This window comes from Flavimaribacter sediminis, from assembly GCF_019492055.1.
GTDB lineage: Bacteria > Pseudomonadota > Alphaproteobacteria > Rhizobiales > Rhizobiaceae > Flavimaribacter > Flavimaribacter sediminis.
This window is the reverse complement of sequence record NZ_JAICBX010000002.1, coordinates 455,994-510,306: the sequence shown is the minus strand read 5'-3', so window position 1 is coordinate 510,306 and position 54,313 is coordinate 455,994. Positions and strand designations below refer to the sequence as shown.

The 54,313-nt window shown below is 59.9% G+C and carries 62 protein-coding genes, 1 tRNA gene and 1 pseudogene (2 of these 64 only partly in view); 35 read left to right on the top strand and 29 right to left on the bottom strand.

The window, feature by feature from the left end:
- The 7 genes from K1W69_RS10635 to K1W69_RS10610 all read left to right on the top strand — a co-directional run.
- Positions 1–447, top strand: the end of a protein-coding gene (locus tag K1W69_RS10635) for a hybrid sensor histidine kinase/response regulator (protein WP_220228329.1). It extends 1,788 nt beyond the left edge of the window; the window shows 447 of its 2,235 coding nt (coding positions 1,789–2,235); its start codon lies off the left edge, out of view; it ends in the stop codon at positions 445–447.
- The gene (locus K1W69_RS10630; RefSeq protein ID WP_220228328.1) at positions 447–1,163 is read left to right on the top strand and encodes a response regulator; all 717 of its coding nucleotides are present in this window, start codon (positions 447–449) and stop codon (positions 1,161–1,163) included. The genes K1W69_RS10635 and K1W69_RS10630 overlap by 1 nt, the downstream gene beginning before the upstream one ends.
- Before the next feature lie 120 nt (positions 1,164–1,283).
- Positions 1,284–1,865 carry a GNAT family N-acetyltransferase gene (locus tag K1W69_RS10625; protein ID WP_220228327.1) on the top strand — a complete coding sequence of 194 codons (582 nt, stop codon included), beginning with the start codon at positions 1,284–1,286 and terminating at the stop codon, positions 1,863–1,865.
- Between the two features lie 141 nt (positions 1,866–2,006).
- Positions 2,007–2,285: a YjiS-like domain-containing protein gene (locus K1W69_RS10620; protein WP_220228326.1), complete on the top strand. Its 279-nt coding sequence runs from the start codon at positions 2,007–2,009 to the stop codon at positions 2,283–2,285.
- Positions 2,286–2,298: 13 nt separating this feature from the next.
- Positions 2,299–2,433: a hypothetical protein gene (locus K1W69_RS27030; protein ID WP_258570987.1), complete on the top strand. Its 135-nt coding sequence runs from the start codon at positions 2,299–2,301 to the stop codon at positions 2,431–2,433.
- Between the two features lie 531 nt (positions 2,434–2,964).
- Complete coding sequence (locus K1W69_RS10615) at positions 2,965–3,189, top strand: DUF1127 domain-containing protein (protein ID WP_220228325.1); 225 nt, start codon at positions 2,965–2,967, stop codon at positions 3,187–3,189.
- Positions 3,189–3,356: a hypothetical protein gene (locus K1W69_RS10610; RefSeq protein WP_220228324.1), complete on the top strand. Its 168-nt coding sequence runs from the start codon at positions 3,189–3,191 to the stop codon at positions 3,354–3,356. Before K1W69_RS10615 ends, K1W69_RS10610 begins: the two co-directional genes overlap by 1 nt.
- 51 nt (positions 3,357–3,407) lie before the next feature.
- On the opposite strand, the gene K1W69_RS10605 is transcribed toward K1W69_RS10610, so the two are convergent.
- From K1W69_RS10605 to K1W69_RS10565, 9 genes are all read right to left on the bottom strand, one after another.
- Positions 3,408–3,851 carry a hypothetical protein gene (locus K1W69_RS10605; RefSeq protein ID WP_220228323.1) on the bottom strand — a complete coding sequence of 148 codons (444 nt, stop codon included), beginning with the start codon at positions 3,849–3,851 and terminating at the stop codon, positions 3,408–3,410.
- Between the two features lie 147 nt (positions 3,852–3,998).
- Positions 3,999–5,066, bottom strand: coding sequence for an ABC transporter ATP-binding protein (locus tag K1W69_RS10600; protein ID WP_220228322.1), 1,068 nt, complete (start codon positions 5,064–5,066; stop codon positions 3,999–4,001).
- Positions 5,067–5,068: 2 nt separating this feature from the next.
- A complete protein-coding gene (locus tag K1W69_RS10595) occupies positions 5,069–5,896 on the bottom strand; it encodes an ABC transporter permease (protein ID WP_220228320.1) in 828 nt (275 codons plus the stop codon).
- 6 nt (positions 5,897–5,902) lie between these two features.
- Positions 5,903–6,751, bottom strand: coding sequence for an ABC transporter permease (locus tag K1W69_RS10590; protein WP_220228319.1), 849 nt, complete (start codon positions 6,749–6,751; stop codon positions 5,903–5,905).
- A 26-nt stretch (positions 6,752–6,777) separates the two neighbouring features.
- Positions 6,778–7,839, bottom strand: a complete 1,062-nt coding sequence (locus tag K1W69_RS10585; protein ID WP_220228318.1) for an ABC transporter substrate-binding protein — start codon at positions 7,837–7,839, stop codon at positions 6,778–6,780.
- A gap of 1 nt (position 7,840) precedes the next feature.
- Positions 7,841–8,827, bottom strand: a complete 987-nt coding sequence (locus K1W69_RS10580) for a dipeptidase (protein ID WP_220229296.1) — start codon at positions 8,825–8,827, stop codon at positions 7,841–7,843.
- Between the two features lie 17 nt (positions 8,828–8,844).
- A complete protein-coding gene (locus K1W69_RS10575; RefSeq protein ID WP_258570985.1) occupies positions 8,845–9,549 on the bottom strand; it encodes a hypothetical protein in 705 nt (234 codons plus the stop codon).
- Entirely contained in the window at positions 9,546–11,267 is a 1,722-nt protein-coding gene (locus tag K1W69_RS10570; protein ID WP_258570984.1) for a hypothetical protein, read from the bottom strand. The genes K1W69_RS10575 and K1W69_RS10570 overlap by 4 nt, the downstream gene beginning before the upstream one ends.
- Positions 11,268–11,269: 2 nt before the next feature.
- Entirely contained in the window at positions 11,270–11,956 is a 687-nt protein-coding gene (locus K1W69_RS10565; protein WP_258570983.1) for an IclR family transcriptional regulator, read from the bottom strand.
- A 173-nt stretch (positions 11,957–12,129) separates the two neighbouring features.
- Here K1W69_RS10565 and K1W69_RS10560 point away from each other — a divergent pair, with 173 nt between their 5' ends.
- A complete protein-coding gene (locus K1W69_RS10560) occupies positions 12,130–13,677 on the top strand; it encodes an acetolactate synthase large subunit (protein WP_220228316.1) in 1,548 nt (515 codons plus the stop codon).
- A gap of 25 nt (positions 13,678–13,702) precedes the next feature.
- Here the strand turns inward: K1W69_RS10560 and K1W69_RS27460 are convergent, their stop codons facing one another.
- Positions 13,703–13,876 (bottom strand): hypothetical protein, encoded by a 174-nt coding sequence (locus tag K1W69_RS27460; protein ID WP_220228315.1) that lies wholly within the window; start codon positions 13,874–13,876, stop codon positions 13,703–13,705.
- Positions 13,824–14,054: a prolyl oligopeptidase family serine peptidase gene (locus K1W69_RS27455; protein ID WP_220228314.1), complete on the bottom strand. Its 231-nt coding sequence runs from the start codon at positions 14,052–14,054 to the stop codon at positions 13,824–13,826. The genes K1W69_RS27460 and K1W69_RS27455 overlap by 53 nt, the downstream gene beginning before the upstream one ends.
- Positions 14,055–14,330: 276 nt before the next feature.
- On the opposite strand from K1W69_RS27455, the gene K1W69_RS10545 reads away from it, so the two are divergent.
- Positions 14,331–15,137 carry a mechanosensitive ion channel family protein gene (locus K1W69_RS10545; protein WP_220228313.1) on the top strand — a complete coding sequence of 269 codons (807 nt, stop codon included), beginning with the start codon at positions 14,331–14,333 and terminating at the stop codon, positions 15,135–15,137.
- Positions 15,138–15,141: 4 nt separating this feature from the next.
- Here the strand turns inward: K1W69_RS10545 and K1W69_RS10540 are convergent, their stop codons facing one another.
- The 3 genes from K1W69_RS10540 to K1W69_RS10530 form a co-directional block, all read right to left on the bottom strand.
- Entirely contained in the window at positions 15,142–15,909 is a 768-nt protein-coding gene (locus K1W69_RS10540) for an isocitrate lyase/PEP mutase family protein (protein WP_220228312.1), read from the bottom strand.
- Positions 15,906–16,994, bottom strand: coding sequence for a bifunctional transcriptional activator/DNA repair enzyme AdaA (locus tag K1W69_RS10535; RefSeq protein WP_220228311.1), 1,089 nt, complete (start codon positions 16,992–16,994; stop codon positions 15,906–15,908). Before K1W69_RS10535 ends, K1W69_RS10540 begins: the two co-directional genes overlap by 4 nt.
- Positions 16,995–17,075: 81 nt before the next feature.
- On the bottom strand, positions 17,076–18,155 hold the full coding sequence (locus tag K1W69_RS10530; protein ID WP_220228310.1) for a sulfite exporter TauE/SafE family protein: 1,080 nt from the start codon (positions 18,153–18,155) through the stop codon (positions 17,076–17,078).
- A gap of 218 nt (positions 18,156–18,373) precedes the next feature.
- On the opposite strand from K1W69_RS10530, the gene K1W69_RS10525 reads away from it, so the two are divergent.
- The 4 genes from K1W69_RS10525 (at position 18,374) to K1W69_RS10510 (ending at position 22,560) form a co-directional block, all read left to right on the top strand.
- Complete coding sequence (locus tag K1W69_RS10525; protein ID WP_220228309.1) at positions 18,374–19,591, top strand: prolyl oligopeptidase family serine peptidase; 1,218 nt, start codon at positions 18,374–18,376, stop codon at positions 19,589–19,591.
- Positions 19,592–19,597: 6 nt separating this feature from the next.
- Positions 19,598–20,491 carry a fatty acid desaturase family protein gene (locus K1W69_RS10520; protein ID WP_220228308.1) on the top strand — a complete coding sequence of 298 codons (894 nt, stop codon included), beginning with the start codon at positions 19,598–19,600 and terminating at the stop codon, positions 20,489–20,491.
- A 60-nt stretch (positions 20,492–20,551) separates the two neighbouring features.
- On the top strand, positions 20,552–21,658 hold the full coding sequence (locus K1W69_RS10515) for an AI-2E family transporter (protein ID WP_220228307.1): 1,107 nt from the start codon (positions 20,552–20,554) through the stop codon (positions 21,656–21,658).
- A gap of 95 nt (positions 21,659–21,753) precedes the next feature.
- The gene (locus K1W69_RS10510; protein ID WP_220228306.1) at positions 21,754–22,560 is read left to right on the top strand and encodes an NAD-dependent epimerase/dehydratase family protein; all 807 of its coding nucleotides are present in this window, start codon (positions 21,754–21,756) and stop codon (positions 22,558–22,560) included.
- Between the two features lie 70 nt (positions 22,561–22,630).
- On the opposite strand, the gene K1W69_RS10505 is transcribed toward K1W69_RS10510, so the two are convergent.
- Positions 22,631–23,152 (bottom strand): superoxide dismutase family protein, encoded by a 522-nt coding sequence (locus tag K1W69_RS10505; RefSeq protein ID WP_220228305.1) that lies wholly within the window; start codon positions 23,150–23,152, stop codon positions 22,631–22,633.
- A 195-nt stretch (positions 23,153–23,347) separates the two neighbouring features.
- On the opposite strand from K1W69_RS10505, the gene K1W69_RS10500 reads away from it, so the two are divergent.
- The 3 genes from K1W69_RS10500 (at position 23,348) to K1W69_RS10490 (ending at position 24,908) form a co-directional block, all read left to right on the top strand.
- On the top strand, positions 23,348–23,620 hold the full coding sequence (locus K1W69_RS10500) for a hypothetical protein (RefSeq protein ID WP_220228304.1): 273 nt from the start codon (positions 23,348–23,350) through the stop codon (positions 23,618–23,620).
- Between the two features lie 72 nt (positions 23,621–23,692).
- Positions 23,693–24,439, top strand: a complete 747-nt coding sequence (locus K1W69_RS10495; RefSeq protein ID WP_220228303.1) for a nitroreductase family protein — start codon at positions 23,693–23,695, stop codon at positions 24,437–24,439.
- Entirely contained in the window at positions 24,429–24,908 is a 480-nt protein-coding gene (locus tag K1W69_RS10490; RefSeq protein ID WP_220228302.1) for a MarR family winged helix-turn-helix transcriptional regulator, read from the top strand. The genes K1W69_RS10495 and K1W69_RS10490 overlap by 11 nt, the downstream gene beginning before the upstream one ends.
- A 9-nt stretch (positions 24,909–24,917) precedes the next feature.
- On the opposite strand, the gene fabI is transcribed toward K1W69_RS10490, so the two are convergent.
- From fabI to K1W69_RS10475, 3 genes are read right to left on the bottom strand one after another with little or no spacing between them, the layout of a single operon-like run.
- Positions 24,918–25,682, bottom strand: coding sequence for an enoyl-ACP reductase FabI (fabI, locus tag K1W69_RS10485; RefSeq protein WP_220228301.1), 765 nt, complete (start codon positions 25,680–25,682; stop codon positions 24,918–24,920).
- Complete coding sequence (locus tag K1W69_RS10480; protein ID WP_220228300.1) at positions 25,679–27,085, bottom strand: bifunctional enoyl-CoA hydratase/phosphate acetyltransferase; 1,407 nt, start codon at positions 27,083–27,085, stop codon at positions 25,679–25,681. The genes fabI and K1W69_RS10480 overlap by 4 nt, the downstream gene beginning before the upstream one ends.
- Positions 27,086–27,092: 7 nt before the next feature.
- Positions 27,093–28,880: a PHA/PHB synthase family protein gene (locus tag K1W69_RS10475; protein WP_220228299.1), complete on the bottom strand. Its 1,788-nt coding sequence runs from the start codon at positions 28,878–28,880 to the stop codon at positions 27,093–27,095.
- 216 nt (positions 28,881–29,096) lie between these two features.
- On the opposite strand from K1W69_RS10475, the gene K1W69_RS10470 reads away from it, so the two are divergent.
- The 10 genes from K1W69_RS10470 (at position 29,097) to K1W69_RS10425 (ending at position 37,180) form a co-directional block, all read left to right on the top strand.
- Positions 29,097–30,140 carry a trans-3-hydroxy-L-proline dehydratase gene (locus K1W69_RS10470; protein ID WP_220228298.1) on the top strand — a complete coding sequence of 348 codons (1,044 nt, stop codon included), beginning with the start codon at positions 29,097–29,099 and terminating at the stop codon, positions 30,138–30,140.
- 76 nt (positions 30,141–30,216) lie between these two features.
- Positions 30,217–30,678, top strand: coding sequence for an Lrp/AsnC ligand binding domain-containing protein (locus K1W69_RS10465; protein WP_220228297.1), 462 nt, complete (start codon positions 30,217–30,219; stop codon positions 30,676–30,678).
- 279 nt (positions 30,679–30,957) lie between these two features.
- On the top strand, positions 30,958–31,518 hold the full coding sequence (locus K1W69_RS10460; RefSeq protein ID WP_220228296.1) for an NADPH-dependent FMN reductase: 561 nt from the start codon (positions 30,958–30,960) through the stop codon (positions 31,516–31,518).
- Positions 31,515–32,054 (top strand): flavin reductase family protein, encoded by a 540-nt coding sequence (locus K1W69_RS10455; RefSeq protein ID WP_220228295.1) that lies wholly within the window; start codon positions 31,515–31,517, stop codon positions 32,052–32,054. Before K1W69_RS10460 ends, K1W69_RS10455 begins: the two co-directional genes overlap by 4 nt.
- 82 nt (positions 32,055–32,136) lie before the next feature.
- Entirely contained in the window at positions 32,137–32,595 is a 459-nt protein-coding gene (locus K1W69_RS10450) for a RidA family protein (protein WP_220228294.1), read from the top strand.
- 59 nt (positions 32,596–32,654) lie between these two features.
- Positions 32,655–33,740: an LLM class flavin-dependent oxidoreductase gene (locus K1W69_RS10445; protein ID WP_370688255.1), complete on the top strand. Its 1,086-nt coding sequence runs from the start codon at positions 32,655–32,657 to the stop codon at positions 33,738–33,740.
- Positions 33,737–34,291, top strand: coding sequence for an NADPH-dependent FMN reductase (locus K1W69_RS10440; protein ID WP_220228292.1), 555 nt, complete (start codon positions 33,737–33,739; stop codon positions 34,289–34,291). The genes K1W69_RS10445 and K1W69_RS10440 overlap by 4 nt, the downstream gene beginning before the upstream one ends.
- Before the next feature lie 156 nt (positions 34,292–34,447).
- Positions 34,448–35,212: an ABC transporter ATP-binding protein gene (locus K1W69_RS10435; protein WP_370688230.1), complete on the top strand. Its 765-nt coding sequence runs from the start codon at positions 34,448–34,450 to the stop codon at positions 35,210–35,212.
- On the top strand, positions 35,209–36,033 hold the full coding sequence (locus tag K1W69_RS10430; RefSeq protein WP_220228291.1) for an ABC transporter permease: 825 nt from the start codon (positions 35,209–35,211) through the stop codon (positions 36,031–36,033). Before K1W69_RS10435 ends, K1W69_RS10430 begins: the two co-directional genes overlap by 4 nt.
- Before the next feature lie 37 nt (positions 36,034–36,070).
- Positions 36,071–37,180, top strand: coding sequence for an ABC transporter substrate-binding protein (locus tag K1W69_RS10425; protein WP_220228290.1), 1,110 nt, complete (start codon positions 36,071–36,073; stop codon positions 37,178–37,180).
- 111 nt (positions 37,181–37,291) lie between these two features.
- On the opposite strand, the gene K1W69_RS10420 is transcribed toward K1W69_RS10425, so the two are convergent.
- Positions 37,292–38,704, bottom strand: coding sequence for a sensor domain-containing diguanylate cyclase (locus K1W69_RS10420; protein WP_370688254.1), 1,413 nt, complete (start codon positions 38,702–38,704; stop codon positions 37,292–37,294).
- Positions 38,705–39,300: 596 nt separating this feature from the next.
- On the opposite strand from K1W69_RS10420, the gene K1W69_RS10415 reads away from it, so the two are divergent.
- The 6 genes and pseudogenes from K1W69_RS10415 to K1W69_RS10390 form a co-directional block, all read left to right on the top strand.
- Complete coding sequence (locus tag K1W69_RS10415; RefSeq protein ID WP_220228289.1) at positions 39,301–40,284, top strand: NAD-dependent epimerase/dehydratase family protein; 984 nt, start codon at positions 39,301–39,303, stop codon at positions 40,282–40,284.
- Positions 40,281–40,862, top strand: coding sequence for a cupin domain-containing protein (locus K1W69_RS10410; RefSeq protein WP_258570981.1), 582 nt, complete (start codon positions 40,281–40,283; stop codon positions 40,860–40,862). Before K1W69_RS10415 ends, K1W69_RS10410 begins: the two co-directional genes overlap by 4 nt.
- Before the next feature lie 14 nt (positions 40,863–40,876).
- The gene (locus K1W69_RS10405; RefSeq protein WP_220228288.1) at positions 40,877–41,653 is read left to right on the top strand and encodes an SDR family NAD(P)-dependent oxidoreductase; all 777 of its coding nucleotides are present in this window, start codon (positions 40,877–40,879) and stop codon (positions 41,651–41,653) included.
- A gap of 34 nt (positions 41,654–41,687) precedes the next feature.
- The gene (gene hisD, locus K1W69_RS10400; RefSeq protein ID WP_220228287.1) at positions 41,688–42,977 is read left to right on the top strand and encodes a histidinol dehydrogenase; all 1,290 of its coding nucleotides are present in this window, start codon (positions 41,688–41,690) and stop codon (positions 42,975–42,977) included.
- Between the two features lie 10 nt (positions 42,978–42,987).
- On the top strand, positions 42,988–43,980 hold the full coding sequence (locus K1W69_RS10395; RefSeq protein WP_220228286.1) for a fumarylacetoacetate hydrolase family protein: 993 nt from the start codon (positions 42,988–42,990) through the stop codon (positions 43,978–43,980).
- Between the two features lie 164 nt (positions 43,981–44,144).
- A pseudogene (locus tag K1W69_RS10390) lies at positions 44,145–44,411 on the top strand (antibiotic biosynthesis monooxygenase family protein); the annotation flags it as partial.
- Here K1W69_RS10390 and K1W69_RS10385 read toward each other — a convergent pair.
- Positions 44,412–45,182 (bottom strand): SDR family NAD(P)-dependent oxidoreductase, encoded by a 771-nt coding sequence (locus tag K1W69_RS10385; RefSeq protein WP_220228285.1) that lies wholly within the window; start codon positions 45,180–45,182, stop codon positions 44,412–44,414. It lies immediately after the preceding pseudogene.
- An 82-nt stretch (positions 45,183–45,264) separates the two neighbouring features.
- Entirely contained in the window at positions 45,265–45,948 is a 684-nt protein-coding gene (locus K1W69_RS10380; protein WP_220228284.1) for a TetR/AcrR family transcriptional regulator, read from the bottom strand.
- A gap of 438 nt (positions 45,949–46,386) precedes the next feature.
- Between K1W69_RS10380 and K1W69_RS10375 the strand changes: the two genes are divergently transcribed.
- Genes K1W69_RS10375 through mmsB form a run of 3 tightly spaced genes read left to right on the top strand, consistent with a single transcriptional unit; the run spans position 46,387 to position 49,447 of the window.
- The gene (locus K1W69_RS10375; RefSeq protein WP_220228283.1) at positions 46,387–47,535 is read left to right on the top strand and encodes an acyl-CoA dehydrogenase family protein; all 1,149 of its coding nucleotides are present in this window, start codon (positions 46,387–46,389) and stop codon (positions 47,533–47,535) included.
- Positions 47,532–48,578 carry an enoyl-CoA hydratase/isomerase family protein gene (locus tag K1W69_RS10370; RefSeq protein WP_220228282.1) on the top strand — a complete coding sequence of 349 codons (1,047 nt, stop codon included), beginning with the start codon at positions 47,532–47,534 and terminating at the stop codon, positions 48,576–48,578. Before K1W69_RS10375 ends, K1W69_RS10370 begins: the two co-directional genes overlap by 4 nt.
- Positions 48,575–49,447, top strand: coding sequence for a 3-hydroxyisobutyrate dehydrogenase (mmsB, locus tag K1W69_RS10365; RefSeq protein WP_220228281.1), 873 nt, complete (start codon positions 48,575–48,577; stop codon positions 49,445–49,447). The genes K1W69_RS10370 and mmsB overlap by 4 nt, the downstream gene beginning before the upstream one ends.
- Before the next feature lie 287 nt (positions 49,448–49,734).
- On the opposite strand, the gene K1W69_RS27450 is transcribed toward mmsB, so the two are convergent.
- From K1W69_RS27450 to hisD (K1W69_RS10330), 8 genes are all read right to left on the bottom strand, one after another.
- The gene (locus K1W69_RS27450) at positions 49,735–50,241 is read right to left on the bottom strand and encodes a DUF6538 domain-containing protein (protein WP_370688229.1); all 507 of its coding nucleotides are present in this window, start codon (positions 50,239–50,241) and stop codon (positions 49,735–49,737) included.
- Positions 50,242–50,320: 79 nt separating this feature from the next.
- Positions 50,321–50,396, bottom strand: a tRNA-Phe gene (locus tag K1W69_RS10360).
- 1,081 nt (positions 50,397–51,477) lie between these two features.
- A complete protein-coding gene (gene yacG / locus K1W69_RS10355; protein WP_220228280.1) occupies positions 51,478–51,678 on the bottom strand; it encodes a DNA gyrase inhibitor YacG in 201 nt (66 codons plus the stop codon).
- Between the two features lie 6 nt (positions 51,679–51,684).
- Positions 51,685–52,311 (bottom strand): Maf-like protein, encoded by a 627-nt coding sequence (locus K1W69_RS10350; RefSeq protein ID WP_220228279.1) that lies wholly within the window; start codon positions 52,309–52,311, stop codon positions 51,685–51,687.
- 28 nt (positions 52,312–52,339) lie between these two features.
- Positions 52,340–52,558, bottom strand: a complete 219-nt coding sequence (gene infA, locus K1W69_RS10345) for a translation initiation factor IF-1 (RefSeq protein WP_004435948.1) — start codon at positions 52,556–52,558, stop codon at positions 52,340–52,342.
- 181 nt (positions 52,559–52,739) lie between these two features.
- Positions 52,740–53,144, bottom strand: a complete 405-nt coding sequence (locus tag K1W69_RS10340) for an arsenate-mycothiol transferase ArsC (protein ID WP_220229290.1) — start codon at positions 53,142–53,144, stop codon at positions 52,740–52,742.
- Positions 53,145–53,202: 58 nt separating this feature from the next.
- On the bottom strand, positions 53,203–53,679 hold the full coding sequence (locus tag K1W69_RS10335) for a UPF0262 family protein (RefSeq protein WP_220228278.1): 477 nt from the start codon (positions 53,677–53,679) through the stop codon (positions 53,203–53,205).
- Positions 53,680–53,730: 51 nt separating this feature from the next.
- A protein-coding gene (hisD, locus tag K1W69_RS10330; protein ID WP_220228277.1) for a histidinol dehydrogenase crosses the window boundary here: on the bottom strand, positions 53,731–54,313 show its 3' end. It continues 716 nt past the right edge of the window; only the last 583 of its 1,299 coding nucleotides appear in the window; its start codon lies off the right edge, out of view — the gene reads right to left on this strand; it ends in the stop codon at positions 53,731–53,733.

Sequence of the window (54,313 nt, the reverse complement as noted above, 5' to 3'; positions counted from 1 at the left end):
CTGCCCGTTCAGGACCAGCCGGAGCCCGCGGCCGAAAAGCCACACACCGTCGAGGCGAAGAACGCCGTCCGGATCCTGGTCGTGGACGACGAAGAGGATGTGGCGGAACTGATCTCGCTGATCCTCGAACGGGAGGGCTTCCTGCCCGACACGGCCGGAACCGGCGCGGATGCGGTCGAGCGCCTGCGTCGCGCCAGATACGATGTCATTTTGAGCGATCTCAACATGCCCGGCATGGACGGCCGGGGATTCTATGATGCTGTCAGAAAGGAATTCCCGGAGATGCTGGAGCGGTTGGGTTTCATCACCGGGGATACTATGGGCCAGGCTTCACAGAGGCTTCTTGAGGAGACCGGAAGGCCTTATCTCGAGAAGCCGGTTGCGCCGGCGGATCTGCGCGAACTGGTAGGAAAGCTGCTGGGAAGCGACATTGAGGAGAAGCTGTAATGGAAAACGGAGATATTCGCATTCTCGCCTGCGACGACGAACGCGACGTGCGCGAATTGCTGCAGGAATATCTGCAGAAACGCGGCTTCATGGTGTCGACGGCCGGAAACGGCGTGGAACTGCGCGAAGTCCTTTCAGGGTTCGACGTCGATCTGATTATTCTCGACATCAACATGCCGGGAGAAGACGGGTTGTCGATCCTGAGATCGCTTCGACCGGACAATGCAACGCCGGTTATCATGCTGACGGCGGCGGGCGAGGTGGTGGACAGGATCATCGGTCTCGAGATGGGCGCCGACGACTATCTCGGCAAGCCGGTCGATCTTCGCGAACTCGAGGCCCGCATCAAGGCGGTGTTGCGCCGCAGGTCAGGTGGCGGCCCCGAGAAACAGGCGAAGGACAAGACGCGCTCGGCCCGCTTCGGCGAATTCCAGCTCGATATCGAAGCCGCCAAGCTGCTGTCGAGCGACGGCGCGGAAGTGCCGCTCACCGCAATGGAGTTCAGCCTCCTCAAGGTGTTCGCCGAAAACCGCGGCAGGGCTCTGACGCGCGACCAGATCCTGGAACAGGCGCATGACCGCTCCTGGGATCCGTTCGATCGCAGCATCGATATCCGGATCTCGCGCATTCGGCGCAAGGTGGAGGTCAATCCGGAAAAGCCGATGATCATCAAGACCGTCCGCGGCATCGGCTACATTTACGACCCGGAGGGGTAATAGGCGCCGCGGGGCTGTTCGCGTTACAATTGAAACGCTTTTCCTCGATACACGATATCCGGTTGAAACGTCCGGGGTCCAGTTTCCTGCTCCTGATCAATCAGAAATGGAAGCAGGGTCATGTTCGACAGATCACGACCGGGATTGCAGACACATCCTCTCTCGCACGGTTATTCGGCCGCTGAGCATTTTCTTGCGGGCGGCGCAGTCAACCTGCGTCCGATGACGGCGTTCGACGCCGAGAAGCTGCGGACGTTTCTGAACGAATTGACCGACAAATCGCGCCGGGAGCGCTTTCTGCGCCCCGTCAGCGAAATGCCTGATTATCTCCTGAGATCCCTGACACGCCTCAACGGCAGGCGCCACGTCGCCTTCATGGCGGAGGCGACGGAAGAGGGTTCGAAAAGAATGGTTGGCGAAGCGCGCTACGCCGTCGATCCGGAACATCCTGGCGAAGCGGAATTCGCGATCGCTGTCGATGATCGCTGGCAGGGACGCGGCATTGCCGTTCGATTGTTGGATGCCCTGGAGAATCGGGCGCGCACGGGAGGTCTTCGGCGGCTTTTCGCCGATACGCTGGACGACAATCACGCGATGCTGAGCCTGGCTCGCCGGTGCGGTTACACGGTTGCGGCAAACCGGCGGGAGGTCGGAGTGAAGCGTCTCGTCAAGGACCTCGCGGCGTCAAGCGCGCTGCATTGACGGGGCGTGGATCCTTTTCGGCCCGGTACTCCGAAACAAAGGAAACAATTCTCGCCGCAGTGCGAAATCAAACAGAAACGACCAGGCCATACTGTCCAGCCATCGAAAATCAAATGCAGCCGAAAGCGAAAGGCAAAGCAAATGAACATTGTCAGCAGACATGCACATGGTTTCTTCCCGGGATTGGAAGAGGTGTTTCGTCATCTCTACGCGCGGGTGGAAAAAGCACTACGACATCGCGCCCGTCGCTACCGCGACATCCAGGCGCTTCGCGACTTGCAGGAACTGAATGACGCGCAATTGCGTGACATTGGTCTGATGCGGGGCGACCTCTTTCAGGTTTCGCGCCTGCCCATGGAAGAGAACGCTACCGCCGAGCTCGGACGCATTTCGCGGCGGACGAAGCACTTCAAGTTATGACAAGGAGATAGACATGCCGATATTCCCCAAAGACGTCCAGGTGGACAGGAACCGACACGCAATCGATACGGGCAGGGGCGTGAAGCGCTCTCTCAACGGTCTCGATAGCGAAATCTACAGAAACTGGCTTCGTAAACAGGGCCGATAGGCTCCCCGAATTTCCTCCCGACTGCGCCGCCTTGCAAGCGGCGCTTTTTTTGTGTGGCGAAGCGAGCGCCTAGTGTGGTGGATTTGAAGTTCCTTACATTGTAGCAGCTGTCTCATACAGGAACTTCAAATCCGTAAACCACACTAGAAACAATATCTTGCTAGTGCCCTTGTCGAATCTGAAGTTCGAATAGAGCGTGCTGCAGGATGTAATCAACTTCAGATTCGGGGCACTAGTGATGTCGATGTCAGGCGCTGTGCACATGTGATCTTCACGGCGCTTGTCTCAATCCGATCCGGCAAAGGGAACGACGCCCATCCTGGCCGTGAAATGTTTCAGATGTTTCAGCCACTCACGAAATATAGAGCTATCATATTGAATTTCAGAAAGAAAATAATTCCATCATTTCCGACAATTGAAACATAAAACGGCGTTCAAGGAAATCAGCCTGAAACAGCAGCTCCCTAAATTTGCAGCATCGAAAATGAACTCCCGCACATTGGCGGGAGCCAGTATGAAGGAATCTGAAAAATGAACACGACCACCACTCATGGCGCAGAAGACGCGTTTGCCGGCTCGATATGGCGGCGCGTCATGGGAGTGCCCGGCCGCGTCCGGGCGGCAAACCGCAATCGCCGGGAACACGCCGCGCTGCTGGCCATGTCATCCCACGAATTGCGCGACATCGGACTGTGCCGCGGCGACGTCGCCTTCGGCGTCTCGAGCGGACGCGGCGTGTTCCGGGACATCGACTGATGATGGATCCAGAGCTTGTCCCCATGGCGCTGATCCGTGAGGGCGTTCACATCACCAAGGCGGAGGCCAGCATTGCCGGTGTCCGAATGTTGATGCTGAGCGTCCTCATTCGCGGCGCCCTCGGGGAGTTCCGTCGAAAACGGGATTGCCTGAAACCAAGAAATTGAAAACCCGGCTACCAAGCCGGGTTTCTTGTTTTTTGGGGTGCATGCCCGAGTCTACTGCTTGACCAGACCGCCGCCGCCAAGTCCGATCTTGCAGCTCGCCTTCAGCGGAACCCAGTTGCTCAGCTTCTTGAAATTCGGCGCGGATGCGCGGTAGCGCGCATCGATCGGCTGATGGATTTTCAGCGTGCGCGAATAGACGCCCATATATTTTCCATTGCCGGTCGCCTTCGTCGTGACCTGATACGGACCGGAGACGCTCGCGCCGCCGTCGCGTGCTATGTAGATCGGCACCGTTCCGGGCTTGTTGGTGAAAACCCAGACGTTCATCTTCGCTTTGGTCGGGCAGGCGTTGGTCTTGGGCGACTGGATGCCCATCTGCACACGGGACACCTTCAGTTTCGGTTGGCCGCCGGACTGAAGATCCAGGGCGTTGGCAAAGCCGGATGTGGCGATCAGCGTTGTCGCGGCCATTGCAGTGAGGAGGATCTTTCTCATGGGTTCGTTCCTTTGTTCGCTTCCCGATGATTCCGACTATGCGACGAACGTATTGAATGCCTTCTGAACTGTCCATTCATCCGCCGTTCAGTCGGAAAGGACCGCCTGACGGGAGTAGCATTGCCAGTTGGAATGCTGGTCCGAAGGTCAGGCCTCGGAGATAATGTGTACGGCGTCAGGCTGCCAGCTTATGTGACAGTCCTCACCTTCCTGGATAATTACAACGTCCGCGCCAAGCACGCGCACCCTGACCGGATGATCGCCGCTGTGACCGATCACAAGGGCGTTGTCGCCGTAGTTGACGATCGTGTCGACGGTCATGGTCGCCCATTCTCCACTCTCAGGAGCCTTGCGTGATATCTTCAGATGTTCCGGACGAATCAGGATGTTCACCGCTTGGCCGTTCGAGAACCGGGCGTCGGCCGGATAGCGACAGGTTCCGAAAACCGCGCATTCGGCGACACCCGCCGCTGCGTCGACCACATGACCTGCCATGATGTTGCTTTCACCGACGAAGCCGGCGACGAAACGCGTGTTCGGCCGGTGATAAAGGTCCAGCGGGTCGGCGACCTGTTCGATACGGCCCTTGTCGAAGACGACGATGCGGTCGGACATCGACATGGCTTCCGTCTGGTCGTGGGTGACGAAGATCGTCGTCACGCCGAGGCGCTTCTGGATGCGCTTGATCTCGATCTGCATCTGCTCGCGCAGATTCTTGTCCAGCGCGCCGAGCGGTTCATCGAGAAGAAGCAGGGAAGGCTCGAACACCAGCGCCCGCGCCAGGGCCACGCGTTGTTGCTGTCCGCCTGACAACTCCTTTGGATGCCGCTCGCTGAAGCCTTTCAGACCGACGAGTTCAAGCATCTGGTTGGCTTTCTCCAGACCTTCCTTTCGGCTGGCGCCCCGCATCTGCAACGGGAAATAGACGTTCTCGACCGCGGTCTTGTGCGGAAAAAGCGCGTAATTCTGGAAAACAATGCCGATATTGCGCTGATAGGGCTTCAGGCCGTCCAAAGGTTTCCCGTCGATGGTGATGCGGCCTTTCGTAGCGTGCTCGAAGCCGGCGATGATCATCAGCGTCGTCGTCTTTCCGGACCCGCTGGGCCCCAGAAAAGTGACAAATTCGCCGCGTTCGATATCCAGATTGACGTCGTCCAGCGCCTGAAAATCGCCGAACATCTTGTTGACGCCGCTGAGATTGAGATAACTGCTCATCGTTACTCCTGGGTGGCGAGAGCCGCAGGCCGCGGTTCCTGCCCGGCGTTTCTGGCGCGCAGCCGTCCGCGTAGCCCCCTGACGAGATAGGGCGTGAGAAGACCGATCAGAACCACGACGAATAGAAGGGTTGAGATCACCGCGATGACCGGGTCCGCCTCCTGACGGATGCTGTCGAACATCTTGCGCGGCAACGTCTCTGCGTCGCGGCCGGAAATGAAGATCGCGACGACCGTTTCGTCAAAGGACTGAATGAACGCGAAGAGCCCGCTGATCAGCAGTCCGGGACGCAGGATCGGAAGCGTGACATGGATAAAGGTCCTGACGGGGCTGGCGCCGAGGCTTTGGGCCGCCCGTTCCAGCGTGCGGTCGAATCCCTTTAGGTTGGCCGAGAGCACGAGGAATGCGATCGGCACCGACAGGCAGGAGTGGGCGAGAATTACGCCAAGATGGGTGTGGACCAGCCGCAACTGGCCGAAATAAGAGTAATAGCCCACAGCCATGACGATATGAGGCACAGCCATGGGCATGAGCATCATGATATTGGCGATGCTCTTGCCGTAGAATCTGTGGCGAACCAGTGCGAATGTCGCCGGCACTACAAGCGCCATGGTGAGGACCGTCGTCGCGGAGGCGATCAGGATGCTGTTCCAGGTCGGCCTGAGCCAGGACATGTCGGTAAAATAGTCGCGGTAGTAACCAAGCCAGTATCCGGGCGGCGGAAACTGCAAGGACTGCGCATCCGAGAACGACATCGGAACAACGATGACCAGCGGCGCCGCGATGAAGCAGATGACGATAAAGCCGATTGTTTTCATCAATCCGTTCATCTCGCCCTATCCCCACAACCTGTCGAGGCCAAAGCGGCGGTGGTAGATTGCGAGAATCACCATGGTGATGGCCAGCAGCACCATGGCCATGGCCGAGCCGAGGCCGAATGCCAGGAATTCCTCGATCTGGTGGCCGATAAGCCCTGCGATCATCTGTTCTCGCGGGCTGCCGAGCAGAACGGGTGTGACGTAGAACCCGAGACAGATGACGAAAACCAGCACGAGACCGTTGGCGATTCCCGGGGCCGTAAGCGGCAGATAGACATGGCGGAAGACGGAGAATCCTCTTGCTCCCAGGCTTTCGGCCGACTTGACGAGCGCCGGATCGATCTTCTTCATCACCGTGTAGATGTTCATGATCATGTAGGGGGCCAGGATGTGGACCATGGCGAGGGTCGAGGAAAACCGTGTGAACAGCAGATGTGGCGGGTCTTCGATGCCGATCAGTTCCATGAACCAGATGACCGGTCCCTGGTTGCCGAGTAGCACCATCCAGGCATAGGTGCGGACAAGGAAGCTGGTCCAGAAACTCATCGTCACGAGCAGCAGGATCAGCAATGCAGTCCGCTCGCTGCTGTGGGTCATCAGATAGGCCAGAGGGTAGCCTACTAACAGACAGCAGACCGCGACCAGCCCGGCCGTTGCAAAAGTGTTGATGAACACCTTCCTGTATAGCGAACCCGTCAAGACCTTGGTGTAGTTGTCGAGCGACAGCTTCGGCTCTGTCACGCTCATGATCGCAACGTCGACAAGCGGCACGATGAAGAAGACGAGGAGATAGGCGGCGAGGGGCAGGAGCAGCAGCCACGGCCACAACTGGCCACGGCTCTGAACACCGCCGGTATGGACGGACATCCGTATTACTCCTGCCCGATGCTATACTAGCTGGCGATCCACTCTTCGAAGCGCTGCGAGACTTCGTTCGGATCGGCGCCGAAATTCGCTACATCCTGCTCGAAGACCATCGGATAGTTCTGCGGCGATGTCGGCATCCGCTCGGCGGCGGCCGCATCGACGAACTCGTTGGCGGCCGGATTGAGCGCACCGTACTTGCCCTGGGTCACGAAACCGGCGAGAGGCTTCGCACTGGTTGCGAAGGCGACGAACTTCTTGGCCGCTTCCATATTGGGCGTGTTCTTGGCGACAACCCAGTAAGCCCGGTCGATTTCCGCCTGGTTCCAGGTCATGGCGACCGGAGCACCCGCATCGAGCGCTTCGTAGAAGCGGCCGTGCCAGATGCCGATCATGTCGATCTCGCCATCGCGCAGGATCTGGGTTGACTGTGCGCCGGCCGTCCACCACACGCGGATATGCGGTTTGATCTTGTCGAGCGAAGCAAAGGCGCGGTCGATGTCGAGTGGGTAGAGATCCTCGACCTTGACGCCATCGGCCAGAAGCGCGATCGGCAGGACGCGGGCCGGATAACGCTGCAGCGACCGCGGTCCGGGGAACTTGTCGACATTCCAGAAGTCGGCCCAGTCCTTTGGGCTTTCATCTGCATACTTGTCGGTCCGCCAGGCAAGCACCGTGGCAAAGGCGTGGCTGGCGACGCCATTCTGGAACAGACCGCCTTCGTAAGGCGGTTCCAGCTCCTCGATGATGCCGGCCTGGTTGGCGCGCAGAATGTCGCCGCCGCCAAGTGTTGTCACATCGAATTCATAGACGCCGGTCTTTACCTGGGCGGCGAGCTTGGCGAACGAGACCGGGGAGACCGTCCGGATCTCGATCCCTGTTTCCTCGGTGAACGGTTCGAAAAGGTTTTTCGTCGCGGCTTCCTGCCAGGGGCCGCCCCACGTATTGATGTAGAGCACATCGGCGGCTTGGGCGCGGCGTATGAATGGCGCGGCGAGTGTCGTCGCTGCGAGAGCTGCCGCGCCCTTGAGTGCGGTCCGGCGACCAATATTGACGGTCGGCTTCGTCAGAACGGGTCTTTTGTCGTGCATGTCAGTTCACCTCTATCTTTGGTTTACGGAAGGTAGCCTCGTAGAGCCGCATCCAGTTCTTGTGAGTTATCTTGTCGACTTCCTCCTCGGAAAAGCCGACCGCCCGGAGGCCATCGGGAATTACGCGCATGTCCTCGACGTCCTGGAACCACTCGGGCGGCGGCGCTTTACCTGGTCGCGCGGCCGACGCCGCACCGTAGTCGACGCCGCGGGTCCAGCGGCCCTGACGCATCCAGGCGTAGTCGGGGGCAGTGAAATTGTGGCTGCGGTCGGTGCCGATCGCGACCGTGTCGACGCCGCCTATCTCGACGGTCCTGGCCAGCATTCCGCACCAGGCCTCAACGGTTTTGCAGTAGTCGTCGCCGGTAATGTTGCGGTAGGTCGCACAACCGATAACGCCTCCGGTTTCGCCCAGCGCCCGGATGACGTCGTCGGACTTGTTTCTCTTATGATCGAACAGCGACTGCGCGTTGGCGTGGGTGACGGCGATCGGCTTATCCGATGCTTCGATGGCGTCGAGCGTGGTGCGGTTGCCGACATGGCTGCAGTCGACGAGCATTCCTGCCCGATTCATTTCGAGGATGACCTCGCGGCCGAAACGGGCAAGCCCACCGTCCTCGGCCTCGTAGCAACTGCTGCCGAGTTCATTCTGGTTGTTGTAGGTGAGCTGGACCACGCGAACGCCGAGTTCGGCAAACAGTTCGACAAAGCGGATCCGCCCCTCGAACAGGTTGGAATTCTGGTAGCCGAGAATGACTGCGAGCTTGCCTTCGTTGGCCAACCCGGTGATTTCAGAGGGCGTCGTGGCAATGCCCGCGATATCGGCGTTCTCACGGATGAGATCACGCCATCTGCCAAGCGAATCGAGTGATTCCACGGCGCCTTCCCAGAAGCCGCAAGTGACAACGACACCAGCCACGCCGGCCCTGCCCAGCGACTCGAACGCCGCCCTGTCGAAGTGGCCACATTGGAGACCGTCAATCATCAAGTCCGGCATCCATCCCCTCATTCTTCGTTTATTTTTGGTCGGACCAAGAACTCGAGATCCGTATCGTCATCGTTGTCGGCGCGGCCGATTACCTTGCCGTCATCCGTCACCATGACCGGCCCGGCGTGGCGGCGGGACACCACCGTGTCCGGGGCCAGGGCTCCCTTTGCCAGCGTATAGATCCGCCACCAGAGATCGGCAGGTACGTCTGCGCCATTCTCCAACGCTTTCCAGAGGACTGTATCCTGGTGAGCCGCATCCTCGGTTTCGAGATTATGCGCCGAAAGAACCGGCGTCGCGGCATCGGTAAAGCCGATATCGAGACCGAACCGGCGGCCGAAGCCTTCCGCGACCTCGAGTTCCCTGGGGTCGTCTACATTCAGGATCTCGACCTGTCCGGCGCCGAAGCGTTCGGTTAGCTCACACATCAGGTCGATCAGGCTCGGTATCGCGATCCAGGCATGTTCGCCGCCGCAGTCCACGACGATCTTGCCGGATGATTCCGACACGATCCGGATGTTGCGCGGTTCGGCGGTTTTCAAGCGTGAAAAACGTTGATCCAGCAAATGTAGACCGCCGAGAGCCATCATCTGAGAATACATTGGCAGGTCGTAGATAGTTAGCACGAAGCCCATTGGAAGGGCCGTCTGCTGCAGGACGCGTTCGGTCATCATGCGCATTTCGCGCGGCATGATCCGCAAGGTTTCAATGCTCTCGCTCAAAGGACCGGCTCCTCGGGATAATACCAGAATTCGCCCTTGCCGGCCCGGATTTCATCGGTCGTCGGCGCACCGTGAAAGAGCACGCCGCGCAGGTTCCGGTTCAGGAAGTCCCGGGTCTTGTCGATACCGTGGACTGTCACGTTCATAAGCCTGACGAGATCGATCGGGATAAAGTCGCCGGCATTGATGTTGGCGATTGGCGAGTGATAGGGCTCGCCCGACAGGCTTTGGAGTCGCCCGACCAGATAGCGGTGCTCCGGATGCGCCATCAGGAAGCGGGAGAGGAAGGCATCACCTTCGAAAGCCTCGAGATCGGCTTTGAGCTTCTGGACGCCGCCGGGAAGATCGAGCCCGAGATCCAGCGCATGAGGGACTTCGGAACGAGGGCCTCTTCTTGGTTCTTCGGCTGTTTCGGATTTATACCAGACATAGGTCGAGGCGTCGGGAGCGGACATGTCGATATTGAGCGCCCACTGATATTCGCTCGCGATGATGGCGCGAAGGTCTGCAACGGTCCGGCTCGCCTGAAGCGGCAGTTCGTCGACTCCGCCTTGCTTAGCCGCGAGGCGATCGGCCGTTTCCGGAACCAGTTCGATCATCAGCGAAAGCAGCGTCTCGACGCTCTCCGGGTGCAGTTCGTTTTCGAAATGGCGGATCAACTGGTCGAGCGGCAAAGGAGAAGCGTCGCCTGCGATTGCGCCAGATTGCTGCAAATCCCTGACGGCCGCGACTATCTTGTCGAGGTCTGCCGCTATCTCGGTGCTCGACGCCAGCGTCTCGTACGTCATACGGTCCTGCCTTCGGAAGACGATGGCTTTTTCAAGCAGCATGACCAGACGGTCGAACCGTGGATCGCCTTTCTTCAGTTCCAGCCCGCGCGCTTCGGCGATTGCCGTTTCACGCGCCTTGATCCACGAATTGATGAGACGCGGATGCCGGTGGATGAAGAATATCAGACCCAGCGCAGACCCGTTGCCGACGCCGATGAAGCGGCGTAGCTCGGGTTTCAGGGACACGGCCTTGTCCGATTTGAGCCTTGCCAGATGCTCGACGAGATCGCAGGAGAACTCACGCATCAGATAGGCGTTGAGAAGCTGCGCCTCCAGAGGCCCGCCAAGCGCATGGTCCGGTCCGAGTGAGGGAAAGGATCGTGTCCCGAAAGTCCCGTTGCCATCGAGGCCGGTATTGCGCATCAGATAGCAGGCGCCGGCGATCTCTGAGACATCGGGCTGGTCGCCGCGCATCAAGGCTTCGACGGTATGGTCAAACACCCGCATTGACCGGTTGGAGCGGCACCATACGAGGGTGTTCTTCGTCGAACGGCCTCGATAGAGTTTCGGCAGTTCTGCTCGGGCGGCCTCGATGTCGGCATCGTTCGCCGGGCCCTCGTTGAGCGTTCCCATCATGTCCCAGGCGCGGCCGATAATGCGCCCTGTCCGCATCTTGCTGCTCGGCGGACGGGAAAAGGCGATGAAGCTGAATTCCTGGCCGGGCGCCCGGATGTGGTAAAGGGCTGTCCCGGCGCCTGTTTCGTCGATGTCGAACCGGTCGATGCCGATATCCCAGCGCTCGCGGATCATCTTGTTCATGAAGGCTCGCGCGCCACTCAACCTGCTCGGCTGCATGGCCGCCAGGGTGGACGGCAGCATGACCTTTGCTGCGGGTCTTGGGCCGGGTTTCGCATCCAGTACAGAGGCTTCGTTTGCGACCATCGCCATCGTCAGTCCTGCTTTCCCTTCAGCAACTGTGTAATTTCCCCGGCAGTCCTGAGGAGCGGGTCGAGAAGCTTGTCGAGGTGAAAGCGACTGTCCGGCGCGACCAGCGAAACCGTGGCCGGGCATTTGCCGAGATAATCGAAAACGGGAGCGGCGACGGCGCGCACGCCAACCATCGTGTAACCGGTCGAGATTGCATATCCCTTCTCCCTGACCTCCGCGAGGACATCTTGGGGCGGAAGTTCGCGGGTTCCGTTCGAAAGCCGCTCAAGGGTCAGGTCGTCCGCATAGGCGACGAGGATACGTCCGGAGGCAGAGCCTTCCAGCGACATTGTGGTGCCGATCTTCTGCTCGGCGCGCAGAACGTTTTCACTCTCCACGCGCTGGATGATGCAGGGAACGCCGCCGTCGAGAACCGAAATGGATGCGGTTTCGTGCGTCTCCTCAACCAGCCTTTCCATGATTGGAACGACACGTTGCCCGAGGCTTGCCTGTTCCAGCGCCGCGGCGCTGATGCGGCAGGCGTGCAGCGACAGGCGATAACGCCCCGCATCGTCCAGTTCGACCCAGCCGGCCTCGATCAGGGTCAAAAGTCTCTGATAGGCGGTGGGACGAGAGAGCTTCATCGCATTGGCGATTTCAGCGAGGCGCATTCCGCGACGATCCGAAGCCAGCACGTCGAGTACTGCCATCGTCTTCAGTGCCGTGGAGAGCGGGCGGACGCCGGCTTTCTCTTGCTGTATTCTATTAGAATACTCGATATCCATATCAGATATCTTGTCGCGGCCCTGTTTTTGTGTCAAGCGGAATCCATTGCGCGCGGCAGCGCGCTTCGAAGACATGTTTCAAAGGAGATGATATTCCGATGGCCAGAACCGGCGCTGACCTGCTTGTCGAAACCCTGGTGGACAATGGAATTGACACCTGTTTCGCCAATCCCGGAACGACGGAAATGCATCTTCTGACCGCCATGACGCGCAACAAGGCGCTGGCGATGCATCTCTGCCTGTTCGAGGGGGTCGCGACAGGCGCCGCCGACGGCTATGCGCGCATGAGCGGAAAGCCGGCGGCGACATTGTTGCATCTGGGACCGGGGCTGGCGAACGGCGTCGCGAACCTCCACAATGCCAAGAAGGCGGACACGCCTGTGTTCAACGTTATCGGCGAGCATGCGATCGACCATATCCGTCACAATGCTCCTTTGACCTCGGACATCGAGGGCATCGCCCGTCCTGTCAGCCGCTATGTCGAGACTGCCCGAAGCGCCGACGGCATAGGCGATCTCGCCGCAACCATGCTGGCGGATATGGCGGGGCCGGAAGGCGGCATTGGAACGCTTGTCGCGCCCAACGATGTCGTCTGGTCGGAAACCGCTGCAAGCGCGATCCGGAAAAACTCTTTGCCCCGACCCGAGTTCGACCGGTCCGTCGTCGGCAAGGCGATCGAGACGCTTCGCCAGGGCGAGACGTCGGCGCTCGTCATCGGCGCGCCGTTCATCAGCGCCCGAAGCCCATACCTGGCCGATGCGATATCGAGGGCGACCGGCTGCACGGTTCTGGCGGAGGCCGCCGTCGCCCGCATGCAGCGCGGCGGCGGCGCGCCTGCGCTCGAGCGCATCCCGTTTCATGTCGACCTGGCGGTCAAGCGGCTGCAGGATATTCGCAGCGTGGTGCTTGCCGGCGCCCGCGATCCGGTGGCCTTCTTCGCCTATCCCGGACGGCCGAGCCGCCTACTTCCCGAAGGCGCGGAGGTGTTGACGCTGAGCGCGCCGCGCGCCGACCTTGAAACAGCGCTAGAGGCAATCGCATCGGAACTCGGCGTGACGGCCGGAGAACCGCATGTGGTGGAAAAACCTGCCTTGCCGGCGGCTGGCGCCATCACGCCGGAAAACCTGGGGCGATTGCTGGCGAACCGGCTTCCCGACAATGCGATTGTCGTCGATGAATCCATCACCTCCGGCGTCCATCTCTATCCGATGTGCGCGGCTGCGGGCGCGCATGACTGGCTGACCAATCGCGGCGGATCGATCGGCTACTCCCTGCCCGTGGCGATCGGATGCGCGGTCGCCTGTCCGGATCGAAAGGTCATCACGTTGACCGGCGACGGCTCGGCTTTCTATACGTTGCAGGCGCTCTGGACGATGGCGCGCTCCCGCCTCGACATTCTGGTCATCATCATGGCCAACAGGTCCTACCGCATCCTCAACAACGAGATGTCGAATATCGGCGCCGGCGCGCCGGACGCCGACAGCGTTCCTATGATTTCGCTCACCGATCCGGAGCCGGATTGGGTCAGCCTTGCAAAGGGGCACGGCGTCGAGGCCAAGCGCGTGGAAACGACGGATCAGTTCGCAAGCGCGTTTGCCGCATTTGCATCCGTTCGCGGCCCCCGCCTCATCGAAGCGGTGCTTTGAAAAAAGGCGGGGACGGCGCAGGTACTCAGTCGAAATGGGCCGAAACGTAGTCGCCCGCCGCGTTGATCAGCTCATCCACGGTCTTCTCATCCGTGAATGCACTGAACGTGTGATCCATCGGCCTGACGAACAGTTCCTCTTCGCCGTCATGATAGTCGACGAAGACCTGCCCTGATTCCGGACCGAGAAGCAGGATCATCGCCGACGCCAGATTGGCGCCCGGGCGCCCATAGCGCCACAGCGTCGAGATCGTGGTCTGTCCGGCCGGCGGCGGTTGCGCCCATAGCGCCGCCCGTGCTCCAGCCGACGATCGCCATGCGGTCTGCGTCAACTTCACCGGAAGCCGCCAGGTAATCGAGCGCGGCAAGTCCATCCATGACCAGCCCGCCGACCGTCTCTCCCTCAAAGTCAAAGGTCGCCGTCTTTTCCGCGGCGATGGCGCCAACGGATCAAAGAGCAAATGCGGCGGCGGTCAGCGCGGACCGGATGCCAGGCGATGTCATGACTGCTCGCCTTCTTGATATGGATTGCCGGCGAATGATAGTGGCGGAAGTTGTTTGCGGCCGGCAATTATACGGAGAATGTCGCCTGCGCCGGTTTTGACTTCACGTCTCGAAGTTGTTTCAATGGTTTGATCGAAAAAAGGACAAGCAATGGACCAGGTAGCCACCCACGTAGAGCCCTACATCCCGCTGATCATCAACGCCGTAAAGGCGCTGGTTTTCCTGGTGGTCGGCTATATCGTCGCCAACATGGCGTCGGGTTTCATCAAGAGGCGAATCGTTTCGAACCCGCGCATCGACGATACGCTAGGCGGTTTCTTTTCCTCTATCGCGAGATGGCTGATCCTGACGATCGTCATCATCGCCGTTCTCCAGCTCTTCGGCTTCCAGGCGACCAGCCTTGTTGCGGTTCTTGGCGCGGCCACTCTGGCGATCGGCCTTGCCTTGCAGGGTACGCTGGCCGACGTCTCCTCGGGCGTGATGTTGATCATTTTCCGGCCGTTCAAGCTCGGCGAGTATGTCGATGTCGGCGGCGCCGCCGGTACTGTAAAAGATCTCAATCTGTTCTTCACGGAACTCGCCACGCCCGACAATGTGCAGATCATCGTGCCGAACGCCAAGATCTGGGGTACGATCATAACGAACTATTCGGCGCACCCGACACGGCGGCTCGATGTCCAGTTCGGCATCGACTACGACGATGACGCCGACAAGGCGATGTCGGTCATTCTCGACAGGGCGGCGGCCGACAATCGGGTGATGAAAGATCCCGAACCCTGGGTGAGGGTTGTCAATCTCGGTGATTCATCCGTCGATCTGGGCGTGCGGCTTTGGTGCAACGCGGCCGATTATTGGGAGCTGAAATTCGCCTTCATCAAGGACGTGAAAAAGGCCTTCGACGAAAACGGCATTTCCATTCCCTATCCCCATCAGGTCGAAATCAGGAAGGGAGACTGACCCTTCAGCCTTCCATGGCGGTCCGGTACATGTCGGCGAGCATTGCGGCGTAGCGGCGATAAGGGCCAGGACCATAACTGATCCGCCCGACGCCAGCCTTTGCGAGGTCGGCGTGTGACGGCGCGTCCGGCATGATCAGGATATTGACGGGTAGCGAAGACGCCGCGCACAATTCCGCGACAAGGTCGATATCGACGAGGCCGGGTGCGAAAAAGCCGCTCGCGCCGGCCTCCGCATAGGCCGCAGCCCGGTCTTTCGCCGCCTGTAACAAAGCCGGATGTTTCGAACGGTCGCGTTCCTTGAGAAAGATATCCGTTCGGGCGTTGGCGAAGAGCATGATCCCGTTTTCCTCGCCCGCCTGAACCGCGGCCCGCAGCCGCGTCGTCTGGATGTCGATGTCATACAGACCCTCGCCGCCGACGATCTGATCCTCGAAATTGACGCCGATCGCGCCGGACCGGATGATACGGCCCACATTGGCCGCTATGCCTTCCGGTCCCGCCGCGTATCCGCCTTCGAAGTCCACTGTCAGGGGGATGTCGACGGTGGCTGCAATGCGGCTCGTCACCACTTCCAGAAGTTCCAGCGGGATCGATTCCCCGTCCTGATACCCGTGAGCGGCCGCGACCGACCAGCTTCCCGTCGCAACTGCGGGCGCTCCGGCGTCCGCAACAACCTTGGCGCTGCCTGCGTCCCAGATATTGAACAGGACGAGGGGGTCGCCCTTGACATGCATGGCTGCGAACGCAGCCGCCTTCTCTGACTGGTTCATGCGATTTCCTCCCGATGATCCGCGCGCCTGGCAGGCGCCGCGTATTGCCGCTCCAGTTCGATGAGTTGCTGCTTGCGCCAGAGACCTCCGCCATATCCGGTCAGCGAACCGTCCGCGCCGATGACCCTGTGGCAGGGCACGATGAGGGCGAGTTGGTTGGCCCCGTTGGCGCGCGCGACCGCGCGCGTCGCATCTGGCCTTCCGATGGTCCGCGCGAGATCGCTGTAGCTGCAGGTTTCGCCAGCCGGTATTTCCCTCAGCGCGCGCCAGACCTCACAGGTGAACGCGCTGCCATGAAACTTCAGCGGAACAGTGAACGCAGCGCTTTGACCGGAGAAATAGGCGGCGAGCTCCGTTTCCGCCTGTTCGGTCGGTGGTTCGCGGCCGATGCCAACGCCGCCTTTCGAATGGGCGCGCAGGCGCTTCAGTTCCGCCGGAAGCGCCTTTCTGTCGATGAATTCCAGGAGATGCAGCACATGTCGGTCGCTGACGGCGATCATGGCTCCGAGCGGCGTGTCGATCCAGCTTGCCTTCAGGAGTTCACGACCGGTGAAAGAGGACGGAGGCTGTCCGAGCAGACGCGCGAAGGCGTTGCGAAAACCGCTCGGGGAATCAAAGCCGGCGTCGAGTTGGGCGTCTATGACGCGGCCGCCGCCGGACAGCGTCTCGAAACCTGATCGGATTCGGGTAAGCCGCGCCATTTCCAGAAACGTCATTCCGTAATGCCGCTTGAAAGCCCGTCGCACGGTTGACGGATCCAGTCCCATGGCGACGACGTCGCCCTCGCTCCAATGGTGTTCCGGGCGCTGTTCGAGCGCGCTGACGAGCCGCTGGACAGCAGCGTCGGCTGCCGCCGCCGGCGCCATCGGATGGCACCGTTTGCACGGACGAAAACCGGCTTCAAGACATTCCTGCACGGACGCGAAGAACGTGCAATTTTCAGACTTGGGATTGCGCGCCGGACAGGACAATCGGCAAAACACACCGGTGCTCGTCACGCCGACGAAGGCGCGTCCGTCGTAGGCTTCGTCGCGGTCTATAAGCGCCTGGTAGAGTGTGTCGTGGTCAGGCAATCGAAACAGCATGGCGGCACATTAATGGGTCGCCGCCGGGCTGTCAGTCTCAATTCGGGCGTCGATATCGCAAATGCGTTGTTCGACAGCGGATTATTTCTCGGTGTGCACATGTGGTTCGATCTCCTCGACGCCGAGGCTCGACAGATGCGCCTCAGGGCTGACGTCGGAGACCGGCCGGTCGCCGGCCAGCACATCGCCGTAGCGGCGCAGGCGTTCAAAGGCGTAGAGAAGAATTCCGACCAGAACGCAGGCGACCGCGATGCCCAGCCATCCGAGCGAGGGAAGGGCGTTGAAGCAGGTCCAGACATATTGTCCGACACACAGAATCGATACGAACAAAAGCGTCGGCTTGCGGCCGATCAGGCCGACGATGAAGACGCCGAGCGGCGCTCCCAGCGCCACGACCGGCGCGGCCGCGAGCCAGTTCTCGTAGGTTCCGGGCTGCATTCCGGTGGTGAATTTCTTGATCAGGACGCCGTAGACAGAGCAGAACGCCATGATGACGACCGAGGTTGGAATGGCGATCTTCAGGTCGGTTCGGAACAGGAGAACGAGGCAGGCGTAGACGACCATGTCGATGCCCACGCCCGTGACGGAAACCACGGTTGCGCCTGCGAGAAAGCCGAGGATCGCGCCGATCCGGAAATCCCAGGTCTCGCTGAACTCCGTCATGCCCTGATGACCGGCGATTTCTGCAAGACGATAGAGATGCAGAAGTCCGAAGCCGCACCAGATGACGGCGAACGATATCTTGATCCAGAGATCGGAAAACAGCGGCGCGACAAAGAATATGCCGAGCGGAACGCCGAGCGTTGCGCCAAGAATGGCCCCGTACAGCATGGACCGGGCAAGGCCCTGCCGCCGGCACAGGATAAAGATGCTGGCGCTGGTCATCCCGACGGACTGCACCGCGAAACTGAAGTCCCGCCCCATGCTCGCGGGCATGTCAAAGAAAAGGACCAGGACAGGAAATCCGACAGTCCCGCCGCCCATCGGGGTCGAGCCGGCCACATAGCTGCCAAGCGCCATGGCCATAGCGATCGGCCAGTGGGCGAGCGTCGCGGCGACATTGTCCATTCCGAACACCAGCCAGGTCCAGACGACGTAGAACGCGCCAAGCCAGAGGAACCACAGCCAGAGATGGTTGCGCCTTGCAGTGGATGTGGACATGGATATTTCTAACCGAAGCTCTCGTTCTTGTGGTTTCTTCGCCTGTCGGTCGCTTCCCCGGGAATGACGGTTTTCCGTCTTTTGACCTTTGACTGAGTTCTTTAGCGTTCTCTTATGAAGTAGACCAGTCCTGAAGAAGATCTCCCGCAAAGCGCCGTTCGTCTTGACAGGTTTGCAGGCTTCGCTTCACCGTTGTCTCGCCAACCAGGAGCGGAAACATGACAGGCGTCGAGCGAACGTCCACCCGAATTGCCGGTTTCGCCTCGCCGGAAATGGATTTCCAGCTGATGCGTCAACTGGGCGTCGCGACGGCTGGCGGCGGCGCGCCTGGAGAGATCTTCGCCGCGCGGGCGAAAATCATGGACGACAACGCCTTTGCATGGCCGGCCGCGTTCACCGCCCAGGCGGACAGGCTCTCGGATCTCGCCGAAAGCGCCCTGGCGGCCGGTCATGACGTGAGCGCCTGCGGACATCTTCTGCGCGCCTCGAGCTATTACCGGTCAGCGGAATATTTCTCCGATCCGTTCGGTCCGGACGGTCTCGGTTACGGGTTGAAGAGCCGCGACGCCTTCATCAGGGCCGCCTCCCTGACGCCACATGCCGTGAAGCCGGTGGACATACCGTTCGAGGGCAAGATGCTGCCCGGCTATTTCCTCCAGCCGGCAGGCGGCGCGCCGGACGGCCGGACAGTCATCGTGATGACGGGTTTCGACGGAACCGGAGAAGAGCTCTATTTCCAGACCGCCGCCGACGGTCTTGCGCGCGGGTTCAATCTGTTGATCGCCGAGGGCCCGGGACAGGTCGGAACCTTGCGGCGTGATCCGACGATGGTTTTTCGGCCCGACTACGAGGCTCCTATCGCCGCGATTGTCGATTTCTGTCTGGGCGTCGACGCCGTCAATCCGGAGAAACTCGGCCTGTACGGCATCAGTTTTGGCGGTTATTTCACCATTCGTGGCGCGGCTGGCGATCAAAGGATCCGGGCGCTTGTGGCCAATTCGCCGATCATCGACCTTCTCGATTACATGAGCGGCTTCGTCCAGGCGGGCGAGGGCGATGAGGATGAGGATGTCAGCCTCGACGAGGTGGACGACATTCCGGAACAATACATGCCGTCCAGCGTCAAGCTCGGTTTCAAGGCGGCGTGCCGCCGCTTCGGCGTGACGACCTTTTCCGGCTGGTTCGAGAAACTCGAAGCCTATCGGGCCACGGACCGGCTCGCCGATATCGCATGTCCGGTTCTCGGCATGGTTGGAACCGGCGAGGGCGCGGAGGCTCTCGACCAGCACAAGACCTTTTGCGACGCTGTTTCGGGACCAGCCACAAGCCGGATATTCACCGTCGAGGAAGGCGCCGACATGCACTGTCAGCTTGGCAATCTTCCACTCTCCAACGCGATCGTCTATGACTGGCTTGCCGATACTTTAAAAGATTGATGAACCATGCATCACCGCGCCTTCATACGCACGCTTTCCGCCGAACAGCGCCGCAGCCTGACGCTCAAATCGGATTTCCGCGGTTTGCTGGCGTTGACCCTGCACTGGGGCGCGATCGTGGTGGTCGGCTGTCTCATCGCATGGCGCGTTCCCTTCTGGCCGCTACTGTTGCCTGTCCAGGGCGTCCTCATCGTCTTCCTCTTCACGTTGCTGCACGAAACCGTGCATCGCACGGCCTTTGCGTCGCAGTGGATCAATGACTGGGTCGCCCGCATTTGCGGGCTGGCGATCCTGCTGCCGTCGGAGTGGTTTCGCTATTTCCATTTTGCGCATCACCGCCACACGCAGGATCCTGAAAACGATCCCGAACTGGCTGATCCGAAACCCGAAACCGTCGCCCGGTATGTCTTGCACATTTCCGGAATTCCCGTCTGGCGGAGCCAGATAAAGACGCTGTTCCGCCTCGCGCTCGATGGCGGCGACGACAGTTTCACGCCGTCCTCGGGACGGCTGAAAGTGCGCAGGGAAGCACGGACGATGCTGGGTATCTATCTGGCGCTGGCGATCGTCTCGATCTATGTCGGCTCGGCCTTGGCTGTTTATGTCTGGATTGTTCCGATGCTTCTGGGGCAACCCTTTTTGCGGCTTTACCTGCTTGCCGAGCATGGCCGCTGTCCCTTCGTCGCCAATATGCTCGAAAACAGCCGCACGACCTTCACCAATATTGTCGTGCGACAGCTCGCCTGGAATATGCCCTACCATTCCGAACACCACAGCTACCCCGTCGTTCCCTTTTACAAGCTACCGGAACTGCACAGGCTTGTGCGCGACCATCTGAAGACGACAGAGCGGGGCTATCGGCGTTTTCACCAGGCCTATATCGGCGAACTCGAGCGATAGCGCCAGGCGCCGCGGGAACATTCGTTCCTCCGATCCGTTCCTGTTTTAATCCGTAAAAAAGTGAGCAAGGCTATTGCCTTTGCCGATTTCTGGCTCATCCACATGACTCAAACCGGCGCCTATTCTGAAAAAACTTCCGAGCAGTCCGAACCGGCCATCCGCGGTTTTGCCGCGCGCTCCGCCATTTTCGTGGCGCTGGCGTCCCTCGCTTTTCTCTTCTGGTATCTCCGCCAGACGCTTGTCGTCGCCTACGTTTCGGTAGTGATCGCCGTTATTCTGGTCGCCGGCGCCGATGCCTTGAGAAGGGTCCTTCCGATCGATCGGCGCTGGCGGATCCTGGCTACCTGCACACTCATTGTGCTTGGCCTCTTCCTGTTCGGTCTTTTTCTCTGGCCGCAGCTCTCTTTGCAGTATGACTACCTTGTAGATCAATTGGCGGAAGCACTGGACAAGCTGGAACAGACAACCGGCTTCTCGGTGGATGGAACCCTCGGTTTGGATAATGCCTCCGGACCGCTGCCAGATATTCTTGGCAAGGTGATCCCGATGGCCGGAACACTATTGTCAATACTCACCGGCACAGTCCTGGTCCTGCTTGCCGGGACGTTTCTCGCGCTTGACCCTCCGCTCTACCGCGATGGACTGGTGAAGATATTTCCATCCCGTTTGCATGGTGAAATTCGCGATGCGTTCGATCGCACGGGAAAAGGCCTGAAAATGTGGCTTGTCGGCAAGCTCGTCTCCATGGCGATCGTGGGAGTTCTGACGGGTTTGGGCGTCTGGATAATTGGCCTGCCCTCTCCCCTGGCGCTAGGTGCAGTGGCGTTTCTGACGGCGTTCGTCCCGCTCATAGGGCCGCTTTTTGGCGCGGTCCCGGCGCTGGTGCTGGCGCTTGCGGATGATGGCCAGACGCTGTTGTGGACGATTCTCGTCTATATGGCGGTCCAGATGGTGGAATCGAACCTGATCACCCCGCTCATTCAGCGACGGGCGGTGAATGTGCCTCCGGCGCTGTTCATGCTTTCCGTCCTTTGCATGGGCAGTCTCTTTGGAGCCATGGGTGTGGTGCTGGCCGGACCACTGACAGTGACTTTGTTCATTCTCGCGCGTGCGCTCTACATCGAGCGAAAACTGGATGTATCCGACGGGAAGAAGAGTTCCGCCTGAATCGACGCAACTTGCCTGCTGAAAGCCGCCCGGATAAGGGTTGTACCCGTGGACGTGACACTCCTCTTTTCCGTGGTCCAGCAAAACGGGTTCCAATGACCAAAATTCTCAAACGGCTTCTGATCACCGGCGCCGGCGGCGGACTTGGAAAAGTGGCGCGCGAGCGCCTGTCCTATATCGCCGACACGATCAGGGTGTCCGATATCGTCGATCTGGGAGAGGCCGCCCCGCATGAGGAGATCGTCAATTGCGACCTGGCGGATTACGTCGCCGTCAACGATCTGGTGGCCGGATGCGACGGGATTGTCCATTTCGGAGGAATATCCGTCGAGGATAGCTTCTCGAGAATTCTGAAAGCCAATATCGAGGGCGTCTACAACCTCTATGAGGCGGCGCGGAAAAATGGCAGTCCCCGCATTTTCATGGCGAGCTCCAATCACGTCGTCGGCTTTCATCGTCAGGACGAGCGTCTCGACGCGAATGCGCCGTTGAGACCGGACGGTCTCTATGGCGTCTCCAAATGCTTCGCCGAAAACCTGGCCAGCATGTATCACGACAAGTTCGGCGTCGAGACGGCGCTGGTGCGGATCGGCTCCAGCTATCCTGAAGCCACAAACCGGAGGTTCCTGGCGACCTGGCTCAGCTATGACGACCTGATCTCGCTGATCGTTTATGTGTTCGAGGCGCCGAAACTGGGCTGCCCGGTGATTTATGGCGTTTCCGACAACGACACCGTGTGGTGGGACAACAGTTCAGTGCGCTATCTCGGCTGGCGGCCAACGGACAATTCGGCCGTTTTTCGCGATCGCGTCTATGCCGATGAACCGGATCCGGGACCGGATGATCCGGTCGCGATATACCAGGGGGGCAAGTTCACCCAGGACCCGATCATCGAGGATTGACGCCGGTGGCTCGTGGCGCCGACCCGTTTCACGCCTTGCTGATCCTTGGCAGAGAGATGCTCGGCCGAACCTATTGGGGCGGGTAGAGAACGCCACAGGCCAACCTGTCTCCGGCGTCGCCGGACGGCTGCGAGGCATAGTCGTCGGCGCCGGCGTGAAGAATGACGGCCGCGCCGTCAGGTCCGGAGATCGTCGGCGAGGCGTCCGGATCGAGGCTGAAACCGTCCGTGAAATACTCGACCTGTACGATCCCGTCCTCACCGGCATGCAGGTTTGGCAGGTCGCCCGCATGCGGACCATTGCTGTCTTCAACCCCGTGATTCATGCCGCCGGCAAGGTGTCCGCCGGCGGACTTGAAACCTTCATCGGCGTCGCAGACGCCTTTTTCGTGAATGTGGAATCCATGCGCGCCTGCGGGCACGCCTCTGACGTCTATTGTTATGTGCGCCATGCCAGAGGCTGTTTCGGAGACTGTCACAGTGCCGGATACGCCGTTTCCGGAGAGCGTCGCACGGGTGGAGCGCATGTCCTGTGCGAGCGCAGGCATCGCCATCAGCGCAATTGTCGACGCCAGCGCAATCAGTGCTTTCATTTTCTCGTCCTCATTCCTTTTCAAGTCGATCGCCGTTCAAAGCCGGTCATTCTTCATGAATATCTAATGCAGGAGCGTTCTGCGTCCACCAAAGTCGGCGAAACGATCCTGTATGGTCGAAAGTCGTCGCTGTCGGGAACGCCTGCAACAGCCGGAACGTTTCCGGAATTCGAACTGGCAGGAAGGAAAACAATCATGACCGCACCCACGGTGAGCGAACTGGAAAGTCGACTTAACGCACAGCGAAAACTTGTCGTGCATCTCGTCTGGCATCTGGCGCGGACGGCGCCGAATGATGATTTTCTCGACCATATCGTCCAGGATGGCGATCTTCTCGATCAGGAAGAGGATCCGGGCGCCGACCCGACCGGAGCCTTCGCGCAGCAGGCGCGCATGGCCGCCGAGGTCCGCGCAATCGTTGATCAGGTCAGGGCGCGACTGGACGCGGAATCAGCAGATCGCCAGTGACCTTGAACGACCTGATTGACAGTCAGGTCTGTCGCCCATATCGTTATGATCATAACGATATGGGAGGAGTTCATGTCACAGGCGATAGAGTCCGAGCGCAGCCGTTACGACGCTTTGATGGACGTTGTCGAAAGACGCATGACGGTGCGGGCGTTCGACCCGGACTACGTTGTTCCGAAAGACCACTACGAGATGATTCTGGAAGCTGCGCGGCACGCGCCGTCCGGCGCCAACGCCCAGCCCTGGCATTTCATCGTGGTGACGGACCAGGCGCTCAAGAACGAGATCATGGAATATTTCCGGGCCGAGCAGGTCGCCCGCGCAAAGCTGAAGATGAAGTTTCCGACGCCGGATTATCGCGGGCTCGCCACCTCGCCGGGCCTGATCGTTGTCGCCAGCGATTTCCGCTGGACGAAGGCGTTTCCCGTCCTTAATGACGGATCGGATCTCGACAAGATGTACAAGGAGAACGCCGAGCGCATTCTGCTGCAAAGCGTCGCGGCCGCAACCATGTCGGCGCATCTCGCCGCCGCCGCGCTCGGTTACAATGTCTGGTGGGTGACCGCAATCGGCCAGGAAGCGGCGCAGAAGGCCATGAAGCCGTTGCTGGGAATTCCGGAAGAACTCTCCGTGCTCGATATCATGTGCTTTGGCCCCGCCGCCAAGAAACCATACAAGCGCTGGAAGAAGAAACTCGATGAGGTCGTCAACTGGAACCGGTTCGACCAGTCGCATTTCATGACCGACGCGGAAATCGATGAGTGGATCGCTCGCACCCGTCACAAGGTGATGTATCGCGACGAAAGCAATGTCGACTGAAAAAACGGCCGCTACGCCCAATGGCGCTGATGCGGCGTTGTCCGATTACACTCTCGACGGCCAGATAGGCTTTCTGCTGCGTTGCGCCTATCAGCGCGCCAGCGGAAATCTGCTCCGGCGCATTGCGGACCATGGTCTGACCCCGGCGCAGTTCAGCGTCATGGCGCGACTTTATGAGCGCGGATCGATGTCGCAGAACCGGCTTGGTCGGCTGGTGGGCATGGAGCCCGCCAATATTCGCGACGTCGTGCAGCGGTTGAAACGCCGCAGTCTGCTTGAAACCCGGTCGGCGCCGGATGACGCGCGTCGTCTGGTCGTCGATTTTTCAGAGCAGGGCCGGAGCCTGGTCGCGAGGCTCATTCCGCTGGAAATCGAAAGCTCTGCGCAGACGCTCGCGTCGTTGAACCCGGAGGAGCAGCAAACATTGCTGCAGCTTCTTGGACGCCTCGTCGAAACCGATGATCGCTGAATTTGACCGTCAGGCGACCGTGTGGAAGCCGTTGTCCGAATAGACCACCGAGCCCGTCATGGACGCGCCGTCGTCGCTGGCGAGGAATGCCGCAACTTTACCGACGTCCTCGATCGTCACCAGGCGATTTGCGGGCGTGCGGGCCCGAACCTCGTCCAGAAGCGCATCGAAGCGGTCGATGCCCGAAGCGGCGCGGGTTGCGATCGGACCAGCCGAAATTGCGTTCGCCCGAATGCCGTGATCGGCGAGATCCGCCGCCAGATATCGAACGCTGGATTCCAGCGCCGCCTTCACCGGACCCATCAAATTGTAATGTTCGACCACCCTGTCGGCGCCGTAGAAGCTGACAGTCAGCAGGCTGCCGCCGTCCTTCATCAGCGGAATTGCGAGCTTCGCCATGCGCAGGAAAGAATGGCATGACACGTCCATGGCCAGCGCAAAGCCTTCCGGCGAGCTGTTGACGACACTGGTCTGGAGATCTTCGCGCGGCGCAAAGGCGATGGAGTGCAGCAGAAAATCAAGCTGGCCCCAGGTCTGCTCGATCGCGTCGAACACCGTCTCAAGCTGTCCCGGCGATCGCACGTCGCAGGGAACGAAAATCGGGGCTTCCAGAGCCTCGGCGATTGGCGCCACATAGGGCTTCGCCTTCTCGTTCAGATAGGTGACGGCAAGTTCCGCGCCGGCGGCGTGGAACGCCTTTGCGCAACCGGTGGCTATGCTGTGCTGGTTTGCGATGCCGACGACGAGGCCGCGCTTTCCCGCAAGATTGGTCATTCTGCAGCTATCCTTGTGAGTGGGTCCCTGACGCTGACGAGCTTTGCAAGCGCCGCCGACGCAATCCGGGTGACGACGGAATCGGCGCGGCTGGTCAGCACGATCGGCACGCGCGCGCCCAGCACCAGGCCTGCGGCGGTGGCGCCCGTGAAGTAGATCAGTTGCTTGGCCAGCATGTTGCCGGACTCCAGATCCGGCACAAGGAGTATATCCGCCTTGCCGGCGACTGGTGAAACGATGCCCTTTGTTTTGGCGGCGTCCGGGCTGATCGCGTTGTCGAAGGCAAGGGGGCCGTCCACCTTCGCGCCGGTGATTTGACCCCGGGCCGCCATTACGGTCAGCGCAGCGGCGTCGAGCGTCGCCTGCATTTTTTCGTTGACCGTTTCAACGGCGGCCAGCACGGCGACCAGCGGCTCTTCATATCCAAGCCGGAGCAGGAAATCGATCGCATTCTGGCAAATGTCCATCTTGTCGTTGAGATCGGGCTGGATGTTGACTGCGGCGTCGGTGATGACGAGAGGCTTTGCATAGGACGGGACGTCGATCGCGTAGACATGGCTGACGCGCCGCTCGGTGCGAAGCGGCGAACCACGCGCCACAACCGCCGACAGGAGTTCGTCGGTGTGGAGGCTGCCCTTGACCAGCATGCCGACCCGTCCGGTCGACGCCATTTCCACTGCGCGTTCGGCCGCCGCATGGCTGTGCGGCGTGTCCTCGATCACAAGGTGGTCGATTGAAACCTGGGCGGCTTCAGCAGCCGCCTTGATCCTGGCTTCCGGGCCGACGAGCACGGGCTCGAGCAACTTTTGCTCGTAGACTTCGATGGCCGCGATCAACGCCTCCGGAGAACAGGGATGCACGATCGCAGCCGAGACGATGCCGGAGTCGCGGGCCTGCTTCACGTAGCCGTCAAAGCGGTCATGCCGGCGCAGCGAAACATCCGGCAGGGTTGTCCGCGGCCATTCGATGATGGTGTCCGGCGCGATCACGGTGGCGGCTCCCGAAAGCACCTGCTCGCCATCCTGGTTGGTGCATTCGGTATCGAGGATGACGATCCGCTTGCCGTCTTTCTTCTCGCGCACCTTGACCGAAGCCGTCACCGTGTCTCCGGGCGATACAGGCTTCAGAAACTTGAGGTCCTGGCCAAGATAGATGGTGCCAGGTCCTGGCAGTTTCGTTCCGAGCACGGCGGAAATCAGCGCCGCCGTCCACATGCCATGCGCCACGATATGACCGAACAGGTCTGTGGCTGCAAAGGTTGCGTCCAGATGCGCCGGATTGACGTCTCCGGAAACAGCGGCGAAGAGATCGATGTCGTCGCGTCCGACGATGCGAACCATGGAGGCGCTGTCGCCGGGCTGGAGCTCGTCGAAGGTTCGGTTTCTCAGAAATTCCTTGTCCATCGATCCCTCATTGTTGGAAGACATAGACGCCAGGCGCGTCGCAGAGCAGCGCTGAGTCCTCGGCGTCGGGGGACAGCTGTGGCGGTCCAACCCTTTCGCTCGATGAGTGCTCAGTCAACCAGTTGCTCCATGCCTCCCACCAGGAACCTTCTTTACTCGGCGCAGACGCCGCCCATTCTTCAGGACCGAGCAGCGGATCGTCAATGTTTTTTTGTGCAATGCGGTAATGACGATGCGGATGGCCGGGTTCGCTGACGATTCCGGCGTTGTGTCCACCGCTGGTCAGCACGAAGGTGGTTTCTGTATCCGTCAACAGGTGGATCTTGTAGACCGAGCGCCAGGGCGCGACATGGTCCTTTTCCGTGCCGACGACGAACATCGGCAAGCGGATGTTTTCAAGAACGGCCGGGCGGCCGTCCACCATGAAATGGCCGCCGGCCAGCTGATTGTTGATGTAGAGTTTCTCCAGATATTCGGCGTGCATGCGATAGGGCATGCGCGTCGTGTCCGCATTCCAGGCCATCAGATCGATCATCGGCGTGCGCTCGCCCATCATGTAATCCTGCACCAGGTGCGACCAGACGAGATCGTTGCTTCGCAGCATCTGGAAGGCGCCGGCCATCTGGTCGGCGGAGAGATAGCCCCGGTCCCACATCATGCTTTCCAGCAGGTTCATCTGGCTATGATCGATGAAAAGCGCCAGCTCGCCGGGTTCGGTGAAATCGGTCTGGGCCGCGAGCAGCGTCACCGAGGCCAGCCGGTCGTCGCGAACTCTCCCCATCGCCGCGGCTGCAATCGAAAGCAGCGTGCCGCCGAGGCAGTAGCCTGCCGCATGGATCTTGCGTTCCGGCGCAATGACGCTGATCGCGTCGATAGCCGCCATCACGCCCGATTTGCGATAATCCTCCATCGTCAGGTCGCGGTCTTCCTCGTCGGGATTGCGCCAGGAGATGCAGAAGACCGTGTGCCCGCGGCTGACCAGATAACGTACGAGGGAATTTTCCGGAGACAGGTCGAGTATATAGTATTTCATGATCCACGCCGGCACGATCAGGATCGGTTCCGCCAGCACTTCGTCGGTCTGCGGAGCATACTGGATCAGTTCGATAAGGTGATTGCGAAACACCACCTTGCCTGGCGTCACGGCGACGTTCTTTCCCGGAACGAAGTCCTCCGCCCCGACGGGCTTGTCGCTCGCCGCCTGGCGGGCGAAATCCGCCATGTAGTTCTGGAAGCCCTCAACGAGGTTTCGGCCGCTGGTCTCGATCGTTCTGTCAATGACTTTCGGATTGGTGAAAGGGTTGTTGGAGGGAGAAAAAATGTCGAGCATCTGGCGGGTCGCAAACGACACAACCTCCTCGCTGTGGGGACTGACGCCTGGCACCGCGCGCGTGGCGCTGTTCCACCATTGCTGGGTCAGGAGAAAGGCCTGGGTCATCGTGGCGTAGGGCTGTTTGCTCCAGTGGTCGCCGTCAAATCGATGATCTCCGGGTATGGGGGCTGCCCCCCCGGGGGTATCCGGGCTTCCGCTCATCAAATGCTCGCCGAATCGTGCAGCGCCGCGCCATCCCTTCTCTGCAAGTTCCATCCGTTTGCCAGGAGCCGCGGCCAGATGGAGGGACCAGTCGCAGAAGGCAAGCGCGAGGGCCGCAGGCGACAATCCCCCGGTCAGCCGGCCGAGCATGGCTTCCTGCATGCGGTCGATAGTGCGGTAGGATTCGACGCCGGGATCGTCGTCGATCTTCGCGTTAGAATTGGAAGATGTCGGCGATTGGCTCTTATTGACGAAATTCATGAATGTTTGTCCGGTAATTCGCAGGTCGGCGGTGAGAATGTGTGAGGCAGGATGCTGTGCGGGATTTTACACCCGAAACTTAACAGAGGCATGAACCGCCGCCGGATGCAAGGAACGCCGCCAAACAATTGCCTCGAAGCCTTTGTTTCTCAAGCTGCTTCGAATGATGCTTCTGAATCCGTTCGATTCATGGCGATATCCGGGTATGCTCGCCTCATGCGCAGTACGAAAACAATTCATGTTGTTTCCTGTCACGCGGAGGGCGAGGTCGGCGACGTCATTGTCGGGGGCGTCGCCCCGCCGCCGGGCGAGACGCTGTGGGAGCAGCGCAACTGGATCGAGACTGACGGAACCTTGCGCAATTTCGTGCTCAACGAACCGCGCGGCGGCGTCTTTCGCCATGTCAATCTGCTGGTCCCGCCGAAGCATCCGGAGGCGCAGATGGGCTTCATCATCATGGAGCCCGAGGATACGCCTCCCATGTCCGGCTCCAATTCGATATGCGTGTCGACTGTCTTGCTCGACAGCGGCGTCATCGCGATGCGGGAACCGGAAACCCTTCTTACGCTCGAAGCGCCCGGCGGGCTCGTGCGCGTGCGGGCGGAATGCCGCAACGGCAAGGCGGAGCGCATCCACATTCGCAATGTCGCGTCCTTCGCGGGACGGCTCGACGCGCCTCTGGAAGTGGAGCGCCTTCCCACGCTGACAGTCGACACGGCCTATGGAGGAGACAGTTTCGTCGTGGTCGACGCCGCCGCTCTCGGGTTTGGTCTCGTGGCGGACGAGGCGCATCATCTGGCCGATCTCGGCATGCGGATCAGCGACGCCGCCAATGCGCAAATCGGGTTCGAACACCCGGAGCTTCCCGAATGGCGCCATATCTCCTTCTGCCTGTTTGCAGGGCCGCTGACCGAGGGCGCAGACGGTCTTGAGGCGCTGTCAGCCGTCGCCATCCGGCCAGGCAAGATCGACCGGTCTCCCACCGGGACCGCCGTATCCGCCCGTATGGCGCTGCTCTGTGCGCGGGGACAAATGCAGGTCGGAGACCGCTTCACCGCGACCTCGATCCTCGGATCGCATTTCGCCGGCCGCGTTGCGGAAGCCACGACAGTTGGAGCGAGGCCGGCCATCATCCCGGAGATCAGCGGACGCGGCTGGATTACCGGAACCCACCAGCATATGCTTGATCCGGACGACCCCTGGCCGGACGGCTACCGGCTGAGCGACACCTGGGGCCGTTCCTTCGGGAAAAAGCTCTGAAATCGCATCGCGCCATTCACTAAATCAGCATCGAGTTGTAGTGATAATAGGGGCGCAATAGAAAAATAACGGTGTGATGAAGAGCATAGACGCGATTGACCGAAAGATTCTCCGCACACTTCAGCGCGACGGTCGGCTGACCAATATCGAACTGGCGGACCGCGTCAGCCTCTCGCCGACGGCGACGGCGGAGCGGGTCAAGAGATTGCATCGCGACGGCTTTATCGAGGGATACCAGGCGGTTTTGTCGCCAGAGAAACTCGGTCGCCATCTCCTCGTATTCGTGCAGGTCAAGCTCGACCGCACGACGCCGGAGACCTTCGACGCCTTCGCCCGCGCCGTGCAGCGCAGCGACGACGTGATGGAGTGCCACATGGTGGCCGGGGGTTTCGATTATCTGGTCAAGGCGCGGGTCTCGGGCATGGACGCCTACCGCGCGTTCCTGTCAGACGTGATCCTGCCGCTTCCCGGCGTGCGCGAAACGCACACTTACGCCGTCATGGAAGAGGTCAAGAGCAGCAGCTATCTTCCGGTTTGAGCGCATGCAGAACCGGCAAGGCAGTTTACTCACCGACATTCGGCGAATGCCCGGTTGACGTCATCGCAAGGTTGGTGCTAGCTTTTTGAGTGAAAGGCGAATTTCGCCGATTCCGTACTGAGCCAAAACACCTTGGTGCGGGTTTTGCCGGGCCAAAATACCTCGGTTTTGTGGGACATGTTGTTGTCTGCACGGGCTGAGGTCATGCGTCCAAAGGCAGGGTTTCCCCGTTCGTAGTCGTGACACGTCTTACTTCCTGCAAACTTGCTGTGAGGAATGATGACGCTCAGACTGTCAATTGTCGTGGGGAATCCAAAACCGAAATCGCGCACCCTGCAGGTAGCGACGGCGCTGGCCGGCAAACTGTTCGGCTCTCTGTCAAAAGACGCGGATGTAATCGATCTTGCCGACTACCGTGACGTCATCCTGGAATGGCCCAACGAGAAAATGGATGCGGTCAACGCGCGGGTTGCCGACAGCACTGTGGTCATCTTCGCCTCGCCGACCTACAAGGCGACGTATACCGGCCTGCTCAAGGTCTTTCTGGACCGCTATCCGTCAAACGGCCTGTCCGGCGTCGTGGCCATTCCGCTCCTGACAGGCGCGAACGACACCCACGCCATGGGCCCGACAGTCAATCTCTCGCCTCTGCTTGTGGAGCTTGGCGCATTGGTTCCCGGACGCGGGTTCTACTTTGTGATCGACCAGATGGATCGCCTGGACGAAATCGTGCAGGCGGCGGCGGACCAATACGCCGCCAATATCGGCGATCTGACAGCGATCGCAGGATCGCTGAGAGACAATGGCGATCCAGGAGCGCGAAAAGGGTTTTCAGCATGAACAATCTTGAAGCTCAGCACACAATGCACCACGACCCAGCTATAGATTCTCGCGAATTTCGTAGTGCGCTTGGGCTCTACGCCTCCGGGATTACAGTGATTGCCGGACACGATGGGCGCGAAGCGATCGGGTTCACCTGCCAGTCGTTCCACAGCGTCTCGATGGATCCGCCGCTGATCTCCTTCAGCGTCATGAGGTCTTCATCCAGCTATCCCCGAATTCGCGAAACCGGAAAGTTTTCGGTCAATGTGCTGACCCGAAACCAGCAATCGATTTCAAATCAGTTTGCGCGCAAAGGTGTTGACAAGTGGGACGGCGTCGAATGGTCCATGTTGCCGAGCCAGAACCCCGCGATAGATGGCGCGTTGCTGCTTCTGGATTGTAAAATCGCAAACGAACATCGCGCTGGAGACCATTCCATTGTTATAGGTCAAGTAATGAAAATCTATCCCAGCAATCACCAGGAAAAAGAACCTCTTCTTTATTTCAACGGAGAGTACAGACATCTTGGAAGCATGACAGCGACCATGAAATGATAGTTGGCTGGTCAAGCACGGCAAAGCAACTGGATGGTGAGACCCTGGTTTCAAACGGGTAGCCGGATTTGGAGTAGAGGACATGACTGATCCCAAATTTCTCGTCGAGAAGCAGCTATGGGACGCCACGAAGCCCATGTGCCATCTGGTGCAAGCTGGTGACTTCATCTGGCTGTCGGGTGTGGTCGCCTTCGACGAGAATGGAGCAGTTGTCGGCGCAGGCGACATAAAGGCGCAAGCGCGTCAGATTTTTACCAACGTTCGCCGGCGCCTTGGCATGGTCGGGTGTGATCTGAATTCCATAATCAGACTGACCAACTATCTGACAACTCCAATGGAAGACATGACTTTCACGAGACAATACTGGGAAGTGCGAGACGAGTTTTTTGGCAGTCACCGTCCGGCAAGCACTGGCGTGCAGGTGGTGGCGCTCATGCTTCCCGAACTCGTTCTAGAAGTGGATGTCGTCGCCTATGCGCCCGGCGCGCAGATCCGCCCCGACGCCCGCATACTCAATGAAACACATTCCCGCCAAGCCTAAACCGGAAGCTGGCCAGGAATAGCGAGGTCCTTGAAAAATTGGAGACTGAATTGAAGAAGGTGATCGATGTCGGTGTTTTCATACCGGTTGGCAATCATGGCTGGATCCACTCGGTGAATTCGCCGGCGGTCGAAGATGGTTCATTCCGCCGTGTGCTTGAAGTCGTCCGCGGCGCCGAAGCGCTTGGCTTCGATTTTGTGCTGAGCCCGGGCATCTGGCGTGGCCGCAAGGGACCTTCGGAACACTGGATGCGTTCGCTTGAATCGATGACGACGTCAGCGGCCTTGCTGCAAGCGACATCCCGCATCGGTGTCTTCGGGACAATTCACATGACCGTCTATGAACCGGCGATCATAGCCAAGATGATGACGACGCTCGATCAGATATCGCCAGGGCGGGTCGGGCTCAACCTGGTGACCGGATCAAGCTACCTGGATTTGTCCCATGTCGGACTTTGGCGGGACGGATTGAGCCACGACGAACGCTACGATCTCGCCGATGAGTGGATAAAGGTCGTCAAGCGATTGTGGACAGAGGACGTCGTTTCCCACAAAGGCGATTTTTATGAACTGAACGAGGCGACAATGGGCCCCAAGCCGTCCACACTGCCGCCTCTCGCGAACGCCGGAGCATCCGGCCGAGGTTTCCGATTCGCCGCAGAAAACTGCGACATCGCCTTCATCGGGTCGGGAGAAGGCAAATATATTGATATTGGCAGGCAGGCCAAAGCTGTGGCCAGGGACATGGGCAAGACGGATCTTAAAATCTATGGTCTGCTCAATGTGATCCCCGGGGCGACCGACGAAGAAGCCCAGGCCAGGCTCGATCATTTCAACGAAGGCGTGGACGTCGAGTGTCTCGACGATATCGCTCTGGGATACGACATGAATCCCAACGCGAAGGATGTGAGCGCCGCATCGAAACGGATGGCCGGCGAGGGAAAGAGGACCGCAGTTCCTTCCAGTACGCTCGTCGGCTCCTATGACTCGCTATGCCGGCGCATCGCCAACATCGTTTCCGAAAGTGAATTGGATGGCGTGATCCTGATCGTGCCTGACTACGTAGAGGATCTCAAGGCCGTTGCGGAAAAGGTATTGTCGCCGATGTCGGAATACGGTGTGACGTGCAGGGTAACTGCGCAATGACTTTGAAACTGTCTATTGTTGTCGGAAACCCCAAGCCCCGATCGCGTACTCTCAAGGTCGCCAAAACTCTGGCCACGGAGTTATTCGGCCCCTTGTCACAGGGCGCCGAAGTAATCGATCTCGCTGACTACCGGGACGAGATCCTCGAATGGCCAAGCGCAAAGATGGACGCGGTCAACGCCCGTGTCGCTGACAGTGACCTGGTGATCTTCGCGTCTCCAACCTACAAGGCGACCTATTCCGGACTGCTAAAGGTATTCTTGGACCGGTATCCGGCGAACGGACTCTCGGGCTTGGTTGCGATCCCGCTTTTGACCGGCGCAGATCACGCCCACGCGATGGGCCCCACGGTCAATCTGGCGCCGCTTCTGGTCGAACTCGGAGCGGTTATACCGGGTCGCGGCTTCTACTTCGTTATTGGCCAGATGGATCGCATGGAAGAGATCGTGAAAGACGCAGCCGAACAATACGCCGCTGATCTGAGACGCGTTGCCGCTGTTGCGGAAATGTTGCCACAACTGCGTGGTCTGCAGAAGGGGATGCAGCATTGAGCGCCATGAACGGATCGCGCGCACGGCCGCCGAAATCACTCGGATATGCGTCCCTTGGTCTGCTGAATTGCATCTTCGAGCTTGAAATGGCGGCCGGACTTTCGGGCAGGGCAATTGCCGGCAGAAGGCTCGCAACCCAATAATGTGGAATCCGCGGTGATATCGATAACCAATCTCAACAAGACTTACGCCACCCTGGAAGGCGAGCCGATCTATGCGCTGTCTGACGTCAATCTGGAAATAGCTCAGGGCGAGTTTGTGACCGTGGTCGGGCCGAGTGGATGCGGGAAGACGACACTGCTCAAGATGCTGGCTGGCATACTGGAAAAATCTTCCGGCAGCATTCTTGTGAATGGGAGCCCGATCGACGGTCCCAGCAGGAAACTGGGAGTCGTCTTTCAGGAACCGCTGTTGCTGCCCTGGCGCAATATTTTTCAGAACGTGATGGTGCCGGTCGAAATACAGGGGCTGGACCGGGACAGATTCTCATTGGCCGCGAAGCAATTGCTGAAGTTGGTCGGCCTCGACGGGTTCGGTCAGAAATATCCCAAGGAGCTTTCGGGCGGCATGCAGCAACGCGTGGGAATAGCCCGCGCCCTCGTGCACGATCCTGACTTTCTCCTCATGGACGAACCCTTTGGGGCGCTCGACGCCATGACCCGGGAGCAGATGAATCTGGAACTGCTCGACATCTGGGCTGAAAAAAAGAAGACAATACTCCTGATCACGCACAGCATCGCCGAGGCGGTTTTTCTCGCCGATCGCATCGTCGTCATGAGCCCGAGGCCCGGACGGATCACCGAGATAATCGATGTCGATCTGCCGCGGCCGCGCGACATCGATATCATCAACTCGGATCTGTTCGGAGAATACGTCAGGCGGGTGCGCGGTCATTTCGGCGCCCGGGGGGTGGACTCATGACACAAGACGTTCGCCAACCGGGTCGAAAATCCAGGAAAATCGGTTACAGCCATGAGACCGGGCTCTCGGTTCTCCTGTTCGCTGTACTGATCATCGCCTGGGAAGCCATCGTTCGTGGATTTGGCATTCCTAGCCTGATCATCCCGACTCCATCGGCCGTCGCTGCGTCCCTCGTGAAGAACCTCGGGACACAGAGCTTCTACTACCATATTGGCGTTACGCTGTGGGAAATCCTCGCCGGTTTCGTGGTCGGTGCGCTGATCGGTCTGGTTATCGGGGTGACGATCGGACAGTGGAAGCTGCTGGAGAAGATCGTCTATCCCTATGTCGTGGCGCTTCAGACGGTGCCGAAAGTGGCGATCGCGCCAATGATCATCATCTGGTTCGGCTACGGCTTGATGTCGAAGGTCGTCATCACGGCCTTGATTGTGTTTTTTCCGGTTGTCGTCAACTGCATCGCCGGGATGAATGCGGCCTCCCGTCAGCAAATCGAAATGTTGCAGTCTTTCACCGCCACTCGATGGCAAATATTTCGCATGGTTAAACTGCAAACGGCGCTGCCTTATATTTTTGCAGGGTTGGATATAGGTGTAGTTCTTGCTGTCATTGGCGCAATAGTTGGAGAATTTATCGGCTCTCAGGCTGGTCTAGGCAATTTGCTTCTACAGAAAAACTTTTCAATGGATACTGCAGGCAGTTTCGCAATCATATTTGTACTTTCTGCAATTGGAATAATTCTACACAGGATTATTCATGTTCTGAGGAATATTACGATTTTTTGGGCGGAGCGGGAGGGAGTGCTTGCCAATGAGGCAACGTGAAAAATCAACCAAACTGGAAAGAAAGAAGGGGAATTGCATGCATACCAGAACCATCGTGAAATCGTTGAGGGCAGGGGTGATCGCGCTCGCGACGCTATCCGCCATTCCAGCCGCCGTGGACGCGTTCGCACAGGACGATCTGCAGAAAGTGAAGATCGCCGTCAGCGGCACCAACTTCCTTGACATCAGCTACTTCTCGCTGCTTCTGCCGGGGCCGCTCGGCTACTGGGAAGAGGAAGGCTACGAAGCTGATGTTTTCCCGATCAGCGGGTCATCCGAAGCAGCCCAACAACTCGCCGTAAACAATATCGATTTCGGTCAGATGTCCGCCTCGGTCATCATTCAGGCCAATAGCCAGCACAATATCCCGTTGCGGTCCTTGATAACCAACTTTTCCCTTGGATGGGGCATTGCCGTAAAATCGGACGGTCCGATTAAAACCGCCCAGGATCTGAAGGGCAAGAAGATCGGCGTGGTCACGGTTTCCGGCAACAGCGTGCTTCTTGCGAAGGCTTTCGCACGGGATAACGGTCTTGATCCCGACGATCTGACGCTTGTCGCGACCGGGGTAGGCGCACAGCCTTTGATCGCTCTGCAGAATGACCAGGTCCAGGGGCTGATGTACTGGTCATCCGCTCTTGTGGGTTTCCAGAACAGAGACCCCGATTTGACCATATTGAAAGATCCGAAATGGGCGACTCTGCCCGATTATTCCTTTGCGACCAGCCAGAGGAAAATCGATGAGGATCCTGAAATGGTGACCGGCGTCAGCCGTGGCATCGCCAAGGCCATGGTGTTCGCTGCGGCAAACCCCGACTGCGCCCGGCAGGCGGTGTGGAAATTCTATCCGGATTCAAAACCGTCCGGCGTCGACGAAGAAACGGCCGCGGCCAACGATCTCGCCATGATTTCCGTATTGCTGAGGGACCAGGAAAACGCCGTTGCGCTCAATCCCGAAGGCGTCGTGGCCGGCGTCAGCGTTGACGCAATGGGCGACTATCAGGATTTCCTTCTCGAGGCCGGCATCCTGTCGAACGAAATCGATCCGGAAACGGTCGTCATTCCGGGAGGAATTGAATTCTGGAAAGACATAAATGATTTTGACAAGGCCGCGATCGAAGCCGACGCCAAAGCCTGCAACATCTGAAGAAAGCCTGGACTGCCGCTGGAAACAGCGGCGGTCTTCCCATTATTGCTTTATCGTTTGAGACGGACGTTTCTGTCCGAAAGCCGCCGGTTCTGTCCGTTGTGAGCGCCGCTACGCCACGGTGCTTTGCTTTTGCAGGAGCTTGCGTTTCCTGGCGTAGAATTCCTGTTTCTGCTCGAACATCTTCAGATCGGCCCTGCGGACCACGGATTCCATGGATTCGCCGACTTCGCTTACGGCTGCGCCCAGCGAAACCTCGATACGGGCTTCGGAGTAGAACTGGTTGTTGGTTTTCAAAAGCTTCTGGAAGTCATCGATCATGACATTGATCTCCATCCAGCCACAGCCCGGCATGAGGATGACGAACTCGTCGCCGCCGATTCTGGCCGCGCAGTTGGGCTTGGAGACGGTGGCGTTCATGACTTCGCCTACCCGGCGCAGCAGATTGTCGCCGGCGTCGTGTCCGAGTGAGTCATTGGTTTCCTTCAGGCCGTTCATGTCGATGATGATGACGCCCACCGGCCGCAACTGCTTGCGCTCGAGCCGGTTGAGCTCCTCGGTGTAGAACGCCCTGTTGTAGAGTTTCGTCAGCACATCGTGCTTTCCGAGATATTCGAGATAGGCCTCGGCTTTCTTGCGCGCCGTGATGTCGGTCAGCGAAACGAGCACCAGAGACCAGTCGTTCTCGTGTCCCGGAAAGACGGAAAACTGCAGCAGCACGTGGCGTTCGGACCCGTCGAGCGCATAGTTCACCACTTCACGACTGTGCTGGAGCCTGCCTTCCCACAGTTCGATCAGCTGTTCGCGGAAGCACTTTTCCATGTCATCGCGGAAAATCTCCTGCTGACGATGGAGCAAGGTGCGGCGATCTGGAGCCCTGAACAGGTCGAGCGTGGCGTTGTTGACCTCGATGACGCGGATCTCGCTCATGCATTGACGTACGAATTCCGGATGAACGTCGGTGAATACCCGCAGATCGGTGATGCCGCGGTCGCGGATGCTTTCAAGGAGAACCTTGATTGCGCTGAAATTCTCGACCCAGAGCGAAACCGGCGAATGTTCGAAAATGCCTTCCGAGTAGCGGCGCTGGGCTTGCTCCCGCCGCCGGTGTTCTTCGCGCTCGGTGACGTCTGAAGTCGTCAGAAGCAGGCGCTCGAGCGTTTCTTCATGACCAGGCAGAACCGAACCGTGGAGCTGGATATCAAGGCGCTTCCCGCTCAGCGTGTAATTGACGGCGTTGCTTGAAAATTCCAGTTTTCCGTCCCAGAGCTGCGCCAGTTCCTCGATATGAGTGGTCAGCATTTCGTCGCGGAACACGGAATCCAGATTGGCGACGAGGTGCTCCATGTCCTCTGCCTCGAAGAGTTCGAGCGTTCTGCGGTTGACCTGAAGCACGCGGATGGCCTGCGAGCAGGCTGCGACGCGATCCGGGTCGCTCCTGAGATACGACCGGAGATCCGTGACCCCCTCGGCGCGCCAGCGATCGAAGAGAGCTTTGACCCCGCTGAAATCCTCGACCCACATGGCGATGGGCGCGAGTTCGAAAATTTGCTCATTGTCGAAAACAGTATTCACTTCGTTCGCTCGATGCAGTGGGGCTACAGTTGGTCGTGGTGTTGAATGTTCGGCCTGAAAGTTGTTTTGCAGGCAAATTTTCCACCGGTTGTTTCAAAAACATGCTTTGTATAGTTCTTTCTAAGATAAATATCTTAAAAAAACTGTACAAGCCAAGCCATAAGGCGCGGCTTAATGTTAATAAATCTCTGGTTGTGGTAATCATGCCGCGCTCGGCGGTTGCTAATCTGGTTAAATGATCAGTCCCGACGGCGCAATGCGCCGTAAATTCCACTCCAAAGCGGATTGAAATTTCGGGCAAGGCGACTGGTCCTGCCGTTGTCGAAAGGGCCTGAAACGCAAGTTCCCGAAGGCGGCTTGAACATCATATGCCCCCCCGGCAACAGGTCGGCGGCTACTGCTCAGTCAGTCGACCAATATTGTCAGGGGGCCTTTCACGCAATCGGCAAAACGCGTTCCACCGGCTTCGCGATCGCGTTTGACAGCCATGGCGCAATTCATTATTTGGTCAACCAACCAATTTGTGAACGGCCGGGGAGAAGGACATGCGGGTCGTCATAACGGGAGCCGGCGGTTTCGTCGGATCCGCTCTTGTGGAGCGGCTGGCGACCAGCGGCGGGCTTTCACCGGACAAACCGGGGATTACCGAACTCGTTGCTGTCGATTCCGTAGTTTCCGGCGCACCCGAAGGGGTCATGGTGCTGGAAGGCGACATTCGCGATGCGTCGGTGCAGCAGAGCATTGTCGAAAAGCCCTGCGATGTGATCTTTCATCTGGCCGCCGTGCCTGGCGGCGCCGCAGCGCGCGATTACGATCTCGGCTGGTCCGTCAATGTAGAAGCGACGGCCGCCCTGTTCGCCGCTGTCGCCGCGCAAGACAGTCCGGCGCGACTGGTGTTTTCGTCGAGTATCGGCGTGTTTGGCGTGCCTCTGCCGAGGGACAGGGTCGACGACGCGACGCTGCCGCTGCCCACCATGAGCTACGGCGCCCAGAAACTGATGATGGAATACTTGCTTGCAGACTTTGCACGGCGGGAACTTGTCGACGGTGTTGCGGTGCGCCTTCCGGGAATCATTGCCCGGCCGCGCCAGCCCGGCGGGCATCTTTCAGCCTACATGAGCGACATTCTGCATGCGCTTGCTGCCGGGAAAACCTTTACCTGTCCGGTGTCACGTACGGCGGCGTCATGGTTCATGTCGCGGCGTCGCTGTGTGGACAATCTTGTCCACGCGGCGACAGTTTCTGGCGAGGCGCTCGGCGGTCGCCGCGGTTTCAATCTGCCGGCGCTGCATCTTACAATGGATGAACTGATCGAAGGCGTGGTCGAACATTTCGGCCCTTCGGTGCGCGATCTGGTCCGTTACGAACCGGATGCGGCGCTGGTAGCGCAGTTCGGCGCCTACCCGCCGATCGAGACGCCGATCGCCGACGCCGCCGGTTTTGTCCATGACGGCGCTGCAGCCGACCTGGTGTCGCGCGCGCTCGATCTGGAATCCACCAATACGGCGAATACGGGAGCAGTCGCATGAACAGACCAGTCAGACGAGTCGTCACGGGGCATGACGAGAACGGCAAGGCGATCGTGCTGACGGATGGTGATCCGCCGGTGGTGACGACCAGCCCGATGCAGGAGGGGCTCGCCTTCTTCGAAATCTGGAACACCAGCGAAACGCCGACAACAATCCTTCCGGAATTCGACGAACCGACCCTTCTGCACAATGGAACGGCGCCGCCAAAGAACGGAACGGTGATCCGCATCGTTGACATGCCGCCGGAAGGCCCCGATGGACCGCAACTCGACAAGGAGCAGGCAAAGAAGCTGTTCTCGGCAGTGGGGCTCGAAGAAAACGCCGAGCACCACAAGGCTGGCCGTCACCCGCTCATGCACAGAACCGAATCGATCGATTACGGCATCGTGTTGTCCGGTGAGATCTTTCTGCTGCTGGACGACAGTGAAGTGCATCTCAAGCAGGGAGACGTCGTCGTCCAGCGCGGCACCATTCATGCCTGGACAAACCGCACGGACGAGATTTGCCGCATGGCCTTCATATTGACCGATGGTGAATTCGATCCCAATCTTGCCGAGACGTTTCAACAGCAAGATTGACGGGAGAGACGCAGGTGGAAGAGAAACGACCGGTTCCAAGGACGCCATCGTTCCGGCTCGACGGGCGAAAAGCGCTGGTCTCGGGCGCTGGCAGAGGCATCGGGTTCGCCTGCGCTGCGGCGCTGGCGGAGGCCGGCGCCGCCGTTACGCTGATATCGCGAAGCGCCGGCGAGATTGAAGCCGCGGTCGAAGCCCTGCGCGCGGAAGGCGGCGACGCCCGGGCGGCGGTCCTCGACGTCACCGACACGGCCGCCGTCCGTCAGTTCATTGATGAGGGCGAGCCCCATGACATCCTGGTCAACAACGCCGGAACCAATCGGCCCGGCCCGTTCCTCGAGGCGACGGAAGAGAATTTCGACGTCATCATGACCCTGAATGTCAGGGCCGCCTATTTCATGGCCCAGGCGTTCGCCCGCCGCCTGACGGCGGAAGCGGGAACCGGATCCATCATCAACATTTCCTCGCAGATGGGGCTCGTCGGTGCAGCCAACAGAACGCTCTATTGCGCCTCGAAACATGCGATGGAAGGCTTCACCAAGGCAATGGCGGTGGAGCTCGCGCCAAAGGGCATTCGGGTCAACACGCTCTGCCCCACATTCATCGAGACGGAGTTGACGCGGCCATATTTCGAGAACACGGCGTTTCGCGACGAGGTTTTGACAAAGATCAAGCTCGGACGGATAGGGCAAATCGAAGATCTGATGGGCGCCGTTGTCTTTCTGGCTTCCGATGCGTCTGCCATGGTGACGGGCGCTCCGCTTGTCGTCGACGGCGGCTGGACAGCGGTATAAACGGGAGCGCTGAAGCGCATCAGGAGTAAGTGAAGTGATCGAATATTTGAAAAAGGGCGCCGACGAGGCCGAAACCGGAGAGGCCGACCGCAAGGTCCGCCAGACCGTGGAATCCATACTGGAAGATGTGACTGAGCGCGGCGACGAGGCGGTGCGGGAGCTGTCGGAGAAGTTCGACAAGTGGTCTCCGGAAAGTTTCAGGCTTTCCGACGCCGAGATTGCAAACCTGATCGACAGCCTGCCCGAAGAAGTGCTGGCCGACATCGATTTCGCGCAGGCGCAGATCCGCAATTTTGCGGAAGCCCAACTCGCATCGATGAAGGAGATCGAGATTGAGACCCTGCCGGGCGTCAAGCTCGGCCACAAGCATATCCCGGTCGGCAGCGTCGGCTGCTACATTCCCGGCGGACGCTATCCGATGGTCGCTTCGGCCCATATGAGCGTGCTGACCGCCAAGGTCGCGGGCGTCGGCCGGGTGATCGCCTGCACGCCGCCGCTCAATGGAGTGGCTCCCGCCGCAACCATCGCCGCGATGGCGAAGGCCGGCGCCGACGAGATCTACCTGCTTGGCGGCGTCCAGGCAGTGGCGGCCATGGCGCTCGGAACCGACGCCATCGCGCCGGTCGACATGCTGGTCGGCCCCGGCAACGCCTTCGTCGCAGAAGCCAAGCGCCAGCTTTACGGCAAGGTCGGCATCGATCTCTTCGCCGGACCGACTGAGACTCTGGTGATCGCCGACGATACGGTCGACGCTGAAATTTGCGCGGTCGATCTGCTGGGACAGGCCGAACACGGGCCGACCTCGCCGGCGATCCTTCTGACGACGTCGAAGCGGATCGCATCTTCCATCGAGGACGAAATCGAGCGGCAATTGCAGACGCTGCCGACGGCCGATATCGCGCGGGTGTCCTGGCGAGACCACGGGCAGGTCATCCTTTGCGACACGGACGAGGAAATGCTGTCCGAGGCCGACCGGATCGCCTCCGAGCACGTTCAGGTGATGACCGCCAACCCGCGCTGGTTTCTGGAGAACATGCGCAATTACGGCGCCCTGTTTCTTGGCCCCCGCACCAATGTCGCCTATGGCGACAAGGTCATCGGCACCAACCACACGCTGCCGACGAAAATGGCGGCGCGCTATACCGGCGGGCTCTGGGTTGGCAAGTTCCTCAAGACCTGCACCTATCAGGAAGTGCTGACAGACGAAGCCAGCGCCATGGTGGGCGAATATTGCTCGCGGCTTTGCGCCATCGAAAATTTCGCCGGCCACAAGGAACAGGCCGATATTCGCGTGCGCCGCTACGGCGGCAAGAACGCTGCTTGAGGAATAACCGATGAAGCTTGCAACGATCGATAACGGAACACGGGACGGCGAACTCGTCGTCGTCTCGGATGACCTCTGCCGGGCGGTTTCGGCCAAGGCGATAGCGCCCAACCTGCTCACGGTCATGGAGGACTGGGACAGCCATGAAATGGCGTTGCGCGATCTGGCCTATCAGTTGCATGAGGGCGACGCGGAGGACGCCTTTTCGTTCGACCAGTCGCATACGCTGTCGCCCCTGCCGCGGTCGTTCCAGTGGATCGACGGGTCCTGCTTCAAGAACCATCTGCGGCTGATGGCGCTCGCGACCGGACGCGACCCCGGGATCGAGATGAATTCTCCCTTTCCGCTGATGTATCAGGGCATGTCCGATGATTTCTATCGCCCGCAGGGTGAAATTGCGCTTCCAAGAGAGGAAGACCAGATCGATTTCGAGGGGGAGATCGGCGTTGTTCTGAGCGAGGTTCCCATGGGAACGAAGGCCGAGGACGCCGAACAATACATCAAGCTCGTTCTTCTCATCAACGATGTGAGTTGCCGGGCTTTCGTCAAGCGCGAGATCACCGTCGGTTTCGGCTGGATGAACGCCAAGCCGTCGACCGCTTTCTCGCCCGTCGCGGTGACGCCCGACACGCTTGGCGATCATTGGCGGGAGGGCAAGTTGCATCTGCCGCTCAACGTGACCTGGAACGGAGAGCTGTTTGGCAGGCCGAACGGGTCGGAAATGAGTTTTTCCTTTCCCGAGCTTATCGAACACGCAGCCCATACGAGGAAGCTCGCCGCCGGCACCCTGTTCGGCTCGGGCACGGTTTCCAACAAGGCTTACCGGGAAGTCGGATCGGCCTGCATCGCCGAACGTCGCTCCATCGAGAATATCGAGGAGGGAGGCGCAAAGACCGAATTCATGAAGTTCGGTGACCGCGTGCGAATGGAAATGTTCGATGGCGACGGTCAGTCGATTTTCGGAGCGATCGACCAGACCATCGCCCGGTACAAGCCTGTGTGACGATATGAGCGACAGGCCTTTCCTCGATCTCGCGGAAGGAGAGGCGCTCGGTTTGAAGATCGGAAGGGACAACGGACGAATCGACCTGTGTCACCGGCGCGGGTTTTCGCGTCGATGGCGGGGCGCTCGCGTGGTAAAGACCTGACCGACGGACAGAGGCGGGAGACGAGGCCCGGTTCGAGGCGGCTTTTCGCGAAGCTGTCGACGTCTTTCGCCAGGCAAAGGGATGCAAGGGACTGCATTTGCAGAAGTGCTTGGAAGCGCCGGAGCTCTATCAGGCGATCATCCGCTGGGAGACCCTGGAGGCCCATACCGTCGACTTTCGCGAATCGGAGCTGTTTCAGCAGTGGCGCAGTCTGGTCGGACCTTTTTTTGCCGAGCCGCCATCGGTCCATCACTTCAGGATAGCGATCGAGCGCGCCGACTTCTGATCAGTCGCCGATCACCGTGCCGCCGTCCACGACAAGATTGTGGCCGGTGACAAAGGCGCCGGCTGGCGAGGCGAGGTACACGGCCGCGCCTGCGATATCTTCCGGTTTTCCCACGCGTCGCAGCGGGGTTTTCAGGATGCGTGGCGCCAGGATGTCCGGATTGCCGGTCATCGGCTTTGAAAACTCCGTATCGATCAGGCCCGGTGAAATCGCGTTGACGCGCACATTGTCCGGGCCGAACTCGACGGCGTAGTTTCGGGCAAGCTGGGCGATCGCCGCCTTCGACAGGGCGTAGACCCCGATCTTGCCGTTTCCGCGCAGGCCCGAAAGCGACGATGTCAGAATGACTGCGCCGTCCTTCCTCTTCGCCATGCCCGGGATCACGCGGTTGCAGAGCTGAACCACGCTGCGCAGATTGATGCGCATGATGGCGTCATATTCGTCGTCCGTCGCCTCGGTCAGCGATCCGAAATGCGGGTTGATCCCGGCGTTGCAGACAAGAATGTCGATCGGTCCGAAGCCGGCTTCGGTTTCGGCGACCAGACGATCGAGCTCGGCGTCGACGCCGACGTCGCAGGGAATGGACAGAACGTCGACGCCTTCGTCGGCGATCTCCCGCCGCGCGGCTTCGCATCCGGCGGGTTCGTTGCTGGATATGACGACGCGGGCGCCTGCGCGTCCCAGTTCGCGCGCCATGGCGAAACCCAGGCCGCGATGGGAGCCGGTTACAAGGGCCGTCTTGCCTGTAAGATCAAACAGCGCCGATGTCATGAAAGAATGCTCTCCCCGCATATTGGTTGATCGACCAACTACTAGAAGGGTGTGGTCAGTGTGTCAAAGGAGAAAACCTGTGTCAGGCGAGGTCCGACAGACCTTCCAGACCCTTGACCACGAACGTGAGCAGAACCGGGTAGGCGTCGTCGAGCTGGTCGGCAGACACCGTTCCCGACGTGATGGCGTCCACGCGCCGATTTTTCGACAGCGTTTGCAGCATGGCCACGAGCGAAAGCGAAAACCCCCGGATCAGAACCGGTTCCGCTACGCCCGGAAGCTGGATTCGCAACTGGTCGAGAAACAGCGCCGCGGTTTCATCGAAATTCTCGTGCAGCAGATCGATCCAGCGATTGGACTGTCCGAGTTGCGCCAGGATAAGCAGATAGGACTGCCAGCCTTCCGAACCCTTGATCATCTGTTCGAACAGCGGGTGCATGAAGGCGTCGAGGATTGTTTTGGTGCTGAGATTTCCGTCTTCCTCCAGCGCCTTCAGTCGCTCGCGACGCATCGTGCACAAAATGTCCGCGCGTCGTCCGACCACTTCCGCGAACAGCTTTTCCTTCGTTCCGAAATGGTAGCTCGCCAGCGCCAGTGTGACGTCGGCCTTCCGGGTGATGTCGCGCAGCGATACGGTGTCGAAGGTGCGTTCGCCGAACAACACCTCGGCGGCGTCCAGAATCTTGTCCCGGGTATTGTCTGCGCCGGGCTTCTGCGTCGACCTGCGCCTGCCTGGCGATGTCGTCGCCTTTGCCTTTTCGCTCATCGGTCCGCGTATCCTGTCTTGTTATGTTGATCCTGTTTAGCTGGCCCCGCCGTTTCCGTCACCTGCCTGCGCGACAAGGGTGTTGACAACCCGTATCAGCCCTTCATCGGTTCCGTCTGAGGCATGTCATTCAATCACTTCGACCATCTTTGGTCGGGCGGCTGGAAGGCCTTGAGCTTGGCGACACAGAGACCTGACGCGGTCTTGCCTGCCTTTGCGACTACTGGCTGCCAGTACAATTCATCACATTGACTTCACGATTGCGATCGCGGCAGTTGGTTGCTCGGCGCTCCCGGCATATACATGGCCGGGAGCGCTCCCGCCTGGATTTGTCCTTGCGGTAACGGTGTAACCCGATAGGGAAGATCAGGCGTATTCTGTACCTGCGCAAGAATAACGGCAGGGTCGGATCCGCGCCACGCCAGGGAAGAGGAAACCATGGATTTTGAACTGAGTGCGGAGCAGGAGGCCATTTTCGAGATGGCCCGGGATTTCGGGCAGGAACATATCGCGCCCTTCGCGCGCGAATGGGAGAAAGCCGGCTCGATACCGAAAGAGCTTTGGCCGAAAGTCGGCGAGCTGGGTCTGGGCGGCATATACGTGTCCGAGGAGTATGGCGGCTCGGGGTTGTCCCGGCTGGACGCGACGCTGGTCTTCGAGGCTCTGGCGATGGCCTGCCCGTCGGTGGGCTCCTTCCTGTCGATCCACAATATGTGCGCCGGCATGATCGACAAGTTCGCAAGCGAGGAGATGAAGTCCGAATGGCTGCCGAAGATGTGCCGGATGGAGACCGTCGTTTCCTACTGTCTGACCGAGCCGGGTTCGGGTTCCGATGCGGCCGCGTTGCGCACGCGCGCCGACCGGACCAATGAGGGATACAAGCTGAACGGAACCAAGGCCTTCATATCGGGCGGCGGCTATTCCGACGCCTATGTCGTGATGTGCCGGACGGGCGACAACGGACCGAAGGGGATTTCCACGGTCATCGTCAATGACGGAACGCCCGGCCTGTCATTCGGCGCGCGCGAAGAGAAGATGGGATGGTTGTCCCAGCCGACGGCGCAGGTGCAATTCGACGATTGTACGGTTCCGGCCGAAAATCTCGTCGGCGAGGAAGGCAGGGGCTTCGTCTACGCCATGGCCGGCCTCGACGGCGGCAGGCTCAACATATCCGCCGGGGCTCTTGGCGGCGCTCAGCAGGCTCTTGATGCGACGGTTACCTATATGCACGAGCGCAAGGCCTTCGGACAGACGCTCGACCAGTTCCAGGCGCTGCAGTTCAAGCTCGCCGATATGGAAACCGGCTTGCAGGCGGCCCGCACCTTTCTCAGGCAGGCGGCTTGGAAAGTGGACACGGGCGCGCCGGATGCGACGAAATTCTGCGCCATGGCCAAGCGTTTCGTCACCGACACCGCGTTCGACGTCGCCAATGACTGCCTGCAACTGCATGGCGGTTACGGTTATCTCGCCGACTACGGTATAGAGAAGATCGTGCGCGATCTCAGGGTCCACCAGATTCTCGAAGGCACCAACGAGATCATGCGACTGATCACCAGTCGGGCGATGCTCGCAGAGGCCAGGCGATGAGCGACATCGATATCAGGACATCCGGCAAGGCGGGGCGCATCACGCTCCAGCGGCCGAAGGCCCTGAACGCACTGACCTACGATATGGTCCTGTCGATCGAGAAGGCGCTGGACGAGTGGCGCAGCGATGACGACGTCGACCTCGTCATCCTCGACGCAGAGGGCGAGAAGGCGTTTTGCGCCGGCGGCGACATCGCCGAACTCTATTCGACCGGCAAGGCGGGCGATTACGCCTATGGCCGCCGGTTCTGGGCCGACGAATACCGCGTGAATGCAAAAATCGCCGAGTTTCCCAAGCCCTGTATCGCCTTCATGCAAGGGTTCACCATGGGCGGCGGCGTCGGCGTTGCCTGTCACGGCTCGCACCGGATCGTCGGAGACACGAGCCGCATCGCCATGCCTGAATGCGGCATCGGGCTGGTGCCGGATGTCGGCGGCTCGCTGCTTCTGGCGCAGGCGCCCGGTCGAAGCGGCGAATATCTGGGTGTGACGGGCGCGCGGATGAACGCCGCCGACGCGATCTTCGCCGGTTTCGCCGACGCCTATCTTCCCGAGGCCGAGTGGCCCGGACTGATCGCGGATCTGGAGACCAGTGGCGACGCCGAAGAAGTGGCAAGGCGTGCTGTCGAAGCGCCGGCTGGGACGCTCGCCGATCTGCAGTCGGAGATCGACCGGGGATTTTCCGGCAAAAGTCTGGCCGATATCCTGGACGCCCTTGAAAGCATGGACAGCGATTTCGCCCGCGACAGCCTAAAGGCGCTGCATCGCAATTCCCCGCTTTCCTGCGCCGTCACGATCGAAATGACCAGTCGCATGCGCGGCAAGACGAGCATCCGCGAAGCGCTCGAGCTGGAATACAGATATACTTTCCGGGCCATGCAGCATGGCGATTTTCTGGAAGGCGTCCGCGCCCAGATCATCGACAAGGATCGGAATCCGCATTGGCGCCACCAGGACATCGGCGACCTTTCCGCAGAGGATGTCTCGCAAATGCTGGCGCCGCTCGGCGAAAACAGTTTGAATCTGGAGGAGCAACTCACATGAAGATCGGATTTATCGGCCTCGGCAATATGGGCGGACCAATGGCCAGCAACCTCGTCGAGGCGGGCCATCTGGTGACCGGTTTCGACATTTCGGCGCCATACCCGGAAGGCGTTTCCAGGGCCGAGAGCGCAGCAGCCTGCGCCGCCGGCCAGGAGGCCGTCATTACGATGCTGCCCAACGGTTCGATCCTGCGAACGGTCGCCGCCGAAATCATTCCGGCAATGGACAAAGGCGCCGCCTTTATCGACTGTTCGACGGTCGATGTGGAAAGCGCGCGGGCGGTGGCGACCGACGCCGCGGCGGCGGGACTGGCGCCGGTCGACGCGCCCGTCTCCGGCGGCGTTGGCGGCGCGACGGCCGGAACCCTGACCTTCATGGCGGGCGGCTCGGAAGACGCCTTTGCGAAGGCCAAGCCGCTCTTCGACATCATGGGGCAGAAGGCCGTTCACTGCGGCGAATCCGGCGCCGGCCAGGCTGCCAAGATCTGCAACAACATGATCCTCGGGATCACCATGATCGGCACCTGCGAAGCCTTTGCGCTCGCCGACAAGCTGGGTCTCGACCGGCAGAAGATGTTCGATGTGGTGTCCACCTCGTCCGGCTATTCCTGGACGATGAACGCCTACTGCCCTGCGCCCGGGGTCGGCCCGCAAAGCCCGGCCGACAACGACTACAAGCCGGGTTTCGCGTCAGACCTCATGCTCAAGGACCTGCGCCTGTCGCAGCAGGCCGCCGAAGCCGTTGACGCCGACACGCCGATGGGCCAGCGCGCCGCGGAACTTTACCGGATTTTCGTCGAGGACGAAGACGGGTCGGGACGGGATTTCTCCGCGATGCTTCCGCGTTTCGAAAAGCGGAGCCGGGAGTAGTTTCAGGTCGGACCAGGTATTTCGCCGGCGCCTGCTTTGAATATCCACTGGCTTTGAAACCAGAGGGAATGAGGTTCGCTGTGCTGAACGGTTTCTGCAATCTTTTCGATCAGATCCACGCAGCTTGCGGTCGCCAAGATCCTGAACCGCATCGACGAAGAGGAAAGGCCTGATCTTGTGATTGTCGACAGGCTGAAAATCGAAGCCGGCGTGCTGTAACGAACCGGATCAGGCGGCTCTGCAAACGGTCTGATCCGGTCTTCACAAGGCCTGTAACGCCACCCGTTTCAGATCAACGCAGCTTGCCACAAGAGATGATCCGGTTTCTTGCAGGCAAAGGTCCATCGTGTCCGGCGAGAGAAGCGTTCCCTGAAACAATGAATCTTCATCGGCGAACAGCACAGTTTCACCTTCCCGCCGTACCACGCCCATGATGGGGTCAATTTTGCATGCCGATCCACAGGTCTGCCTTCGCTCTTGGCTTGGAGATAGAGGTCCTTCGCTTCTACGAGAGTAGGGGCTGATGAGGTGAATGTGACGTCTGGTGCCGAGTGATCCACAAGGAAGCGACGCAGCGCCTCACTGGAGGTCCGCCAACGCAGCGTGACCCAGTCCTCCTCAAGTTTCGCTACAAGGGTTTTAGCCCTTGCCTCAGCGACTTTACGAGACAGTGTACGCAAAGAGAGCGAAATTCGGTGGTGCTTATAGTGAGCCTTCAGGACCTTAGGGACACGTCGGCTGAAATAGTAGATGCCACGCTTGGTGTAGAGGTGACAGGCAGATTGTACATCCATTTGTACATCCCTCCGACTGGGGTTCCAACGGTAAAACCATTGGAGATCAGAGGGTTACTGCGGTTTACCCGGGGTGTAGTGGTGCCCAGAGGCGGATTCGAACCACCGACACGCGGATTTTCAGTCCGCTGCTCTACCAACTGAGCTATCTGGGCATCCGGCCTGAAGATCGGCGGCGAAGCCGCCTGCGAAAGCGTTGGTTTCTCCCGCTCAGGCGTGCGGCGTTATATCATGTCTCCCGGGGCTGTCCAGACGGTTTTGGCCCGTCTGTGACAGTTTTTTGCACTGCGCCCGGATACGCCTGAGCTGTTGCAAGCCGTATGTCGTGGCGCATCCTCGCCGGCGCTCGAATCTGGGCGCATATTGCGTCAACGCATTCCGCCGATCGGGCTTGAGGGCGTGCTCCCTCGCCATGCGGCGAATATCCGGGCGACTTCCCTTGGACCGACGCTCACATACGCGCTCCATCGATCCGGGTTATCGATGGGATAGATCAGCAGGTTGTTCATCGCGTTGCTTATGACGGTGCAGATTATTTCATGGGAATCATCGATGTCCGGCCATCGAGCCAGAACAGCCTGTACCTCCGGGCGCTCCAGTCCGAACAATGTCCCGAACTCCCACTCGGGATAAAACGGTCCTTCCGCCGCAGCCCGTAAAGACTCCCGAACCACGTTTCGATCCGCCTCATTCAAATCGGCTAATGGCAAAGGAGAGCCCCGCGCTCAATGGACTGTCCGGGGACTATACGGTCCGCCGCTACATCCCGACAACCGGTTCGGATCGGCCTGAAGTCTGAAGCTGCTATTCGAACCGTGTTGACGGGTACCGGCGGCCGGAACAAAGACTGAACAAATTGATGCATTGCGCCGGAAAATATGCTATACGAAATGGTTGCAGAAATCCGTCGCGGACCGGTCGATGACATCGTTGCGCCTGATGGCGCCGGCGCATCGTTCATCATCGTAAAAAAGCGGATTCCCGAAACGAAGCCAAATGCCGGAAAGCACAAAAATCCCGATTCCCGAAACGAAGCCAGATTCAAGAAAGGCCGATAACTCCGATTCCCCAAACAAAGCCAGACTGCCGTTGCGAAGGATCATGTGGGAAAAACGCGGATTCCCGAAACAAAGCCAAACACCGGTAAGCGCCGAAAACCTCGTTTCCCGAAACAAAGCCAGAATCAATTAAGTGATTGAAAATAAAAGGATAAATAATAGGGAGGTTTGGCTTGCCTTAGCCGTCGTCCTCGGGCTCCTGGTTCTCCTCTTCCTCCGTCACCGGAATGGCGTAGGAGCCCGTCAGCCAGCGATTGAGGTCGACGTTGCGACAGCGGTCCGAGCAGAAAGGATAGTGCGCGCGGCTGGAATCGCGGCCGCATTCCGGGCAGGGCACGGTCTTGCGCAGCGGTTCGACATTGTCGCGGCTTGCCGTCATGAAGCTCTAACTCTCGTGTTCCAGCCAGCGGAAATGAACGTCGTATCCGGCGCCGGAAAGCATGTTCACGGTCTCGTAGAGCGGCAGGCCGACCACATTCGTGTAGGAGCCGACGAGTTTGACCACGAAAGCGCCCGCCAACCCCTGGATGGCGTAGCCGCCGGCCTTGCCGCGCCATTCTCCGGAAGCGAGATAGCTTTCGATCTCCTTGCGCGACAGTCGCTTGAACCGGACGCGCGTCTCCACAAGTCTGTGGACCGCCTCGTCATCCGGGGTGATCATGCACAGGCCGGTATAGACCCGGTGGGCGCGGCCGGAAAGCAGGTGCAGACCGGACGAGGCTTCGTTGACGAGCTCCGCCTTCGGCAGGATCCGGCGCCCCACGGCCACCACCGTGTCGGCCGCCAGGATAAAACGGTTGGTGAAGTTCGGATCGCCTCTGAGCGCGCTCTGGGCCGCCTCGGCCTTGCGGCGCGCCAGACGGCGCGCGAGCGCGCGGGGATGCTCGGTCCGCTTCGGCGTCTCGTCCACCTCCATCGGCATCAGCCGGTCAGGCTCAAGGCCCGCCTGGCGCAGCAGGGCGACCCGGCGTGGAGAGCCGGATGCCAGAACGAGTTTGGGATCGAGAGCCATGTCCGGAAACGCCGCTTTTCGGGGGCTGCTACTTGAAACGGTAGGTGATGCGGCCCTTGGTCAGATCGTATGGTGTCATTTCCACCAGAACCTTGTCGCCTGCGAGCACGCGAATGCGGTTCTTGCGCATGCGGCCTGCCGTGTGGGCGATGATTTCATGTTCGTTTTCAAGCTTTACGCGAAAGGTTGCGTTGGGCAAAAGTTCCGTAACAACGCCGGGAAATTCTAGGACTTCTTCCTTGGCCATGCAGTCTTTGTCATCCTGTTGCAGAAAAGTGGAGCGGGTCACCCGATCCAGGTTGCGCCGGAACCTACACAATCGTTCCGGGTTTGTGAACCGAATTTGCAGGCTTTGCCGTTCCTGCCGCGTCGGGCGTCCTTCGGACATGCTCCTGCGCATGGCGGCAAGCCCGTCGGCTGGCGCCGCGTCAGGCCGATGGTTGGCCGAAACGGGCGCGGAGCATTCCGTCGATGTGATCGCGCACCTGCCGGTAGGCGTTCAGGATCTGCTCCCGGCTGCCGGTCACGGTCGTGGGATCGGCGGTCGGCCAGTAGACCACATCCACCGCGCTCGACCTTGTGAGTTCCAGCGCCCGGTGGTGGGCTTCCGGCGCCAGCGTCACGATGAGGTCGAAATAGTCGTCTTCCAGGTCGTCCAGCGTGTGCGGACGCCGCTGGCCGAGGTCGAGACCCACTTCGCCAAGCACCGCGTCGACGAACGGATCGCGCTCGCCGGGGCGCACGCCGGCGGAGGCGATATAGGTGCTTCTTGGAAGATAGCGCCGGGCCAGCACCTCGGCCATCGGCGAGCGGATCGCGTTCATGCCGCACATGAATAGCACCGAAGACGGCGCCGCAGGCCGGTCCGTGCTGGAGGCGGCCACGGCCGGTCTATCCGCGCCAGTGAAGCACGCAGACCAGCGTGAAGAGCCGGCGCGCGGTGTCGAAATCGATGGCGATCTTGCCTTCCAGTCGGTCCTTCAGCGTCTGCGATCCTTCATTGTGGATGCCCCGGCGTCCCATGTCGATCGCTTCGATCTGGCTCGGCGTGGACGACCGGATGGCGTCGTAATAGCTTTCGCAGATCATGAAGTAGTCCTTCACGATGCGGCGAAACGGCGTCAGCGACAGAATATGCGTGGCGACCGGCGTGTCGTCCTCAAGCGTGATCGTGAAGACGAGCTTGGAATCGACCAGCGACAGTTTCAGCTTGTAAGGGCCGCCCTCGTGGCCCACGGGCTCGAAACTGTTCTCCTCGATCAGATCGAAGATCGCCACCGCGCGTTCGTGCTCGATATCGGGCGTCGCGCGCCCGATGGATTCATCGAGCGAGACGTCGCAGAGCCTGAATTTGGCCTTGTCAGCCATTGCGGCATGTCTTTCCTTGCTGGTCCGGTCGCGAACACTGAACTGACAGGGTCAATCCGGCAGGTTCATTCGAATTGCAACAGAGCGGGCATGGGCGTCAAGGCCTTCGGCGCGGGCAAGCCTGATTGCAGCCGGTCCGAGTTCGCGCAGCTGGGCTGCGTCAAGCCTCAGAACCGAGCTCCGCTTGACGTAATCGAGCACGGAAAGCCCGGAGGAAAAACGCGCCGAACGCGCCGTCGGCAGCACATGGTTCGATCCGCCCACATAATCGCCGATCACTTCGGGCGTATGCGCGCCGATGAAGATGGCGCCGGCGTTGCGGATCAGCGGCAGCAGCGCATCCGGATCGGCGACGGCAAGCTCCAGATGCTCGGCCGCCAGCCGGTTGACCAGCGGCACGGCGTCGGCGAAATTCTCCACCTCGATGACGGCGCCGTAGTCGCGCCAGCTTTGGCGGGCCACCTCGCCGCGCGGCAGGGTCGTAAGCTGGGATTCGACGGCGCGCTCCACGGCGTCGCCCAGTTCCGCGCTGTCTGTCATCAGGATCGCCTGGGCGGCCGTGTCGTGCTCGGCCTGCGCCAGCAGGTCGGCGGCGATCCAGTCCGGATTATTGTCTGCGTCGGCCAGCACCAGC

What these genes read in the sequence shown, in the direction of transcription:
- K1W69_RS10605 (WP_220228323.1), bottom strand. Translation starts at nt 3,851, where the DNA reads ATGAGAAAGATCCTCCTCACTGCAATGGCCGCGACAACGCTGATCGCC.
- K1W69_RS27460 (WP_220228315.1), bottom strand. Translation starts at nt 13,876, where the DNA reads ATGATCCTGCTTCTCGGTCCGGAATCAGGGCAGGTCTTCGTCGACTAT.
- K1W69_RS10465 (WP_220228297.1), top strand. Translation starts at nt 30,217, where the DNA reads ATGAAGAGCATAGACGCGATTGACCGAAAGATTCTCCGCACACTTCAG.
- K1W69_RS10625 (WP_220228327.1), top strand. Translation starts at nt 1,284, where the DNA reads ATGTTCGACAGATCACGACCGGGATTGCAGACACATCCTCTCTCGCAC.
- K1W69_RS10375 (WP_220228283.1), top strand. Translation starts at nt 46,387, where the DNA reads ATGGATTTTGAACTGAGTGCGGAGCAGGAGGCCATTTTCGAGATGGCC.
- K1W69_RS10585 (WP_220228318.1), bottom strand. Translation starts at nt 7,839, where the DNA reads ATGCACGACAAAAGACCCGTTCTGACGAAGCCGACCGTCAATATTGGT.
- fabI (WP_220228301.1), bottom strand. Translation starts at nt 25,682, where the DNA reads ATGACCAATCTTGCGGGAAAGCGCGGCCTCGTCGTCGGCATCGCAAAC.
- K1W69_RS10420 (WP_370688254.1), bottom strand. Translation starts at nt 38,704, where the DNA reads ATGTGGGTCGAGGATTTCAGCGGGGTCAAAGCTCTCTTCGATCGCTGG.
- K1W69_RS10490 (WP_220228302.1), top strand. Translation starts at nt 24,429, where the DNA reads ATGTCGACTGAAAAAACGGCCGCTACGCCCAATGGCGCTGATGCGGCG.
- K1W69_RS10600 (WP_220228322.1), bottom strand. Translation starts at nt 5,066, where the DNA reads ATGAGCAGTTATCTCAATCTCAGCGGCGTCAACAAGATGTTCGGCGAT.
- K1W69_RS10370 (WP_220228282.1), top strand. Translation starts at nt 47,532, where the DNA reads ATGAGCGACATCGATATCAGGACATCCGGCAAGGCGGGGCGCATCACG.
- K1W69_RS10565 (WP_258570983.1), bottom strand. Translation starts at nt 11,956, where the DNA reads ATGGCAGTACTCGACGTGCTGGCTTCGGATCGTCGCGGAATGCGCCTC.
- K1W69_RS10610 (WP_220228324.1), top strand. Translation starts at nt 3,189, where the DNA reads ATGATGGATCCAGAGCTTGTCCCCATGGCGCTGATCCGTGAGGGCGTT.
- K1W69_RS10380 (WP_220228284.1), bottom strand. Translation starts at nt 45,948, where the DNA reads ATGAGCGAAAAGGCAAAGGCGACGACATCGCCAGGCAGGCGCAGGTCG.
- K1W69_RS10460 (WP_220228296.1), top strand. Translation starts at nt 30,958, where the DNA reads ATGACGCTCAGACTGTCAATTGTCGTGGGGAATCCAAAACCGAAATCG.
- K1W69_RS10335 (WP_220228278.1), bottom strand. Translation starts at nt 53,679, where the DNA reads ATGGCTGACAAGGCCAAATTCAGGCTCTGCGACGTCTCGCTCGATGAA.
- K1W69_RS10425 (WP_220228290.1), top strand. Translation starts at nt 36,071, where the DNA reads ATGCATACCAGAACCATCGTGAAATCGTTGAGGGCAGGGGTGATCGCG.
- K1W69_RS10410 (WP_258570981.1), top strand. Translation starts at nt 40,281, where the DNA reads ATGAACAGACCAGTCAGACGAGTCGTCACGGGGCATGACGAGAACGGC.
- K1W69_RS27030 (WP_258570987.1), top strand. Translation starts at nt 2,299, where the DNA reads ATGCCGATATTCCCCAAAGACGTCCAGGTGGACAGGAACCGACACGCA.
- K1W69_RS10385 (WP_220228285.1), bottom strand. Translation starts at nt 45,182, where the DNA reads ATGACATCGGCGCTGTTTGATCTTACAGGCAAGACGGCCCTTGTAACC.
- K1W69_RS10495 (WP_220228303.1), top strand. Translation starts at nt 23,693, where the DNA reads ATGTCACAGGCGATAGAGTCCGAGCGCAGCCGTTACGACGCTTTGATG.
- K1W69_RS10475 (WP_220228299.1), bottom strand. Translation starts at nt 28,880, where the DNA reads ATGAATTTCGTCAATAAGAGCCAATCGCCGACATCTTCCAATTCTAAC.
- K1W69_RS10500 (WP_220228304.1), top strand. Translation starts at nt 23,348, where the DNA reads ATGACCGCACCCACGGTGAGCGAACTGGAAAGTCGACTTAACGCACAG.
- K1W69_RS10590 (WP_220228319.1), bottom strand. Translation starts at nt 6,751, where the DNA reads ATGTCCGTCCATACCGGCGGTGTTCAGAGCCGTGGCCAGTTGTGGCCG.
- K1W69_RS10455 (WP_220228295.1), top strand. Translation starts at nt 31,515, where the DNA reads ATGAACAATCTTGAAGCTCAGCACACAATGCACCACGACCCAGCTATA.
- K1W69_RS10415 (WP_220228289.1), top strand. Translation starts at nt 39,301, where the DNA reads ATGCGGGTCGTCATAACGGGAGCCGGCGGTTTCGTCGGATCCGCTCTT.
- mmsB (WP_220228281.1), top strand. Translation starts at nt 48,575, where the DNA reads ATGAAGATCGGATTTATCGGCCTCGGCAATATGGGCGGACCAATGGCC.
- K1W69_RS10630 (WP_220228328.1), top strand. Translation starts at nt 447, where the DNA reads ATGGAAAACGGAGATATTCGCATTCTCGCCTGCGACGACGAACGCGAC.
- K1W69_RS10395 (WP_220228286.1), top strand. Translation starts at nt 42,988, where the DNA reads ATGAAGCTTGCAACGATCGATAACGGAACACGGGACGGCGAACTCGTC.
- K1W69_RS10570 (WP_258570984.1), bottom strand. Translation starts at nt 11,267, where the DNA reads ATGGCGATGGTCGCAAACGAAGCCTCTGTACTGGATGCGAAACCCGGC.
- K1W69_RS10450 (WP_220228294.1), top strand. Translation starts at nt 32,137, where the DNA reads ATGACTGATCCCAAATTTCTCGTCGAGAAGCAGCTATGGGACGCCACG.
- K1W69_RS10525 (WP_220228309.1), top strand. Translation starts at nt 18,374, where the DNA reads ATGACAGGCGTCGAGCGAACGTCCACCCGAATTGCCGGTTTCGCCTCG.
- infA (WP_004435948.1), bottom strand. Translation starts at nt 52,558, where the DNA reads ATGGCCAAGGAAGAAGTCCTAGAATTTCCCGGCGTTGTTACGGAACTT.
- K1W69_RS10520 (WP_220228308.1), top strand. Translation starts at nt 19,598, where the DNA reads ATGCATCACCGCGCCTTCATACGCACGCTTTCCGCCGAACAGCGCCGC.
- K1W69_RS10510 (WP_220228306.1), top strand. Translation starts at nt 21,754, where the DNA reads ATGACCAAAATTCTCAAACGGCTTCTGATCACCGGCGCCGGCGGCGGA.
- K1W69_RS10620 (WP_220228326.1), top strand. Translation starts at nt 2,007, where the DNA reads ATGAACATTGTCAGCAGACATGCACATGGTTTCTTCCCGGGATTGGAA.
- K1W69_RS10530 (WP_220228310.1), bottom strand. Translation starts at nt 18,155, where the DNA reads ATGTCCACATCCACTGCAAGGCGCAACCATCTCTGGCTGTGGTTCCTC.
- K1W69_RS10430 (WP_220228291.1), top strand. Translation starts at nt 35,209, where the DNA reads ATGACACAAGACGTTCGCCAACCGGGTCGAAAATCCAGGAAAATCGGT.
- K1W69_RS10560 (WP_220228316.1), top strand. Translation starts at nt 12,130, where the DNA reads ATGGCCAGAACCGGCGCTGACCTGCTTGTCGAAACCCTGGTGGACAAT.
- K1W69_RS10545 (WP_220228313.1), top strand. Translation starts at nt 14,331, where the DNA reads ATGGACCAGGTAGCCACCCACGTAGAGCCCTACATCCCGCTGATCATC.
- K1W69_RS10535 (WP_220228311.1), bottom strand. Translation starts at nt 16,994, where the DNA reads ATGCTGTTTCGATTGCCTGACCACGACACACTCTACCAGGCGCTTATA.
- K1W69_RS10540 (WP_220228312.1), bottom strand. Translation starts at nt 15,909, where the DNA reads ATGAACCAGTCAGAGAAGGCGGCTGCGTTCGCAGCCATGCATGTCAAG.
- K1W69_RS10440 (WP_220228292.1), top strand. Translation starts at nt 33,737, where the DNA reads ATGACTTTGAAACTGTCTATTGTTGTCGGAAACCCCAAGCCCCGATCG.
- K1W69_RS10480 (WP_220228300.1), bottom strand. Translation starts at nt 27,085, where the DNA reads ATGGACAAGGAATTTCTGAGAAACCGAACCTTCGACGAGCTCCAGCCC.
- K1W69_RS10470 (WP_220228298.1), top strand. Translation starts at nt 29,097, where the DNA reads ATGCGCAGTACGAAAACAATTCATGTTGTTTCCTGTCACGCGGAGGGC.
- K1W69_RS10595 (WP_220228320.1), bottom strand. Translation starts at nt 5,896, where the DNA reads ATGAACGGATTGATGAAAACAATCGGCTTTATCGTCATCTGCTTCATC.
- K1W69_RS27455 (WP_220228314.1), bottom strand. Translation starts at nt 14,054, where the DNA reads ATGGATGGACTTGCCGCGCTCGATTACCTGGCGGCTTCCGGTGAAGTT.
- K1W69_RS10615 (WP_220228325.1), top strand. Translation starts at nt 2,965, where the DNA reads ATGAACACGACCACCACTCATGGCGCAGAAGACGCGTTTGCCGGCTCG.
- K1W69_RS27450 (WP_370688229.1), bottom strand. Translation starts at nt 50,241, where the DNA reads ATGGATGTACAATCTGCCTGTCACCTCTACACCAAGCGTGGCATCTAC.
- K1W69_RS10505 (WP_220228305.1), bottom strand. Translation starts at nt 23,152, where the DNA reads ATGAAAGCACTGATTGCGCTGGCGTCGACAATTGCGCTGATGGCGATG.
- yacG (WP_220228280.1), bottom strand. Translation starts at nt 51,678, where the DNA reads ATGACGGCAAGCCGCGACAATGTCGAACCGCTGCGCAAGACCGTGCCC.
- K1W69_RS10350 (WP_220228279.1), bottom strand. Translation starts at nt 52,311, where the DNA reads ATGGCTCTCGATCCCAAACTCGTTCTGGCATCCGGCTCTCCACGCCGG.
- K1W69_RS10340 (WP_220229290.1), bottom strand. Translation starts at nt 53,144, where the DNA reads ATGTGCGGCATGAACGCGATCCGCTCGCCGATGGCCGAGGTGCTGGCC.